This window comes from Chryseobacterium carnipullorum (assembly GCF_003815695.1).
GTDB classification, from domain to species: Bacteria; Bacteroidota; Bacteroidia; order Flavobacteriales; family Weeksellaceae; genus Chryseobacterium; species Chryseobacterium carnipullorum.
In genome coordinates this window covers 346,029-403,699 of the sequence record NZ_CP033920.1, presented here as the reverse complement: position 1 = coordinate 403,699, position 57,671 = coordinate 346,029, and the positions used below count along the sequence as shown (strand labels likewise).

Genomic DNA, 57,671 nt, shown 5'->3' with positions numbered 1-57,671 from the left:
ACCCATTAAATTCTTTTTTTGCGCTTTCAATATCACCTAAAATTTGGTTTGTTTTTTCGCCTACATCCTCTTGCTTATATTTGCTTTCTCTGTGGTTTTTTTCATCGCTCAATTGATTAGAGACATCCATTAAAGTTTCACCTGCCAGACCGAATGGAATTAAATCGAATAAATCTTTTAAATCATTTTGAAGTTCATTGATTTTTTCATTTAAACTAATCTCATCATTTTTTAGAATGTTTAATTGTTCGAGAGTCATCATATTTCCTTCTTGAATCAACTTCATTTGAATCTCATTAGATTCGCTCTGCTTTTCAATCTTTTCTTGATTTAATTCTTGAATCTGTAAATCTATATCATCAATTGAAATTTGTTTGTTTTTTATATCATTTTCAATATCATTGAATTCTTGACGCTCTTGTGGCTTTGCTGATTTTTTTCTATACTCATCTTGAATGTTCTCAAGCTGGTCTTTTAAATCTTCATATTTTTTAATTCCTAATACTTCAGTGTAGGCTTTGCTTAGTAATCTACGTTGTTCCGGGGAATTAATTTCGGCAAGGGATACAATTTTTTCAGCATCAAAAAAGAAAAATTTAGCAATTTCAATTGGTAGAATAAAATCACGTATAAATATTTCTTCCCCATCTTGTTTACCATCAGTCGTTAAATCTTGAATCAATTCGTTTTGAAAGCCATCGATAAGAACTTCTACCTTATCATTTGTACTTGTTTTTACATCGTAACTTCTTGTAATTTTGATTTCATTACAGGTTATTTCGGGAATTTTGACATCACGAAATGTTACAGATACGGAAAATTTTGTATCTCCTTCTGCATTAGCTAATCTATTCAGGCTGTTTCCAATATACTTACCATAACCTCCTTTGTCTCCAATTTCTTTTTGGTAAAGTTCATCAACTTTTTCCATCTGCCTACCATATAGACACCATACCAAGGACATTAAAAAGGTGGTTTTTCCAAATCCATTTTTACCACTTACGACAATGATATTCTTATTGTCTTTTGGTAAAAGTTCAATTTTGTTTACGCCTTTATAAATCCGGAAGTTATTTAGTTCTATTTCTTTAATGAACATCTTTCTGCTCTTTTTTTAAGTATTCCTCTATTCGTGTTTCAATATCATCTTTCAATCCCCTTTTTCGGTTAAGAAGAGATTTGTTTTTTTGCAAAGTGAGAAGTTCTTGAATTAACTCAAAATCTTGCGGATTTTCTTGACAAGATTTTTTCAACAATTCAAGTTCTTTTTCTTTTTTCTCATTATGGTCTTTCATATCCAAATCTGATTTATAGGCGTTGTGGTAAATTTCCGAAACTTTTTGATCAAATACGAAATCACGATACCAAATGGTTTGAATGGCAATTAGTTCTTGATTTGTAATTAACTCAACGTGAGGTTTGTCTTTTTGAACTTCTTTTTGCGCTTGTAGCAATCTTAATAATACCGAAGCACGATATTTTGGATAATATGGACCCATTCCATTTATTGCATCAGTTCCATTTCTACGTTGTGGCATTCTGTTTTCAATGATATTTCGTTCTTCTGCTAACTCATTTCTTAATTGCAAAAGAGGTTTAAGCCAAGTTAAACCATTTTCTATCAATGCTGACATTGATTTGTCTTGCTTCACAACGGTACAAGTCCAACAACCAAAACGACTTTGTCCACAAGATTTATGTTCCTTATCTGTTACAACAGTCGGACATTCATAATCGTCAGCACTGGCATCAGAATAAATTTGAAAAAGTTCTTCATTACTTGCTCCCCAAGGTGAGGGCATTGTATTTATTGTGTACCAAACTTCCTCTAAGGATAGGTGTCGAATGGGGGCATACATAAATGTATTGGGCTGAGTTGGATGTTTGCTCAAACGTTTTCCTTTTATTGCGTGTTTTTTCATTGATTTTGCACGACTTGCAGATTCTGCCGAACGTGTACCAATCAATATAACAGCCTCTCCAAATTCATCAATTTGCTCCAAAATAAAACGTTGAGTTGGCTTTATTTTTAGTCTTTCTGTGCACCAACGGAATGCGTTGTTAGGTGCTGGGTAGCCTTTCCCAATCAAATTTACCCAAAAAGAATCTTCTAATCTCGGTATTGTTTTTATCACACGAATTGGCAAATCTTGCTCGACAGCAGCTTGCTCAATTTTTTCTAAAACCCGATATACATATTCTGTAATTACAGGGTTTTCAACCATCGTATCATTACAAACAATGTATATTTCTCTATAAGGTACAAGAGCAAGTTGTTTTATGTGTTGTAGTGCTTTCCAAACAAATTGAAGCATTACTGTCGAATCTTTACCGCCACTAAAACCTATAATCCAAGGTCTTAAAGATTTGTCTGCAAAAAGATACTGATCAATAATTTCATCAACAATGTTCTGAATGAATTTTGCCATAATTTTTCCTATGGTACAAATTAATAATTTTTTTTGGTCTTACAAAAGGAAAAACGTTTAAATTGAATGAAAAATACTGTTTCGATGATCGAGGTAGCACTTAGTATTTCCTATATTCTACTTCCTAGCAGAAAGCTTATAAAAATGAAATACTAACATTCCATTGCTTCGAAAAATTTTCAATTTAATTCCAAAAAACCATTTCACTAAACGAGAGTATTAGCAAAGATTACAGTTTTGCCACGAATTCAGTTTATTAAATATAAATATAAGGAATTGAATAGATTTAGTATTGTATTTTTAATATACAGTTTAAAATCGGATATATTGTAAAATATATAACGTCTTTACTAATTTAATTTATATGAACTGATTTATAAATCGTACTGGTACGATTTATAAATCAGTGCAAGCTTTTCTTTTTTTTTAATTCATCGCCCTCTAAATTCGTTTTCAGAATTCTAATAACCATCAGGGTTATTAGCTGTAAAAATCCTAAAATAATGAAAAACTGACAACCTATTTTCCTACCAAAGTAATCTGCCTTCTGTCAAAGCGATTACAAACTCATAACACAATCTTTTATTGAATGAATCAATGAAAAGACAGCTTAATGTAGGTGTTTTTATTTCATATCGAAATGAAAAGTTCAGTATAGCATAGTTGAATAATGATAGTTTCAAAAAGAGAAACTAAAAAATCTAACAGAGTAAGTATTATATCAGAAAAACTTTAATTATGAAAAAGTTCATTTTATCAGTAACAATCCTTTTAATATTTGCAGGAATAGCATTTGCAACCAATTTTGTTAAGCAAAACAAAGTGATTTTTGAAGGTCGTTGTGATTATGATTCAACTTCACAAAGAAAATGTACTCAAAATGTTCAGATGCAGGAATATGACACCCGAAGTATTAAATAATTATTGAATATTATAATATAATATCTTCAATGATTTTATCCAACTTTGCATCTGGTAAAGTATTCAAGTAAGCCATTGTGGACTGTATGTCTTTATGTCCCAAGGCTTCTTTAATGATATCAATTGAAATGTTTTTAAATTTCAATGCTGTTGCAAAAGAATGTCTTGCGCAATAAAATGTGATGTTTTTATTAATTTTAAGGTTTTTAATAATATCTTTAAGAGGCGGATTGACAAATTCCTTTAGATATTTGTGGCTTTTATTTTTTAAATAACCAATGTCAGTATTATTGTTTTGAATAATTTTAAAAATGAAGTATGAATCGACGTTAGAACTATATCTTTTAATTATTTCATCGTTTTTATCAGATAATTTAAAATTAATGGAAACTCCTGTCTTTGTTCTGATATAATTTATATTACTGCCGAAAATAGATTTTTTTTCAAGTTTAATTATGTCAATAAAATTTATTCCTCGCGAATAGTAACTGAAGAGAAACATATCTTTTGCAAATTGTTCTCTAGCATTTTCTGCTTCATATTCATTTAAAAGTTGTATTTCATCTTGGGTTAGAAATTCTTTTTTACTATTGCTTTTTATTTTTGAGACCTTATAATCTTTGAAAGGATATTGAGTTTCTTTAATAATTTTTGCTTTAATTGCTTTATTAAAAATATTTCGTATAGTTCTAACCCGAATTCCCAAGGTACTCATTTTGTTACCTTTTTCTGTACAATAAGCTTCGTATTTATTTAATGAAGTATAATTGATTTCATTGAATCCAATATCTTTTTTGTTGAAAAAAGTTTGAAGAGAATTTAAAGTTTCTTTTTCTATTTGGGCGCTGCCTAATTTATCAGATTTTTTTAAATTTTCAATATTTTCTAACTGAAATTCTGTATATGAAGAAGTTTTGTTTTTGCCTTTGTAGGTTTTTATTCTATTAATTAGGTCGGGGAGGGTATAAGGAATATTTTCTTCTTCAAATTGATCAATAATATGTTCGATAATTATTTTATACTTTTCTATGAATGTATTAAGCTTATTATGATCCGGATGATTCTTTTTTACACGCTCTGTTTCAAAGCTCCATTGATCTTCACGACAAGACTTTTGTAAAGAAAGAGAAGTATTCTTTCTATCCTTTATAAAAGATATAATGATGCTTTTTTCACCGTTAGATTTTGGTGCGTTTTTTAAAGTAAATTGAAAAGATGTCATATATTTTGACGAACATTTGACGAACATTCGTACTACAAATATAAGAAATAACAATAGAATAATAAAATTAAATTGGATGTAAGTTGCTGATAATTAGGTGTTATAAATATAAATGTATTTATAATAAAATAAAATAAATACAAAAAAACATATCTCATAATCAGGTGGTCCCTGGTTCGAGCCCAGGTGGGACCACTAAAAATCAGACACTTACAGAAATGTGAGTGTCTTTTTTTATTTTGTTGCAAGAAAGTTGCAAGAATATAATCCATTACTTTTAAATTTATCTTTTATTACATTCATATAAGTAAATATGAACAAGACAAAGAGTAGATATTAATAAACTAAAAACTAACCCAAAACCATGAAACAATTATTACTTAATAACAACAATTCTGTTGCTTATGATGATATTGATGCAGACGATGTAAAGGTATATATAGACGGAAAATTGCACGAATTTAATGATACCACTGATAACAGAATCGATTATGCTATTGCAACAAAAAGAAAAAAATATTCTCAGTTACTTAATAATCAGTTTGAAAATTTGATACTTTTAACTGGTGCTGGTTCATCTATAGGATGGGGGAAAGATGGTAAAATAGGTAAATCTATGGCTGATTTATGGGATGATGCAGAAAACTTATTGACAAGTGATTTATTTAGTAAATTACTTGAAAGAATAGGATATAATGAAACTTGGCCTGATGGTGAAATTATTAAGAACTTAGAGCGGGTTCTTTCGTTAGCAACTCCTGCAATACCATTCATACCAAAAACAGATATTGATATTGAAGACTGTGTAAATAAAATTAAAAACTTTATTAAAAATGCATGTGACCTTAGTTTACCAGATAATGCACCTCATACTCTTTTATTAAATAAAGTTACTAAACGTAAAGTTACTTTACCACGATTCAAATTATTTACATTGAATTATGACTTAATGTTTGAACAAGCAGCTTGTATAGGTAATTTTGTTGTGATAGATGGTTTTTCATTCTCCAAACCACGCACATTTAGTGGGAGAAATTTTGATTATGATATTGTATCAAGAAATCAAAGTAGAGTAAAAGAAGAAGATAATTTTATTCAAAAGGTTTTTCATCTATATAAATTACATGGATCGTTAAATTGGGATAGAGAAAATGAAAAAATAATACAAAAAGATGATGCTTTAGAGCCCTTAATGATATATCCCCATCAGTCAAAATATGAAAGTTCTTATGAAGCTCCCTATTTTGAAATGATGTCAAGATTTCAATCCAATTTAAGGAGAGAAAATGTTTTTCTTATCACAGTAGGTTTTAGTTTTGGTGATAAACATATTGTAACTGCAATTATTGAAGCTTTAGAACAAAATCCAAGTTTTCAATTAATGATTATAAATAGGGGGATTGATGAAACAAATGAAAATTTGAAACCCTTGATAGAAGCTGCAAAAAAGTATTCTAATATATCTATTGTTGCTGAAACATTTGAAGATTTTGCAATTAATTATCCAGATTTAAAATCTTATAATCAAGAAGATAGTAAACAGATAGTGATTAACCTCCCAAATAATTAATTTTATGAACAATAGTCCTTTTAACCATAGTCACTTTCTAGGATATATCAACTTTGTTTCACCGTCATTTGTTAAAATACATTTTCCTTCCTCCGTATTAATGAAAACTTTTGTTCATCATGCTGAGTCACTAAGAGGAGGACTTGTAGGGAACTATATTGTAATTGAAGGGGAGGACAAAGGATTTTTAGGTAAAATGCTAGAAATTTCGTTACCTGAAAAAGAGCGTTTAGAATTGAGTGAGAAAACTTTTTCAACCAAAGCATTCCATCCGGTAGGGAAAATTGAAATCCTTTTATCATTTGATTTATTTAATCCAAGTAAAATAGAAAAAGGTATAAATAGTATGCCATTAATAGGATCAAAAGTTTTTATATGTTCATCTGAATTTCTTTCAACTCATTTTAAAACTTTTGGTGTAAATTCTGAAAGCATAGATAGTTCTCCTATATTTAAATTGGGTAATTTAATTTATGATAAAAATGTTCCTGTTAATATTTCGTTGCAAGCAATTTTTAGCAGACATTGCGCAATTGTGGGTACAACTGGTGGAGGGAAAAGTTATTCAATTAGTAAATTTATTGAGGGAATTATAGAAACAGGAGCAAAGGCAATAATTCTGGATCCAACAGGTGAATATTCGACCTTTGATGATCATCCAAATGTTGATCATTCTGTTCTGATTACTGATAGCTATTTTCCATACCAAAATCTTACAATTAATGATTTTTTTGTTCTATTCAGACCTTCTGGCCAAGTTCAACAGCCATTATTATTAGAAGCAATTAAGTCTTTGAAAGTTGCACATTGCCTACTAAGTAGTCTTCCTAATAAAATACATAGTAAGAATGGAGATAATGATTTATTTACTTATAGAGATCAGCAAGTAATTATTAATAATGGATTGATTGTAAAACAAGGAAATTTTACCGCAGCCTATAATAATGCTTACTACAAATATAAATCTATAGTAGAAGAATTTACAATTAACAACTTTGATATATCTATTCTTCATAAGCAAATAGGTAATGAATGTTATCAAATTTTCAATGACAGATGGTCAGTAACACGAGATGAGAGAAATTATGGAAATGCCACAAGTCTTATTATGCGTATAAACAATGTGATATCAGATAACAATTATTCTCAAATGTTTGGATTTGGTGATTCCACAAATAAAAATTTAATTTCCCAAATTGAAGAATTCTTAATTAACCCTAGAAAAAATATACTAAGGATTGGTTTTGAAAACGTACCATATAATTTTCAAGTTAGAGAAATCTTAGCTAATTCGTTAGGTAGATATTTGTTGAATAAGTCTCGAACAAATATTTTTAGAACATCTCCTTTGATACTTTTTGTAGACGAGGCTCATCAATTCTTAAATAAAAAAATTAAGTGTACGTCTTCAAACCAACTTAGACATTTTAGTTTAAATCCTTAAGGAGGATTTTCGGTTTATAAACTTACTAATTTTTGTTGATTATATATTTGTCTTCTTTTTCGGATGGATTCCGCTTTTGTTTGCTTTCTTTTTTCCAAAATCTGTTCTGATCTTCCGAAGTACACATCTGCTGGAGTGAGGTTATTTATCGACTCGTGATAGCGCTTGTTATTGTAGTTTTCTACAAACTTCTCCAGTGCTTGGATGAGTTCCTCGGGGTGATAAAAATGATTGAGTTTCACTACGTTTTTCATAGTTCTGTGATAACGTTCAATCTTACCTTGGGTCTGCGGATGCATTGGTTTTCCGTGAACCTGCTTCATCTTTACATTATCTCTAAGATAGGTTTTCAGTTCACTGGAGACGTAGCAGGAACCGTTATCTGAGAGCAGTTTCGGTTTAGCTTTGGTCTTTAATTTCGCTTTTTTAATGGCCGTGTCCACCGTTCGTTTCACATCTTCGGCCTTCATCGAGTCGCACAGCTCCCAGTGAATGATGTAGCGGCTATAATCGTCCAAAATCGTGCTCAGATAGTACCATCCCCAGCCAATGATCTTGAAATAGGTAAAATCTGTCTGCCACATTTGATGCACAAATTCAGTTTTGTCTTTGAACTCATTTGCTGCCGAAAGAAGAAAATGATTCGGTGCCGGGATTAAGTCTCTTTGCTTTAAAATACGGTAAACACTGGATTCTGAAATAAAAACACCTTGCTCATCGGTAATTTTGTAGGCCAGTTCCCTTGCAGACAATTCGGTGTGTTCCAAAGCGATCTCTACCACCAGATCTTTCTGTCTTTCAGGAATGCTGTTCCATTGTCTATGGTTTGTTCTTTTCGTAGTTTCCAAGCCATCATAGCCGTATTCGAGGTAGCTTTTATACCATTTGTAAAAACTACTTCTGGCGATTCCAAAACTTTCCAAGGTTCGCTTCACACCGATTTCACTCCTGGTCACCGTTTGAATGATCTCGTATTTCTCGGCTGCTGATAATCTCATATATTTCCTGTATTTATCGATTAATCCAGCCTGTCTAAACTTTTTTTTACAATATCATAGCGAACGACCAGATCAGCTACGATCTCTTTCAAACGTGCGTTTTCCTTCTTCAGATCTGATACTTCATCACTCGTAGCCTCGCGAGCAATATCTCCATTGAGACGCTTCTTTCCTGCTTCCATAAACTCCTTGTTCCAGGCATAAAACTGCGACTGTGCAATATTATGGTTCCTGCAAAGTTCGGCTACGGAAGTCTCAGCTCGAAGACCTTCCATCACGATTAAAATCTTTTGCTCTGCAGTGAATATTCTGCGGGTGTTCTGCCGAATATCTTTTACGAATTTCTCGGTCGGTTTCTTTTTCGGTGTTGCCATAATTAAAATTACTCTTTTTATGAAAACACTCCTTAACTTTTTAATATCTAATGTCTACTTTTTGCTGACGATTTACAATTGCCCATTTGATTACAGAGGAAAAACTGGAGGTTAATCTCATCAAAATGGTTTAAAATGAATGTGTTTACACCTTATATCCCATTAATTTCAGATTCCTGGACAGAAAAATACAAGGCTGTTCTTGCTGATGAACATCTGGCGACTATGGAAAGCAATATCTGCAAATTTCAGGAAAACATTCTTGAATCAGAGCTCCCGTATTTTAATGAAGAAATTAAAACAGACAGAAAAGAAAGCTTTGAACTGTTTATCAATATATTTCAAAGCAATAATTCCGATGAGGTTAAAGCATTACATTTAGAAAAAATTCCTTTTGAACACTGGCTTACTATTCTGGGACAACGACTGACTTCTGCCAGCATCAGGGATGAAAATGCTGTTCCGCCTTTAAAACTGATATTGCTTGAAGCCTGCATGAAAAGTTTTAACAGTGAAATTACCATGGCACAAAGAGCCTGGGAGAAACATATCGGAAGAATGGACGATCAGTTCTGGGGCGAAATCAAAGGAAATAATCTGCAGAAACAGGAAAAAGTGATGGAGAAAATCAGCTATATTCTGGACAACAGAACCTGGTGGAATGTTTTCTATCATTATAAACATGAGCTTGTTTTTGAAGTCAGGGAAAAAGAAGGTCACGGAATCCGTTGGAGCCACGGCGGTAAAAAGCTCATCGGTTTTCTTGAAAAATTTATCAACGAATAACGGATAAATCTTCAGTGCGTAAAAAGATTGCGTACTGCACAGATAATTTTGCAGATATAAACTGAAGCTATGAATTTTTCAGATCAAAAATTTTCGCAAAACGAATGGGAAATATGTCTCAAGGTTCTGAATGCCTTGAAAGATGATCCGTTCCTCAATCCTGACAATCAGACATTTTCAGGACTGATCACGAAAATTCATAAGAATGCTAAAAAACAGATCCGCCATGAAAATTATTCAATGATGAAATCTCATGATCTTGCGGTGAGTTCTGATGCTGTTCTTATGCAAAAGGCATTGGCAGGAGCTTCAGCTTTCTATGATGATAAAAGAGAGGAGACGAAACTCACTCCGCTTAAGATCCCGAAAAACTGCTACTGCTGTAACCAGAGCTATCAGTATGCCCATTCTTTTTACACAAGACTTTGCCCGAAATGTGCCGCAGAAAACTATGAAAGACGTTTTGAAACGGCAAATCTAAAAGGACGAAATGTTATCCTGACAGGAGGAAGAGTGAAAGTAGGATGGGCCACCGCATTGAAATTGTTGAGAAACGGAGCCAATTTGGTTTTGACAACCCGTTTTCCGGCACTGGCGCTGGATATGATGCAGCAGGAAGCAGATTACGAAGACTGGAAAGAAAAACTCTGGGTGTATGGTTTGGATCTGAGAAATCTGAAAGCAATCCAGGATTTTATAGATTTTTATAAAACCCGTTTTGATACGTTGGATATTCTGATCAACAATGCAGCACAAACCATAAAATATCCTGATGAATATTATCTTCCGATCATCAAATGTGAAAAGGAAAAGTTAGTTGAATTCAAAAATATTCCAAATCTTTTTCCGAACCAGACAGAAATTTCAAGCGAAATCGCAAAACTTGAATATGCACAGAACGACGAAACGACGGTGGCACTTACCCGTTTCGGACAGCCTGTCGACAACAGAGAAAAAACAAGCTGGAATTCTACACTGGAAGAAGTTTCTATGTATGAACTGGTAGAGGTGAATCTGATCAATCATATCGCGCCTTATTTTTTAATTAAAGAACTGAAACCTTTGATGAAAAACTCAGCGTTTTCGGAGAAATTTATCATCAATGTGACCTCTTCTGAAGGTATTTTCAGCTACGATAATAAAACAGTATTTCATCCGCACACGAATATGACAAAGGCGGCTCTGAATATGATGACGCTTACCTCAGCAAAAGAATTTGAAAACGATCAGATTTACATGAGTGCAGTAGATGTAGGATGGATTTCTACAGGAGCCAAAGAAAGTCTTCGAAAGAAGCAGTTTGAGCAGGGATATATTCCGCCGCTGGATTCTGTAGACGGAGCGGCGCGAATTTTACATCCGGTCGTTGAAGGAATAAAAGGAAATTATTACAGTGGAGTACTGCTGAAAAATTATAAAATAAATGCATGGTAAAGGGAGAAACGTTAGCTCAATGGAAGAGCGCTGAGTCGACAAGTCAGAGGCGCAGGTTCGAATCCTGCCGTTTCACAGAGAATAATAAGGAAAGAAATAGTTTAATCCGGAGAAAACCAGCTTCTAAGAAGCGAATTATCGGTTCGAATCCGATTTTCTTTCTGTTTTTTATCATCAAAAAATAAAAGCCATGTTGAAAAAGATATTTGATTTTTTTAGAGAAAACGGTCCCGTTGAAGAAATAACAGTTGTTCCTGTCACGCAGGAAAGTACCCTTCATTTTGTAGAAAACATGAATATTCCCGAATCATCTGACATTAAGCCTTACCTAAGAAAAAGTTCAGAGGCAAGAGAAAAAATCAACAACTTAGAAGAACACACCGAAACTTATAAAGAATACTGTCTGGAAAAGACAAGCAATCAGCATACCCTGAAAGCACCCGGATATAAGATTATTGAAAAAGACGGTAGTACGGAAACTTTCAGAATCTATGGCGATGGCTTTATTTTTCACGGTGAACATAAAATCCTTCGTATAGAAAGTGACTATTTTGTAAAATACATCCAGCAGGAATACAATCCCATAACCCAACTGACAGAAAATGCATACGACTGATCCCATCACAAGATATAAAGTATTCTCCACGGAAGACCTTCCGGAGACGTCTTTTGATGACCCTGTGACCGTAGAAATATATGGCAGAAACATCACATGGGACATTGAAGAACTGAACGGAACCCTGCTTCTGCGTGGAGAAGGATGTCACTTTCCGAACCTGAAAACAGTCAAAGGATCTCTATCTATAGATGCTGCAGACTGTTCTCTTCCCAATCTTAAGATCGTAGAAGAAAACTTCACCCTGCATTGTTTTGCCCAAATCTGGGGACTGGAAACCGTAAAAGGTCATTTCAAATGCATCATTGATTTTGATTTTAAAAATCTGGCAACGATAGGAGGAAATATTTCCCTTAAAAAAGCCAATGTCATTGCAAGAGGTAAAAAGCTGGTGCAGTCCAGAATTGTTATCCCGATCAATCATCAGTATGAAGTGGAATTTCTTCCGAAAGAAGGTGTTTTCAATGTCGATATTTTCGGGAACGATATTATTATTCCACACTATGAAATCCGTGGAAGGATTAATGTTTACGGTAAAAATGTATCTTTTCCCTACCTTGAATTTCTTCAGGGACAGATCAATATGGAATGCCGTGACAAAACCGGGCATTATTTTACACACGATTTTCCGGAACTGAAAAAAATAGTCGGACACCTCAGATTTGAAAAGACAAAAGCTTCTTTTCCGGTGCTTCAGGAAATCACGGGAAATATTCTATTGGAACAGGGTTGTTATGCAGATTTTCCATTGCTGGAAACGTCAGGCAGCATTTCTGTTAACCGTAATTCAGGCGTAAGGTTTCCATTATTGAGAAATGTGAACGGAAATATTCAGAATCAGGGCGAAACCTGTCATTTTATATCTTTGGAAAAAGTAAAAGGAACGTATAAAACCCACCAGACGATTGCCCCTAAAATTCAGGAAGTCGGGGATCTGGAGATGCATACTTCTTTGGAATTTGAAAATCTTAAGAGAATCAACGGAAGGCTGATCAATGCATTCAAAGTTAATTTTAAATCTCTTGAGTATATTAATTTTTTCGGTGATGAAAGACATAACGGGTCGCAACTTCCGGCATTGAAACAGATCAATTTTTATCTGTACCAGAAAGACGATCATTTTGAACATCTGGCTAAAAATATTTATTTTAAGATCAATGACAGAATGTATCTTTCCAAAGATAAACTGATCCTTTCCGGAGCGTCTTTCAACTATGCGGTTCATCAGCAGAATTACACCATCCGGAAACTGGTTTCTATCCTGAAGCTGCGTCACAGCAGTTTTCAGAACTTTATGACGAGAGAATATGAACGCCAGTGGACGAGGTTTGAAACGCCGTTTTTTACCAAAATTCTGGAAAAAATAGAAAAACTCTGGAATGGGGTGGAAACCATACAATTTGAAGAATTCTTCGAATCTACAGACAGAAATCTGCGTCTCTTCTGTTTTAATTATATAGGGGTAGGAAATCTGATGAAGCGTCTGGAAGCAGAAAAGATCAATGAAGAAGAAGCAGAACTGAATTACAACGAATACGATCAAAACGGAAATAAAACCCAGATCCTAAGAATCAACTGTTATGAAGTGTATAAAATTGAAAATAAAAAATTAGGAATTTATACTTGGCGTGAAACAGATCATTATTCCTATGCCGTAAAATGCTGGTGCCCTTCCACAGAAAAGGAACACTGGCTTTGGATAGAACAGGAATATAAAGGAAATGCGCTCACCGCCATCGCATCTACGTTCAGAATACATGAAAACATTATTCCACACATCAAGTGTCTGAAAAGACAGGGCGATCTTCTGATCTGTGAACTGGAAAGGGAAATTACGCCACGCGGCTTTCCCAGAGCGCTCACCGCTTCAGAATATTTCAGCCTGCTGGAAGTGGAAGCATAACTAAAGAAACAGTAGTTTAACTGGAAAAACATTCCATTCACCGGAAGGTTGCAGGTTCGGGTCCTGTCTGTTTCTATTTTAAAAGCTAAAACAATGAAAACATAGTAAACTCTTAAATTTTCAAATAAACGGAGGCAATAGTTTAACGGAAAAACGCACACTGCTAATGTGATATGCGGGTTCGAATCCTGCTAGCCTCCCTTTTTAATGCGAATAAAGGATGAAAAATACTTATAATAAAGGAGATTTCAGAGCCGGAGAAGACGGAAAAATCTCTCAGGAACTGAGAAAATATGGTAATAAAAAATGGCGAAGGACAGCAAAAACAATCATCAAGGATCAGTTAAGCGAAACATTTACATTGAAAAAAGCCATAAAAGCCAGACACAAAATAATCTGGGTAAAAATAACGAAAGAATTCAACGGAGTAAAGCGTTCGGATGTCAGAGGATTTTATTCTGAAAAAGAATTCAAAAACGTTTTGAAAGGACCCAACATTGTTAGATATTTTATAAACAAAAACAAAACAAAAACAAATGAATACCTACATTGATATTGGCATTAACCTGACCAATAAACAGTTCTATAACGAACACGAAGAAATGATCAACCGCGCCCTGGACAATGGCGTAGAACAAATGATCCTTACCGGAACAAGCATCCGGGGAAGTAAAGAATCTGCTGAAATCGCAGAAGAATATCCCGAAATTCTATTTTCTACAGCAGGGATTCATCCTCATGACGCCAAATCTTTTAATCAGGAAAGCATCATGGAACTTCGGAATCTTTTGAAATTGGATCACGTAGTCTCGGTAGGAGAATGCGGATTGGATTTTGACCGGGATTTCTCGCCCAGACCCATTCAGGAAAAATGCTACAGAGCCCAGTTGGAACTGGCTGTTGAGGTGAATAAACCCCTTTTCCTTCATGAAAGATCAGCGTTTAAAAGATTTAATGAAATTACAGATGAATACCTTTCCAGATTACCCGAAGCAGTTGTTCATTGCTTTACAGGAACTTTGGAGGAAGCTAAAATTTATCTTGATAAAGGATTTTATTTAGGATTTACAGGTGCGATAAGTGATGATAAAAGATTTAAACAGCTGGAAGAAGTGATCAGATACACGCCGCTCGACCGGATGATGATCGAAACAGATGCCCCGTTCATGCTTCCGAAAAATATGCCGAGAATGCAGAACCGCAGGAATGAACCATCTTTCCTTCCCTATGTGGCACAGACGATCGCTCACTGGAAGAAAATCAGTATTTCCGAAGTTGCAGAGGAAACCACGGAAACCGCCAGGAATTTTTTCAAACTATAAAAAAGAGCTCTACTGATGAAGTAAAGCTCTTTTTTATGGCGAAACTGCAAAACTGCAGCTTAACTTTTTGTTTTATTAAAGACTTTTTATTGCTGATTCCAAAGCCAGTTCCATCATCGGTTTAAGGGCTTTTTCTCTTTCGTCAGCAGAAATTTTTTCGTGGGTAGGAATAATATCAGTTACCGTAAGAATCGTCGCTGCGTTTTTCCCTAAATGTTGTGCATTTGCGAATAATCCGAAAGCTTCCATTTCTACAGCCGGACAGTTGTATTTCGTAGCAATCGCAGGAATATTCTGATCTTTTCTGTAGAAAATATCGCTGCTGTGTACATTGATCGCTTTGGTGGCTAAAGAAAGCTCCTGAGCCGTTTCATTGATGGTTCCAAAGATATTTCCCTGGTGAGGAAGGATCTCATCTTCAATTTCCCATGCATATTTGGCATACGTACTTTCGCTGGCCGCATTTTCAATATTTAAAATATCAAAAAGCTTAAGGTCCGTCGTGTAAGCTCCGCAGGTTCCGATTCTGATGATCGTATCTACTTCATACTCCGTAAATAATTCAAAAGAATAGATCCCGATACTCGGAAAGCCCATTCCGCTGGCACCTACACTGATCTCTTTTCCTTTATAAAGACCTGTATAATAAAAGATTCCTCTTGTTTTGCTTACCAGTTTAGCATTTTCCAAATAATTTTCAGCAATATATTGTGCACGAAGCGGATCCCCCGGCTGCAATACTACTTTAGCAATTTCTCCTTTTTTTGCACTGATGTGAATACTCATAATGTTATTTTGAAGGGACAAAGATAGCAACTTTTAGATTGAAATTTATAAAGATTTGTAGCTCAATATCCTAAGTTTTCTAAGCATAAATTCCCCAAACCAACCTCATAGGTTTCCAAAACCTATGAGGTTTAAATTAAACCAACGCAATGATCTCCATCATCTGCCCAATCCGCGAGAGCTGAAAAACAGAAAAAAGACTTTTATCATTAATTGAATCAATATATTTATAAATAATTCATCCCAAATATTATTTAACTGTCAATCATTCATATAAAAATTTTATTCTCTGCGAAATAGTTTTATTTTTGTTAGATGATGGAAACCAGATCCCCATTTCTAGACACTATTTTTCTGCTGCGAAACAGCGGGTCCATTACTGTATTTTCAAACCTGCAGGAAATTTCTAAAAAAGAAGAGCAGGAAGCAGGAGATTATTTCGAAGCAGAGTTCGAAAAAGAGAGACTGGAATTTTTATCCACAGCTATACATTGTGATAAAGAAGCTGCAGTTTGGGGAGCAAAAGTCCTGTACCACAGTGCTCAGCTCTATCTTATCCGGGAAAATACATCAAAAGATCTGGATAAACTGATCCCGAGAATGAAAATAACCGCTGATGTTTCTACCATCTTATCTGCAGATTTATCCCTGAGGTTTCTGCCACAGATTACTTCCGTTTTACAGACTGCAGATCCTTATGATCCATTGGTGAAAATTCTGGAAGATATTCTCACGCAGTTTCATTATTCCGGAATCGGATATCCGCTGAATCTGGAGAAAATCGACTGGGAAAAGGAGCTTCAGGACAAAACATACCGAAAATTATATCTGGAAAGGATCGTTGAAAAGAAGGCCTATTCGCTGGCAGAAATTCCCTATATTAATAAATTGCTTATGGCAGATTTTGGACTTCATAAGGATGTTTACTGGCGGGATTTAAAAATAGTTGCCCATGGAGATTAATACTGCAGTTGCATTAGGAGGAATAGTTGCTTCCTACTTTTTTGTGTTCTGTATTTTGGCATATTATGCCAATATTTTGATGTTTAAAACGAAAGTGAATGAGATTTGGATGTTCATGTCCTTTTCAAAACCCTTGTATGCTTATACCATAAAAAATGATCTCAGAATTAAGTTTGGCTATATTCCCCTTTCCAGCCTTGTGAAAACAGATTCAGGAGAGGATGTGGGGCCTAATGATGATGAACTGAAGAAATATGATAAGCGGACTATGAAAAATGCCTTTATTTTTCATGGAATAATGGGAACTATGCTCACCGTTTTAATTGTTGCTGTCATTTGGATTTCAGGGTATGATCCCCTTGTGATTTTTAAAGATTTCGGAACCCATATCTGGCTGCTGTTTTCAGGAAAGAATGACTTTTCTGGGTTTGTAAATTTTATTCACAGCCAATACACCGCATACGGGAAGCATTTTTTTATTTTTTTAAGTGTGGGAATATATTTTGTTTTTATCTCACTGGTCATGATGATTTCCTCACTGTATTCCTTCCTATCGGCGCTTATGGGCCTTGTGATAATAGTTGGATACTTTGTTGTAGGCTTTAAATTTCTAGAACTTCCATTTACTTTTTATATTGATCTTATTCTTTCACTGATTGTAATTGGATTTATATACTTTTTACTGTTAAGATTTTTCATTAAATAAATACTAATGACTCAAAATATCACAAAACTCAATACCGTTCTCAACTACGTAAAAGACACCTTCGTAGGAAAAAATGATGTCGTAGACCTGCTGGGAATATGTCTTCTGGCCAAAGAAAACGCGTTTTTATACGGACCACCGGGAACCGCAAAATCTGCGATTGTAAGAACGCTGTCCAAAACAGTGAAAGATGGCAAAAACTTTGAATATTTGCTGACCCGTTTCACAGAGCCCAACGAAATTTTCGGGCCTTTTGACATCAGAAAATTAAAAGAAGGTGAACTTCTTACGAATACGGAAGGCATGATGCCGGAAGCTTCATTGGTTTTTCTGGACGAAATATTCAATGCCAACTCGGCCATCCTGAATTCACTTCTGACTGCCCTCAACGAAAAAATATTCAAAAGAGGAAAAGAAACGAAACAACTCCCAGCCCTTATGTTTGTGGGAGCCAGTAATGTTCTTCCAGAAGATGAATCTTTAAATGCATTGTTTGACCGTTTTCTGGTGAGGATTAATGTCGATTATGTAAATCCTGAGTTGCTGCAGCAAGTTCTTATTGCCGGAAGAAAATTAGAAAATGAAACCGAGACGGAAATTCCCGAAATTCTTGCAGATGAAATCAGGGAACTGCAAAACCTGTGTAAAACCATAGACCTCAGACCCATCTATGAAGTGTATTTAAATACCATCATCAGCCTGAGAAATACCGGAATTGCGATTTCGGACCGTAGAGCCGTAAAACTTCAGAACCTGATTGCGGCCAGTGCCCTGATCTGCGGAAGAAATGAAGCCGTACTTTCAGACCTGTGGGTCCTGAAACATATCTGGGATACTGAAGAACAAATCGAGATTCTTGAAGGCATTATCAACAGAACCATTGAAAAAGATGATCATCCAAACTCCCATCCACAAGCCATGCAGAATAAAACTCCCAATCCGGAGGAAGTCATGAAGGATGTAAAAATCCTGGTGGAAAAATGGAACAGCGGAATGCTGAGTTTTGAAGAACAGAATGTGATCAAAGATAAATTAAGATACCTGCAGACCCGATGCAACTGGATCAGAAATCCTGAGCAGAAGCAATATATTCAGCAAGAAATTGAAAGCTTATGGCAGAAGATCCTTCAAAGTGTGTAAAAGAATTCTGGGCAGAACTTCCGCGGGCCAATGAAGATTTTCTGGGCGCTATTCGGGACTGGAAAAATGTACAGATTGCAGTAGACGACGATACGGTTTGGCTGAAGGGTTTTACCGAAGAACAGGCTGTATCCGCAGATATCCGGCAGCTACCAAACTTTATTCTGTACGAACTGCGCAACGGACTTTTGTTTAAAAAAGAAGCACTGGTACCCAGCAAAAAGATGAGAACAGCTTTGCTTTGGTCACCTATAGATAAAGCATTACGACTTACGTTTCCTGCTTCCAACAACAATTATTTTGGGATCAGCGAAAAAGTGGAAGTCAGATTGAAACCGGGGAATGAAGAATATCCTGCTGTATCACTCTTAAGCTCAATAACAGAAATTAAAGACAGTATTCCTGCACAGCCGAATTTCAAACTGGATAAAATAGAATGGACAGTGATTGACGATAAAGCATTGTTTCTCGGAACACCGCTGTTGAGCCTGCCCGGAAAAACCTACTGGACCAGAGACGGTCATCTTTTGCCTTCAGGTTTTGATTTCGAATTTAAAAATCTGAGTTCACTCCTGCAGCAGCAATATAACAAAATGTCGGACAAATGGCTGTTATGGAACGAAGACGGAACCTATCTTCCCATTAAGAAAGAAAATTTCCGGAAACTTTCTGTAAGCTCATTCCGTCTTACTGAAAAAACAAAAGAATGGATCTGAACGAATATTTCCAATCATACGAAAACTACTTTTGGGAGTGGGAAACCGACGAGGATATCGCCGGTGATTCCGGATACCATGACTACAATCTTATCTCGATTCCCGGGGTTGGGGCTATAGCTTACAGGCCTTACATCATGGAAATCCTGAAAGAACTTCAGCCGCAGGGATGGCCTCCTTTTGGAGCATTACTCATGGTTTTATATGCCATGCAGGATGGATACACAGATTTCGCAGGCCCAATGAAACATACCGCTACTTTTCACAGCATTGGAAATTTTGATTTCACCGCTGACAAGAGTATTGAGTTCCTTGAAAAGATCAAATCATTAAATAAAGTCTATAAGTACGGACAGAACAGAATTATATTGCTTCAGACCCTTTTCCAGGATGCCCACAACAGAATAGCTCCCGGCAAAGCAGAAATGATTCTCAACATCTACTACAAAAGACCTCATATGCTGGCAGCAAGTGCCGAAAAAAAATATGCAGGACCATCGGCGATCAACAGAGACCTGAGCGCATTACAGCTGTTAAATGAAAAATTCCCTACCGTCCAGTCTATCATTGATGCTATGCGGGATCATATTGATGAACCTGAACTGGATGACGAAGTCGTAGAGGAAGAAATCACCGTAGAAACCGATAAGGATTTTATCCAGCAGCTCATAGAAGAACCAAAAACATTCCAGGTAGGAAGCCTGATAAAGAGGATTTGGAGCGGACTTAGAATACCTATGCGTCATTTATCCCCGGGAGAACAGCCCATCGGGGGAATTTCCGATATGGCCAATAAAGGCGATCTTCACAGAATGCTGCTTTCCGAATTTGCGAATGAAGATGAGGTGTTCATGAATCGTATTGCCAATAACGAAGCACTATACATCCAGAGAGAAATACCGCCGGAAGAAAATATTTTTGAACGCGTCATTCTAGTTGATACCTCCCTGAGGAACTGGGGTACTCCAAAAGTATTGGCTTTTGCGTCGGCTATTGCTGTGATCCGTCATCCAAAAGCCCATTCAGAATGTAAGGTTTTTGCTATGGGGCAGGCTGGATTACCTATATCTCTCGACAAAACGGAAGATGTTATTGAAAATCTGAATCAGGTGAGTCCGGTTCTCGAAGTGTCAGAAGCATTGGGCAAGTTTTTCAATGAAGAACATACCGAAAAAGATATTGAAGTTTTCTTTATTACCCATCAGGAAAATTTAGCTGACGAAAAGATCAGAAAAGTAATCCACGAAAACAGAGACCGACTTAAATTCCTGATCACGACCTCATCAGACGGAGAACTGAATTTTTATAAGCATCATAAAGGAGCCCGGAAACATATCCAGAAGATAAAACTTCCGCTCCAGGAATTGTGGGCGAACCCACCTCAGCGTAAACTTAAAGCGACTACCGTTAATGGTAAGAAAACAGATCTTCCACAGAATTATCCGATCCTGTTTCCAACGCCTTCCAATAAAATAGCCCAGTTTTTATATGAAGGGGAATTTTATATTTTAAGTTCCAAAAAGCAGTTGCTGAAAACGTATCTTTCCGATAATTATTATGACCGGAACTCCTATGATTATTACAAAACATACCATGGATGTGAAGTGCTGATCGAAGATATTTCGGTAAAACCAAGAGGACAGTTTGCTCTGGCAAAAAACAGACAGCAACAATTCATTCTCTGCCAGTATCAGCCTGATAAAAAACTGATTTCAAAACTAAACCTGAATACAAAAGAATATTCTGAAATAAATACGACTGGACTGAATATTCCGAACTCATACCATCTGACGTATTTCGGAAGAAGCTTTTATCTGCATCAGCCCATGAATTCCTCTCTTTATAAGATCAATTTGGAAGGAAATATATCTGTAGAATCTGTATTTAATGATGATCGCGAAATAGATAAGAATATTGCAAAAGCTGAAACCGAAGTCGCCAAGCTGGACCGCAGCGGAATGAAGATTATCAGCAACTTTAACAGACTGGGAATCAATGAAAATAATAATCTTGTGATTTCCGGAAATGAGCTCTCCAGATTATATGATAACTCATTAAATCTTTATAAAAACAGATGTACTATTAAGATTCTTGCAGAACAGAACAAAAATAAATTTACATTTCAGGACGGAAGTGAAATCATCACAGATGCCCGTGGAATGCTTACCTTTAAAAGCAGCAATACCGGAATTCCTACTTTTTATATTCCCTCTACAGAATATGGTTTCCTGGCAGTGTCTACCCATACAGAATATGGAGGTTCAGAATATTATCTTCCACAACAGACCTTGTTGAAAGTAAAAACTCTGGAAGAAATGTATTCCCAGTATTTAACAGCATTTATTGATCAGATCTTGGATTATGGAGCTTAGAATAAAACCTTTTCCGAAAAACAGCTATCCCAAAAAGGGTCTTTTGATCAAAGATTCTTCCCCTGGAGTATGGCTTCATGAGCTGGAAGTTTTGGGAGTAGATCTCAATACAGTAAAATCCTATGCTATCCCGTCAGATCAGCCCAATGTTCTCTACGGATGTTTGATTGTTTTTTATCATGAAGCTCCTCAGGAAATTGGAAAAAATGCCTATTTCCAGTGTGTAGACGATCAGCTTTTTATCCCTGAAAATACTGTATTTTATCCTAAAGTCAATCCGGAAGACTGGAAATCTGCAGGAGCAAAATTGATGATCATGCACCCTGAATTTGGATTGGTTAAACTCTCGGAAGAAATAAACTGGATTTCCTTGCTGCAGGAACCTGGAATAGCAAAAGGTAAAGTAAGAAAACCTTCCAATGGAGTGAAAACACCTCAGCATATCGAAAGCTTTACGGTGGAGATGGATGATGAAAAAATTCTGGCGGCCCTTCAACAACCCAAGAATGAAGAAGAATGGATGAAAAACCTGCCTTTTGACCTTAAAAAAGTAATGGCCGGAAATAAAAAAGAGATTGAAAAATACTTAAAATATATAGAACAATATCCTGACAGAGCTGTAGAGCTGGGAGTTCCACTGGATATTATGGGAACTTCCCGGGGAGACGGTTTTGGAAAATTCACTTTTGGAGACCGCTGGCTAAGTGCTTTATTCGGAGGTTCCGGAGATCAAAAAGAAACGGCAGGAACCCGGAATTTCCGTAAAATATTTTGGGCAGTGGTCATCATCGCGATACTTTTCAGAATTTTTATGCCTTCAGATCAAAACAAAACAATCAAAGAAGATTTTCTTGTTTCATCGGGTAAAATTATGAACGGAGCCGATAAAAACCACGCAGATATGATTGCCTACCAATCCGGCGTGACGGATATTGATATGAAAATTGATTCTATTTACGGAAAAACAAGAAAAAAACTTTCCAGTGAATATTCTGCAGCAGGCGCTGCCATGTCAAAAGATAAAAACGAAAGAGAGCAGTATAAAAAATCAGGAGGAAGAAACCTTGGAGAAGTTGGAAATGATATCGAAAAACTCAATGCCAGAGAACAGAACAGCAGAGATTCCCTGAAAATTGTTTACTCAAAAAAAATAACGAAACATCTGGTGCAGCAGGAAGCAACCATGAAACGTCGCATTTCAGATTCCCTGAAACAATACAGCAAGGGAAAACCTGTCAATGGTGAAGTGGTGAAATTTGTTTTAAAGAAAAAACAGGTACTCATGGCAGATTCGCTGGGACGACTCTATGGAACGCTTGACATGATGCAAGCTCCTCCAACTCCCGTTAAAGATTCAAAAATAGGAAAGCTCGAGTCCGGCGATAGCAATTCTCCTGAAAAAACAGAGGTTTCAGATATCCTCTATCTTGTAATTTTTATGTTTGGAGCTGTAGGAATTTACTCTTTCATCTTCAAAAGGAAATCATTAAACCTTGGTGGAGACAGTGTCCCGCTTTGGGTGAAGATCATTTTGTCGGTATTCCTTGTTGCTATGCTGGTGTATTTGTTTTATCCATTGATAAAAATGTTTGGATACAACTGGTTTGTATGGCTTCTGGTAATTTGTGTGATTCTTCTCCTTTACCGCCTGTTCAGCGAGGACAAAACTATTTTAAACCCTGACGACGATGAATAAACAGAAATTTATAGACAAATTCCTGATTGCATTTATGATCCTGGCCGTGTTTAAGATCATAGGAATTGGAGCACAGCTATTTCACGAAAGCTTTTGGAGTGTTGTAGGAACGCTGGCGATTTTCCTTGTGGTAGCCTTTGTCATCATGATCATCATTACTGCTTTAAAAGATAAGGAACAGAACAGGAAAAATTCTGGCAAGCGAGGTTCCGGCGGAGGAAATTTCTATCTCGAAGCTTCATTGTTTGACAGAATTCGAAGCAAATATGAAGAGCTTGCTGAAAAATACATTGCCGATAAGGATTATAAAAAAGCAGCAAAAGTGTATATGAATTTGCTTCAGGATAATTTTCGCGGGGCAAAAACCCTGGAAGAAGGTGGTTTTTACAATGAAGCTGCAGCAGTGTATCTTAAAAAACTAAACAATAAAGCAGAAGCGGCATCCTGTTACGAAAAGGCAAAACAATACAAAAAAGCCATCGACCTGTATAAAGAAATGCAGCAGAAAGAAAAAGTAGGGGATTTGTATAAGGAACTTAACGATATCCATAATGCCCACGGCTATTACCAAATGGTAGTAGACGATTATACTGCCAACAGTCAAATGGTAAAAGCTTCTCTGATCTACAGTAAAAAAATGGAACAGCCGGAGGAAGCTCAGAAAATACTGCTCAAGGGATGGAATGAAGATAAAGATGCCTTCAACTGTCTGAATAATTATTTCGCCAATGTTTTTGATATCATAAAACTGGAAAAAGAAATCCATAAGCTTTATCAGAAGACCCCTTCCTATAAAAAGACGATCTACCTGGAAGCAATGAAGCATGAGTTTAAAAAGGATCCGAAACTACAGCCTGTAACACGAAGTATCGCCTATGAAATTATTGCAGAAAAAGTAGGTACCCGTTCTGAGATCATCAATGAACTGAAATATTTTAATCCCGATGATAGTGTGATCCTGAAAGATATTTCAAGGTTTAAAACGGGAAGGAATAAGATGTTGAGAAATTAATAAATTTAAAGATTTAAAAATTTAAGGATTCAAGCATTAAAAAAATAGAAGAAATTTCTTATAACGGCAAATAAAAGGTGGCTGAGGTACTCGAAGCCACCGTCTCAAAAGCCCTTAATTGAACAATTTTCACAGGCAAACTATCCCCCTGTTTAGTGAACCAAAGTATTATTTTCATTGCTGAAAAACAATTTTTCCTATCTTTGCGCCAGAAAATTATGACACTACAAAGAGCACATATCAATGTAAATCTATGCGATAGCCCTTCAATAAAAGGATTATTCGGATACGAATGGATGATATGGAATGAGGCGAAATGTGCTTGCTTTGAAAATTATTTACAATAAACCCGTAAGAATTTAAACAAAATACCGCAGAAACGCCTCGATAACTCGAGGCGTTTCTTGTGTTTTAGGCCATAAATTATTTAGAATGAAAAAAAATAACCATACAAACAAAAAAATTTTAATTAACAATGTCAATTTAATACGATAAATAAGAGTGATAAGTAACCCGATGAGAGACAGTCATTTAGGTATTTAAGAGATCCGCAGGATATTGCGGACGGTTATTCTTTATGCTAAAAATACAGTTTAACTTGTTGATTATCAAATAATTAATTGAAAAATAAATTTGCAGATTAAAAAATTTCATACTTACTTTGCAACCGAAAATTGAAAGCAACAGGTTTTCAGGATTCAAAAACTTTTTAAATAACAGGAATATAATGAAACAATTACATAACATATCTAATCAGTATTCAAGACTACACGGACAGGAGCCGAAAGGATATCCATGTATTCTGGATAGTGAATTTATACATAAAAGGTGCTTATATACGTAGGTCTCAGTGATCTGACACGTCAAAATATATACAGCACCTCCCGAAAAGAGGTGCTTTTTTTATGGTTTCTTTAGCTTATATGGTAAAGCGTCGGTCTGTGGAACCGGAGAACAGGGTTCGATCCCCGAAGATACCCAAAGTGAATAGGAATAATGAATTTTGGTAAGAATGAATGGTCAATAGTGAATAATGAATTTAAAATTGGCAAGCAAAGCAAATTGACAATTAACCATTCACATAGAAAAACAATCTCATAGCTCAATTGGTCAGAGCACCGGTCTTTTAAACCGGGGGTTGAAGGTTCAATTCCTTCTGAGATTACAAAACAATTCTGTAGCTCAATTGGATAGAGTGTTGGTTTTCTAAACTGAAGGTTAGAGGTTCGATCCCTCTCAGAATTACAAAAAAGGTCTATTGAGGTAAAGGCTAACCTGCCCGACTGTCTCTTGGGCACTGCGGGTTCGATTCCCGCATAGACCGCAAGGTTCACGGAAAATTTTAGCTCCGGCTGTCTCCCGGCAAAAAAATTGGAAACCGAACCTGAAAAACTGGAAAGATAACGGTGGTTGTTTACCCGTCTTGGACGCGGGAGGTTGCAAGTTCGAATCTTGCTTTCCAGACAAGTTTTGCTTGGTGTAAAAGTGAATAGTGAATAGTGAATTTTGCTTCGCAAGTGAATTTTAAAAAATTGACAGTACAACGAATTGACAATTGACCATTCACAAACAAAAAACAATTTCGTAGCTCAAGTGGTTAGAGTGTCGGTCTGATACGCCGAAGGTTGAAGGTTCGAGTCCTTCCGGAATTACAAAAGATGCAAAAGATGCAAAAGTGAATGGTGAATAGTGAATTTTGCTTCGCAAGTGAATTTTTAAAAATTGACAGTACAACGAATTGACCATTGACCATTCACAAACAAAAAACAATTTCGTAGCTCAAGTGGTTAGAGTGTCGGTCTGATACGCCGAAGGTTGAAGGTTCGAGTCCTTCCGGAATTACAAAAGATGCAAAAGTGAATGGTGAATAGTGAATTTTGCTTCGCAAGTGAATTTTTAAAAATTGACAGTAAAACGGATTGACCATTGACCATTCACATAAAAAAATGATTTCGTAGCTCAATGGTAGAGCGCCGGTCTGTTAAACCGGAAGTTGAAAGTTCGAATCTTTCCGGAATCGCAAAAAACTAAATGTTAACTGTTTCAAAAGAGAAGAAATAAGGTGTGTCAAGAGCAGAAGATCTTTACGCCAAATATGGAAAATACCGACAGCCCTTTTTCTTTTTTTATTAGAAGCTAGATTTTAGAAGTTAATAGGGGTGTAAATTCACTATTAATCATCAATTATCATTTATAATCCTATCTGATGGTTCGCCGAAGGGGAAGAGTCGGGGCGGTCTGCAAAACCGTTGCGTAAGCTGAGTGGGTTTAAAATGTGAAATATTCGTGAATTCAATAACAAAAATAAAATGGTTATGAACAATCCCATAACCATCTCAAATAACTAAAATGAGATTAGTTCCGGAGAAAAAGTAAAAGTTTGTCGAGCGCAGAAGTTCTTATATCAAACTAAAAATTAAGACAGGCTTTGTTTTTCTTCACAAAGGGATTAGAGATTAGAAATTAGAAGTAAGAGGGAATTATAAGATTACATATCACTTATCATTATAAAATTTAGTTAGTTCAGAAGAAAAAGTAAAAGTTTGTCGGGCGAAGAAGTTCTTATATCAAACAAAAAATTAAGACAGACTTTATTTTTCTTCAAATAGAAATTAGAGGTTAGAAGTTAGAAAATTGCTCATTACTAATTATCTATTACTCATTATACTGGGAAGCGCGCCGGAGTTGGAGAGTCGGGGCAGACTGTAAATCTGTTGCTTATTGCTGAGTAGGTTCGAATCCTACTGCTTCCACAAAAACCGCTGATAATGTAACGGCAGCATGCAGGAAAAGTACTCTTGTTGTTCAGGTTCGATTCCTGGTTAGTTGGTTTACACGCTCCATTCGTCTAACGGCTAGGACGCCTGCCTTTCGAGCAGATGATAAGGGTTCGATTCCCTTATGGAGTACAAACGTGAATGGTCAAAAATCAATGATGAATAAATAATACCATGAAAGTTCAGATCGAGGAGATAAAATTGATCCGATCATTCACAAATTTATAAGTAACGAGTAATAAGCAATGAGTAATCAATGGTGAATGGTCAATAAGTCAATTTTTTAAAATTACTCATTACTTATAAAACCTGCAGAAATGGCGGAACTGGCAGACGCGCTTGATTTAGGATCAAGATATTGAGGGTTCGAATCCCTTTTTCTGTACAAAACATGAATGATGAAAGATGATTGATAAATACCCATAGGACTATGTCGGGATTACTCATTACCAATTACTCATTATATATAAACAGGGATCAGTGGTGTAGAAGGTCTGCACATTTGTCTGAAAAGCAAAAGGGAACCGTTCAATTCGGTTTTGATCCACAAAAAATGATTCATAGTGTAATGGTTTAGCACACAAGACTCTGACTCTTGTTGTTCAGGTTCGAGTCCTGATGAATCAACAAAAAACTACTCTGATAGTGTAATGGCAGCATCTCAGTCTCCAAAACTGATGGTATTGGTTCGAGTCCGGTTCGGAGTGCAAAAAATGAAGGTCAATAGTGAATCGTCAATGGTGAATTTTATAAAATTGACTGTGAAACGAATTGACAATAGACAAATTAATATAAAGCAGAATTTAAAACATGTAAAAAAAATGGAAACGCAACAAGAAGTATGGCAGAATATGAAAGGAAATTTTTTCCAGAAATCTATCACCCAGCTGGTAGAAGAAGCCATCATCCGCGAACAGGCTAACGGTCACCGCCTGAAAGTATGTGTGGGCTCAGATTCCCACGTTTACGGCGAAGCGATCAGCTATGCTACGGCAGTAGTATTTGTACGGGAGGGAAAAGGAGCGTTTACCTTTATCAGAAAAGAAAGACAAATACAGAAGATCAGTATCAAAGAAAGAATGCTGAACGAGGTCAACAGATCCGTAGAAATTGCTTACGCTATCTGTGCCATTCTGGATGCTTATGGAGTGGAAATGGAGGTACACGCAGACATTAATACCGACCCTGATTTTAAATCAAACACAGCATTGAAAGATGCTATGGGATATATTCTGGGAATGGGATATGTGTTTAAGGCAAAACCTTATGCATTCGCAAGCTCCAATTGTGCTGATATGATGGTTTAAAAAAAATGTTAAGACAAGCTTTCGGGCTAAAAAAATAAAAACAATGGAAATGACCAAAAGACTATTATTTCTGGACGATATAAGATATCCGATTGAAGCGTATCATTATACCAAACAGGATATTTTCCTCAGAAAAGACTGGCATATTGTTCGCAATTACGAGCAGTTTGTCAACAGAATTATGGAAAAAGGACTTCCGGAACTCATTTCTTTTGACCATGACCTGGCAGACCAACACTATCTGAAACCGGATTCTCAGGAATATACTGAAAAAACTGGCTATGACTGTGCCAAATGGCTGGTAGAATACTGCATGGATAATTATTTGGATCTGCCAAAATTCTATTGTCATTCAATGAATCCGGTGGGAAAGAAGAATATTCTAAGCCTTTTGGAAAATTTTAAACAATTGTAATCAACATTTTCAGATCAGCGCAAAAAGATTGCGTTCTTACTTTTTTACTTTGCATAATCAAAATATCAAAGATTACTGAAAAAAAGGAGATGAAGATGATTGATGGAAAGGCAGGAAAATATTCCAGGCCTTTTGGAAAACGATAAAAAAACTAAAAACTAAAAAAAATGATTTTCAAAACATATAACTCTATAGAAAATGCTTACCAAGCCCGCGTGATCGATCAGATCAGGTTGCAGGGATTTGGGGATGAGGTTTTCATCGTGCAGGAAAAGGTTCATGGTGCTAATTTCTCTTTCTTTACCGACGGGAAGGAAATTAAAATCGCGAAGAGAACCGCTTTCATTGAAAAGGATGAAAAATTCTACAACGCACACCACATTTTAGAAAGGTACAGAACAAATGTAATCGATGTGTTTCAAAAGGTTAAAACCATTCATCCGGAATTGGAAACGGTCGTGATCTACGGTGAACTGTTCGGAGGTGGCTACAAACATCCAGAAGTAGAACCCGTAAAAGAGGCCATCAAAGTACAAAAAGGTATTGAATACGCACCTCATAATGAATTCTATGGATTCGATATTAAATTGAACGGTACTACTTATTTGGACACCGATGTGGTGAATCAGATTTTTGAGGAAACCGGATTTTTCTACGCAAAGGTTTTATTCCAGGGCAGCTTGGAAGATGCTTTGAGGTTCCCGAATGTATTTGACTCTAAAATTCCGGCTTGGCTTGGCCTACCCGAAATGGAGAACAATAGGTGCGAAGGAACGATTGTCAAAACTTTGAAAACCAGATATTTTGGAAACGGCGCCAGAGTTATTCTTAAAAATAAGAATGACAAGTGGGTAGAAAGATCTAAAATGGTGAAAAAAGACCATAAAGAAACTCATAAACCGGCAGATTTTTCAGAAAATGCTCAGAATATCTGGGAAGAAATTCAGAGGTACGCTACAGTCAACAGATTGAATAATGTGGTGAGTAAAATTGGAGAATTTGAACCCAAAATGACAGGTAAGATCATAGGTCTTTTTGCTCAGGACATTTTGGAAGATTTTGGAAAAGATTTTCCTGATGCTTTCAATTCTATAGAAAAAGATGAACAGAAAAGAATCAACAAAAAGTTGAATACTTTAGTGATTGATCTTATTAAAGAAGAGTTGATGACTCTTAAAGTTTAGTTTCGGTATATTTTTACCGGAACTTTTTTATGTTTAAAAACGAATACAATGATACAGGCAGAAATAAAAAGTCTTCTGAGAGAAGACATCAGCATATTAATAAAAATTGCAAATTCAGGAAAACACTATTTGTGTGACTGCGGTGAAGCCAGCCAGCTGACGGTAAAAGAAATACAGTCGGTTTCAGCAGTGTTCATCAGTCATACACACATTGATCATTTTTCGAATTTTGACGGAATTTTCAGACATCAGATTGGTAGTGGAGAAAGAGTGGTGATCTGCGGACCGAAAAATATTCATCATCAGATTGAAGCGCGGTTAAAATCTTACACATGGAATCTGATTGATGAAAAAGCCATTGAATATGAGATCCGGGAGATCATTTCCCTTAAAGAAATCAATGTCTATAACCTTCGTCCACCACACTGGAATCTGGAACTGGTGAAGACACAGAACTTTCTTTTTGAAGATGATCAGGTAAAAGTTGATTTTGCCATTCTCGATCATAAAACAGATTCCATTGCGTATATGTTCAAAGAAAAAGATTCAGTCACCTTTCATGAAGAGGCTTCCGGCTTCAGAAAAGGAAAATGGATCAGCGAACTGAAAACGGCTTTTGAAAATAATGATACGGATCTGGAAATTCAGATTGAAGGAGCAGCTTACAAAGCAGCTGATCTGTTTCATTTACTGACGAGAAATCAGGGTTACAGGCTTGGGGTAATCATGGATCACGCAGCAGATAAAGAAAATTATGAAAAGATAAAAGCGGTGTTCAGCGAGGCAGATCTTGTGTATATCGAGAGTTTCTATAAAGATTCAGATCAGGAATTTGCAAAGCTCAATTATCACAGTTTTGCATCTGCATCCGGAAAGATCATGAAAGAATGTCAGGTGAAAGAAGCCGTTCCCATTCATTTTTCAAGACGATATACGGAAACGGATGTTATTGAGATTGAAACAGCTTTTTATAAGGCATTTCGCGAAAATTAATTAAAATTTAAACTACAAAAGAATTGATTTTCTTAAACACAAACACCACAAATGATCTCCACAAATAAACACAATATCTTTGTATTCTGTGTAATCAGTGGGAAAAAACGTAGTAAAAATTAAACAACCCAATTATTAAAAAAATGAAACCTAATATATTTTTTACAGCGGACCATCATTTCGGTCACGCCAATATTATAAAATTTTCAGAAAGACCATTCGAATCTTTAGACCATATGAATGAGGAACTGATTAAAAGATGGAATGAAAGAATCGGTACCCATGATACCGTCTACCATCTTGGCGATATCAGTTTGGGAAAACCGGATTTCACCAAGGAAATTCTCGACAGATTAAACGGCAATATCCATTTGATCAGAGGAAACCATGAAGGTGCCGCGCTCACATACCCCAAACGATTTGAATCCGTGAGAGATTATCATGAACTGAAAATTGATGAGCCGGAAAACAGCAATGGCAAACAAAAGATTATCCTCCTTCATTACGCTATGCGTACCTGGAACGGATCTCATCGCGGGGTTTGGCAGCTCTACGGCCATTCACACGGAACTTTACCCGATGATGAGATGGCTTTAAGCTTCGACGTGGGAGTAGACTGCCACGATTTTTATCCGGTTTCCTACGAAGAGGTTAAGGAAATTATGAAACGAAAGAAATGGTCACCTCCGTTTGGAGACAGAGGACTATAAATAATGAGAAATGAGTAATGAGTAATGAGTAATGAGTAATGAGTGGCGGCCATTATAATACATTGGACTAACACAATCATGAATATATTTTACTTTTTACATTATACATTTTACAAAAAAATGAACACAACCAACGAAATACTTATCATCGATTTAGAAGCTACCTGCTGGGAGAACGACAGGATTCCCATTGGAGAGAAAGTCGATATTATAGAAATAGGGATCTGCAAACTTGATTTAAAATCAAAAGCCATTTCCCAAAAACAAAGCATTTATGTCATTCCCGAAAGATCAGAGATCAATGATTTTTGCACAAAACTAACAGGAATTACACCACAGATGATCGAAGAAAAAGGAATCTATTTTGAAGAAGCCTGTGAAAAGATCATACATGAATATCATCCGTCAACACTTAACTGGGCGGGTTTTGGAAACTTCGACAAGGAGCAGATTTTTGAACAGTGTGACTGGCTCGGAATAGACATTCCTTTTGACGGAGAATATCTGAACATCATGGAAGAATTCAGAGATCATTTCAGACTCCATAAAATGATAGGCCTGAAAAGAGCCCTTGACTACCTGAAAATGGATTTTGAAGGAAACCATCACAGTGGAGCAGATGATGCTTACAATGCGGCCAAAATTTTACAGAAGATTTTGGAATAAGAATAAAGCCAGAAGCTGGAAAAAGAATGTCCATGATCCACTTCTATCTTCTTAAACATTAAATTTTAAACAAATGAAAACAACAGAAAATATACTTATTATAGATCTGGAAGCCACCTGCTGGGACGACAGACCGCCCAGAGGCCAGGAAAGCGAGATCATCGAAATAGGAGTATGCATCATGAATGCAGCAACCGGCAAAGTCTCAAAAAGCGAAGGCATTTTAGTAAAGCCACAGTACTCAAAGGTCAGTCCCTTCTGTACACAACTGACTTCTATAACGCAAAATATGCTTGACGATGAAGGCATCATGCTGGAAGATGCATTGGATATCCTCAGAGCAGAATACGATTCCGAGGACCTGACATGGGCAAGCTACGGTAATTATGACCTGAATATGCTGCAGAACCAGGCCAGAAGATTCAATGTGGATTATCCGTTGAGCGATGAGCATATCAATGTAAAAACATTATTCGGACAGCTGCATCCTACCGTCAGAAAAAGTGTAGGAATGAGCAGAGCTTTAGGCGAGTTGAATCTCAAGCTGGAAGGTACTCACCACAGAGGAGTAGACGATGCGAAGAATATTGCGAAAATTTTGCATTGGTGCTTGAATCAGGCTTAATGTAACAATTTAATCATACAACAGTATAGCAATGACTCCCTTTTTTAGGGAGTTTTTTTTATTTTTTATCAAATTTTATTTCCTACGCAGAATGATTGCGCAATACAGTTTTTACTTTGCATTATCAAAATGAAACAGCACTGAAATTTTGAAAAACAGATTTCAGTTAAAATATCAGGCAAGTCAGGTTGTGTGTTTCTGTATAGCACCATTGCAGAAGAATTTGTTGAAAAAGATTGTTTTCGCTCTGTTCAGCTTGGCCCGAAGGTTTGAGGAGTTAACCAAAAAACTTCTACCATTAGCTATTGTACGAAGGTTCGAATCCTTCTGTTTCCTTAAGGGGAAATATAACTCAAGAGGATAGAGTAAATAGTTTTTTTGCGAAGGTTCGAATCCTTCTCTCAATTAAGATTGAGATAGCTCAAGTGGTTAGAGCACTACACTTTACATGTAGTTAAAGATAGACTGAAAATCTATTTTTTACAAAGTTTTCAATGTTTTTCTTTAAAAACATTCCTATAGAGAAAATCTGAGTTTTTTCAGTTGTTGAATCAACATTTTTGAAAAAGCCAGTAAGAAAGATTTTTTCTGAAAGTGAAATTCAGTTGATGAATACCACAATTGAACGGAATTTTCTGATAAGGACGGGTTTTCCGCGTGAGCGATGGTAACGGATATCCTTTTTTGTACGCAAAAAAGATAGCAGTGAACGTAGCGACCCGGGTTGCTGCTTTCAGCGGTGGCCAAGGGACACGCCCAAGATCTTACCAATTGGGAAAAATAAGTTTAAGAACAGTATTTTGAAATGATTTGAGCTTTTTGAAACTCCTTTGCTTCCGCCATTTTTTGGAAGAAAGAAATTCGGTTTTCTCTTTTTAATTGAAATAATACAATTTAAAAATATAATAAAATGATAAAAAATGTACACATTAAAGCCTACCAAATGGGTTTGGTCTTCAAAAACCGAAACTTAATTGAAGTTCTCAAAGAAGGTAATCATTATGTCTTCGGAAATAAATCGGTAGAAATCTATGAGATGAAATCCCGTTTTGAAGCCGGTGAAGATTTACCGATTCTGTTGAAAAATGAAACATTGAAAAATCTCTTGGAAACCGTAGAGGCAAAAGACGGAGAAATCATTTTAGTTCATGAAAACGGAATTTTTAAAGATGTTTTGACTGTTGGACAGTATGCATTCTGGATGGGAATGGTCAACAGAGAATTTCAGAAAATAGATTTAACAAATATTGAAATCCCGGAAGGAATCTCCAAGACAATTTTAGAAAATATAAAGGTGAAAAGCTTTGTAAGAAAGTTTCTTGTTCCTCATCACCACAAAGGTTTATTGTTAATTGACGGTAAATTAACTCAAATATTGGAAAGCGGTATTTACTCCTTCTGGAACAATGATGTTTCAGTTGAGGTTAAATTAATTGATCCCAATTATGAAGTAAAATCTCAGTTTGGAACGCATGAAAATGGAGCTGCTTTATTAAAAAATGAAACCCTGAAAAGCCTTTTAAAAATTGTAGAGGTAAAAGATGGTGAGATCATTTTGCTATATGAAAACGGGACTTTAAAAGATGTTCTGAATGTTGGACAATATGCATTCTGGATGGATATTACTGAAAGAACTTTTCAAAAAGTGGATTTAACGAAAGTTGAAATCACCGAGGATATCCCGAATACCATCCTGGAAAATTCAAGGCTGAGACATTACGTAAGAAAATTTATTGTACCGAATCAGTATAAAGGATTGCTGATCATTGGCGGTAAATTGGTAAACACTCTGGAAGCGGGAACTTACAGTTTTTGGAATAATGAAATTTCCATCGATGTCAATACGGTTGATATGCGAATGCAGCAGATGGAAATTGCAGGTCAGGAGCTTTTGACTAAGGATAAAGCGATGCTAAGAATCAATTTTTATGTGAGTTTTCAGGTACAGAGTATCGAAAAAGCACTGATGGAAAATAAAGAATATGATAAGCAATTGTATATTCTGATGCAGCTGGCATTGCGTGAGTTTGTAGGAGCTTTAACACTGGATGAACTGTTGCTGAAGAAAGATTCGGTAGGAAAAGAAATTCTTGAAAATCTGGGTGGAAAAGCCGGCGATTTAGGGATCAGAGCTTTTGATGCGGGTATCCGTGATGTGATCTTAACGGGAGAAATGAAGGAGATTATGAATCAGGTATTAATCGCTGAGAAAAAAGCCCAGGCCAACAGCATCATGCGCCGTGAAGAAACGGCTTCCACAAGAAGCTTGCTGAACACTGCGAAGCTAATGGAAGAAAATGAAGTTTTATGGAAGCTGAAAGAAATGGAGTATATGGAAAAAATCGCAGAAAAGATTGGTGATATTACCGTTTCAGGAAACAGTAACATCGTTTCCCAGCTGAAAGAAATTTTTACAAAATAAAAACTAAAAACTAATAACTGTTACTATAGGGTAGGCTTGTGTAAAACGGTCTGCCCTTTTTAAATCCTAATGGTGAAAAGAGGAGAACAGAGATAAATCCATTTTTTTAGCACGGGCTGAAGAGATGGATTTTATCATTTTGAAAAGATCATAAACAACCGTTACGATATCCCGCATACGGATTCCAAAGAAAAATTGATGACTAAAAATTCAGAAACAAATTCTTTTTTTCCTAGATTAATACAAGAATCTGGAGAGCCTGGTTCCCGAAAATCCTGCGTTCCCATTGATGAATTTTACAGTTAGAAAATTAAAATTTGGAGATGAAATAGCATCAGAAAGCGAAATGGCGGTTTTGAAAGGTGGTTCAGGAATTAATATCGCTGTTAATAAATTTGACACGTACTATTTCTTAGGTAATCATCAATGCTTAAATGATTATCTCAAATTTTTTCCTGATGGATTTTTTAACATATATTGTCATAATATAAAGAAAGAAGAATATGCACTGGAATCAGACTTTTTTGTATTTGGAATCAATACCCATTTTTCAATTGACCTCAGAGATAAAGAAATCAATTGTCAAATTCACGACTATCACGGAGATCATTTGAGCTTCAGAAAAACAGCTTCCAAAGAAAAGACAGATATCTACCGTTTTTTCAAAGATGAAAGAAGAATTCCTTTTAACTTTTATTCAGAAATGCTTGCAGAACTCCTGTTGAAAGCATAATTTTTTGTTAAAAAAATCACTTTAAAGGGATATTTCAATGTCTGTCAGTCATTTTTTATTATTTTAGTCCCCTAGATTGGAATTATGCTTATTGGAGATGAATTGAAGACGATTTATTTAAATTTTAGAATCAAGGAAATTATTCCTTTTCTTATCAAGCTGACCCCAAAAGAAAAGAAAGAAACTGCAGTCATTTTAAAGAAATTTTTAAATAAAGACTGGGGTCATAATCACATTTCCATGCTGGCCACATTGGCTTGCAGCAGTACTCAGGAAGAATACGAAAAATTGGCTTCTGCCTATTATGCATTACCGGTCGATCTCATTGATGAATTATTTGAATCTTATGTTCCGGAATGGGTGGGAAACTGTTACCCGTTTCTAAGAAATATTGATTATCTCAAAGTTCTTGAATGGCAAAAGAAAGGATATCTTCAGCTGACTGATGAAGTTTCTGCCAATCTCCTTTCAGAATCACTCGCTTCCAATCATACTTCAGAAGAAATTCTTTTTACTTATCCGATCACAATAAATTCCCATATCTGGCTGCTTTTTCAATATGAGACAAGCATCAACTGTCATTATCAAAACGGAAGAAACTGGAAAGTCCTTTTGCGTGAACTTCTCAGTGACAATAAACTGGACCGTTCAAAAGTTTTACAGGGATGTTGGGATGCCGTCAATCTTAATGTATCAAAAGATCATAATAGCTGGTTTCTCGAATTGTTTTCTCATCTTGAACCTTCCGACAAAGAAATTTTAGCTCTACAGGACAATCTCTTTTCAGTCCTTCATTCCTCACAGCAATCACTTTTTGTTCCGGTACTGAAAATTATAAATCAGGTAACCACGGAAGATGAATTCAAAACTGAGGAATTTCTTAAGGCTGCACTGGTTTTACCGGCTCTTCAGGGTAAAAATATTTTGAATACACTCCTGCAGATCCTTGAGAAAATAGCGAAGAAGGATAAAAGGTACAGAGAAGAAATCTGTCTTTTTTTACTTCCTGTATTCATCAATAAAGATGCTGCGATACAGATCAAAGCAGCAAAGATCATAGCGAAATATGGGGATCCGGATTCAGAAAATATAAAAAACGAAATCCTTTCGTATGGAGAATCTCTTCTTTCAGACACCAAAGTATTACTAGAGAAATTTCTTTCCATTAAAGAAAATAATGAATTTCATACATTGGTTGAAAATGAAGAATTGGCTGTCTGGCATATCAGTCAAACGGTTTCTCCGATTCAGTCAGCCAGCGATTTTATATTCTTTGCCCCACAATTGTTCAGCAACAACAATCCTGGTGATTTTGATCTCTTTTTAGATGCGTTAATGAGATTCAATACTGAGATCAATGAAGAAGAACTTAACCAATTGGAACCAGCGTTTAAAGCAGCTTTGAAAGTAAAAGGAAGTGTTGGATTGCATCATTTACATGCGACATTTTTTATTCAATACGGTCTTTTAAAACATAAGAACGGATCTCCAATACTTAATGAGGCCAGAAAAGAATTTCCCGAGCTTGAAAACTGGGTAGGAAAACGGACACCTTTGATTTTTAAAGCCTATCATCAGTTTCTTTCCGGCATATTTGAGCTTTTAAAACAAGGGAAAAATATTCCATTGCTTTCAGTTCCGGACCATACTCCATGCTGGATAGACATTCGTAAGCTTGTGGATAAAATAAAAATATATCAGGACCTGAAAATAATTCCCATTCCTTTCGATCTTCAGCGGGCCATCCTCAGGGTGAAAAAAGAGCATCTTACAGAATCAAAAAAGTATGCACAGATACAACTTGGCAAAGAGTATTTTAAATATTTAGAACCTGTTTTTGATCCCGAATATTTCAAAGCCAGGTATGAAAGCGCCTATCTGGAAGGCAGCTTCAATAGAAAATTGGGGATTAGAAAAATATACAAAGCATACGTTGCAGAAGAAGTTCCGGAGATTACGGTAACGATTGAAAATAAAGAAATCCCGGCAGAAGCACCGCTTTTGGATCACTTATTTAACTCATATCATGGAGTTTATGATCATGATCTGATTCGCATTTTATATACCGCTCCCTATTTTTCGGCATCGGTTTTTGCGAAAAAATGTAATGAAACCCTGTCCAATGCTGTTTATCAGTATGACAGCAAGACCAATACCGGATTATTAGACGCGTGGATGAAGCTGGATCTTCCATTCCAATCCATGCATTATTTATTCCTGTCCGCTGCCATGTTCAGCAAGGATAAAACCTTCTCTGGTACGGCTTTTGAAGCGATTATTCACAAGATAGCTTCAGATGATTTTGACATTGGGACATTAGGAATAATGATCGGCGAAAAAATCAACTTCGGACTAGTTCCGGTTAAAAGACTGAGAGATGGAATTGATCGCTTTATTGGATTGAATTCCAGTCTTAACCGGGCTTTCGAAAAACTATTGATATCCATTCTTAAAACAATAGATCACCCAGTTTTTAATCTTAAAAAGATTTTGGAGATTTATGACGAGCTGTTACATCTCAATCAGTCGAAAACTGATGCTGATGTGGCTGTGAGGTTAAAAGAATGGGAAAACGAAAATAACCTGAAAAAAATGATTATCAAATTAAAAACAAATGAAAGAAAGATTGTATGAGATCCTTAATGAGGAAAAAGCACATGAGATTATTCCTTTTCTGAAGCAGCTTACCGCAGAAGAAAGAAAATCCCTGGTACCTACCATAAAAAAACTGGACAGGGAGATCAGTAAGATTGTAATGACGAAAAACTCCTACCATACTGCCGGTTCTGCAGACCAGCATTCTATCATAGACATCGCTTCGTTTGTCTGCATGGATCAAAAGCATTATGGAAAAAACTATTGGAGTCTTTTCAGAAACAAAGAACAGACCAGCACCATATTGGAATGGGGTTGTCCACACTGGTTTTCAGATTTTATCAATGATTCTATTGAGGCAGAATTTACTGCATTTGATTATCAGGACATTCTGGGTTGGACAGAAAAAGGATACGTACAGCCAAGACCAGAGCTGCTGGGCTACCATTTAAGCCTTCAGCCCTATGATCTGGATAAATCTCCCGAAACACTGGAAACCCACTTTTGGTATTTGTGCGAATTTCCTTCAAAATCACTTCCTTTTAAAAGAGAGTGGCTTCCATTAGTTCAAAAACTCATTGCCGAAAATAAAATTGACAGAAAAAGATTTCTCAAAGAATGCCTTCTGGCAGCCAACAGAAATTTTAATAAAAATGTCACTGGATGGTTCATGGAAGCATTCAATGTACTAAAACCTTCTGATGAGGAACTGATCTTGCTGCAGGACGAACTGATGGCAGGTCTGGCTTCTGTACAGTCGAAGGCCGTCAATACCGTACTTGCCCATTTGAAAAAAATAGTGCCAACCGTTGAATTTAAGACCAGTGAGTTTTCCCATTTTCTTCCGAATCTGTTGAGTTCAGAGGTAAAAACCGTCGTGGCCGCCAGTCTTACCGTAACAGAAAAGATATTTCAAAAAAAGAAACTGGACACCGAAAATCTGGAAATGGCCTTAAGTGCAGCTTTTGTAAGCAAAGACGAAAGCATTCAGAGCAAAGCCGCAAAGATTATTCAGAGGTACATTCCCGTTTCAGATAACATGAAGGAAGCCCTGTCTCATTATGCCGATAATATTTTAGCTAATGTACGGCCTGGTTTGGTTCAATATATCGAAAATACACAACTTGAGCTTGATATTGTTATTCCTGAAAAACTAGAACTGATCAGTGAAGACAGTAAGATTCAGGAACCGGAAAGCTTTGAAGATCTCATGTTTTTTCTGCCACAGGCCATAGAAAATCCCGGAACATGCTACTATGATCTTGCATTGGCAGGACTTATTCGTTTTGCCGATAAAGAAGATGAAGAATCTGTAAAGCTTTTTGAACCCGTATTTCAGAAAGCCTGTAAAACCATTGCCAAATGGGAAGTACATCATTTTAATGTGTTGCTGGGAAATCTGATCATCAATTACGGACTTTCATTATTAGAAAAATATCCTGTTCAGCTTAAGAATCTGGACAAAATATATAAAAGAACCTGCGAGGATGAAGCCACAAGAGAAGCCTATTCCAGTTATCATAAAAAACTTGGACCTATCAAAGATATCAAAGTGGGTGGACTGGCGATGAAGCCTTTCAAAAATATAGCAGTACATGTTTATAATAAGATAACAACAGGAGATAAAATACCGTTGCTGTCTACGGTTACGCATGAGCCGTGCTGGGTAAGTCCTGAAGCATTGATCGAAAGATTTGAAACCTATCAGAATGAAAATATTCAACCTGATGATCTTGATGTACAGCTTGCGTTACAACGATGTTCAATGGAAAAAACGTCAGACCGGATTAAACTTGTTGAACAAAAGTTAAAAGGAGAATACAAAGAACTTCTTCTGTTCTTTTTTGATAAAAACAGGACTCCAAAAGGTAAATTTGAGCATCCTTCATGGTGGATGACCGCAGGAATTACAAGATCTCCGGGAAGAATTTTTGAAGAATTCAACAACTTCGGATATGATGATATTCCTAAAGAATTTATTACAGGTTCTTATAACTGGAAAACAATTGACAGCAAAAAGAATTCCTATTATCCTGTAGAATTGAATATCAATGTTCCGAAATACCACCTGAACAAAAGAGACCACCCTCTCTTTTTAGAATACTTTATTGCAGAACAGAAGCATTTTTCTGAAACCCCTTCCTTTATGTGGAGTTTCCCGAATACCCCTGGAAATGTTTTCGCTAAGATCATTAAAGACTGCCTGTTTTATTCAGGAATGGCAGAGGTTTATGAAAGAGGACTGGTTCTGAATACAGCACAGGCCCTTCATCAAATGAAAAAGCCTCTGGATGAAATGGGATACCTGTTTCTGGGTACTATTTTCCTCGACGGAGACAAAGTCATCCGCGGAACCGCTGCTGAGATCTGGCTGGAACATGTTTCCCATAAAGTAATGGATAATGTGCAATTAGGACGTATAATAGGACTACATGAAAAGCTGGAATGGGCACCGGTAAAGAGATTCACCGATCTTGTTCAGCACCAGATGCTCAATGTCAGCAAAGACCATAATCTCGCACTGGAAGAGCTTCTTACCCATATTTTGCTGCAGATGGAAACACCCGTTACCAATCTTAAAAAAATATTGGATATTTATCATGAAGTTCTGGCCTTAAATCAATCACAGGCCGATAAAAACTTAAAAGAAAAACTGAATAGCTGGAAAGACAATTCCAGTCTGAAAAAAATCTGCAATCTTCTTCTAAAAAAATAGATATGGAAGATACGCTTGTTTACAATTATCAGAGACCATCGTCTCTGATAAAAAAAGATGCATCTGAAGAATTATTTCTGTCCAAGTACAGCGAGATTCAGAAGAATACAGATGCTCCCTGCTTTTTCTGGGGAAATGTCAGTCAGCCGTTTATATTGGCAAGATGCCTTATTACACTTTCGAATATTGTGAAATCCAGCTTTAATCTGTCGCCGTTTCAGATGGCCTTGCTTAAAGATCCAATCGTTACAGCCGGAAACAGCAGGTTGCGATTTGAAGGGTTTTCACACTGTGCAGGTGTTTATGCCAGGGTAGATGTGCTGTCTGAAAGCCTTGATGGCGAATTTCTTGAGAACGGAACCACCAATGTGGATTTCAACCAGCCGATGATTACCGCTTTGGGAAGCATTCGTCCCAATGAGAAAATAGTCCTCTCTGTAGGTGAAAAAGAAGTAGGGTTTTACAAAGAAGAAAAAAAAATAGTGGAAAGAAAAGTTCCGCTGCCTGTAAAATGGATCAAAGGACTCAGCACGGTTCAGATCTATCTGTCTGAGTCAGAAAAGCTTTATACGTTCAATAAAATCCAGACCCAACAGCTGTTCAGAGGAATACCAAAAGGTCCCGTGAAATCAGATTACTATTTGATCATCAGAGGGAATAAACCGATGTTCTCTCCTGTGAAATCAGCAGATGCTGTATGTATCGGAGGACTCAACAGGCTTCGTCTGCTGGAACCACTTCTTCCTTACATCGATCAGATGCAGGTATTTCCGCATGCAGATATGCAGTCTACCACATGGCAATTGTATATGGGGAATATCAGATTCAGTTTTTCATTGTCAAGAGAAAGCTGGAGAGGGTTTTCCGGTGAAGGCGCTGTTTTAGACAGTCTGATTGATGATATATCTGATGAGTGGATTGATGCACTGGATAAGTATGCTTACGCCAACCAGTCTTTTAATCCCACTTCTTTTGCTTTAAATGAAAATATAGGTCTGAAGAAAACAGATAACCTCACCGGAAGACTGGCTGCCATGGGACTCTTGGGCTATGATCTTGATGACAATGAATTTTTCTATCGGAGATTGCCGTTTAAACTCAATAGAATTATCGGGTTAAATCCAAGGATGAAAAATGCAGAAAAATTAATTGCTGAAGGAAAAGTACAGATTTTAAATAAAAATCTGGCCAGAACTGAAGCTAGGGTAGAAGGTACAGGTGTTCATCATACCGTTATTATAGACAATGGCAAAGAGCGTTGTACCTGTGAATGGTTTAGTAAATACCAGGGCGAAAGAGGGGCATGCAAACATGTACTTGCGGTAAAAAAATTAGTACAAATGTAAATACAAAGGACAGCTTATCACATAAGTCTGTCCTTTTTTATTATTGATGGTTCATCCATTCTTCATAAGAAATCACTCCCAATTCAGGTTTTCCCTCCCCTTTAAGAATGGAGATAAATTCAAGCTGGTTGCCATCCGGATCATTGAAATAAATGGCTAATGCAGGCATCCAGGCAAAAACCATAGGTTCATCAATACCATCTTTCAGGAAGTTATATGGTTTCAGATGTTTATTTTTCAGAAAATCTACGGAATAATTTAAAATATCTTTTTGACTGCTCGAAAAAGCAAAATGTCTTGGCTGCAGATTTTCTTTCTGCTCCCACAATCCCAGCATAAATTCTTTGCCTTCTCCAATCCACAAAAATGCAATAGGACGCGTCTTATCCCTATGGGCCAGCTTCAGACCCAGTACCTCAGTGTAAAATCGGATAGAATCTTCTAAACTGCTTACCTGCACATGGGTCTCATATAATCCTTTAATCATAGCTTCAATATTAATGTATACAAATCTAGACAATGCTATTTGGAAAAGCAGAGAATGGCGATTCCTTTATTGGAAATGAATGATAGACATTTTGTATGTGGGAAAAATTAGATAAAAGATAAAAGATAAAAGATAAAAGATAAAAGATAAAAGATAAAAGATAAAAGATAAAAGATAAAAGATAAAAGATATTTTCAGTAAGCATCTGAATTCAAAACACGGATATCACCAATCCTTTACACAAATAACACAATGATAGGCATGGATCTGAGAAATCTGCGGGAGATAAAACATACATACCGTTTCAAAATTCACCAATTTGATTAAGTTAAAAAATAATATAAATATTCACTACGCAAAAAGACTGCGTAATACTGTTTTTACTTTGCAACAGATATCAGAGAGGATGAGGTGATCCTCACAACAATGTTTAACAAAAAACAGTAACTCATGAAATTTAATTTTTTAAAAAAAGAGAAAAATACCGTATTCAATTACGAAGGTGCAAAGGCTTTTTCTATGACACCTGCCGAAGAATTGTATAGTGCTGTTGTTACAACAGGATTATCCAACACTTCTTATGAAAAAGGGAATGACCGATGGAAAAGAATTCAGTCTCTGATCAAAAAAAATGATCCGGAATTTGTAGCTCAACTGGCAGTCTATGCCAGAAAGGATATGTATCTCCGTTCGATTCCGTTGGTTTTGACTGCGGAACTTGCAAAGCAGACCTCCGGGACAGACCTTGTCAGCAGAACTGTTGAAGGTATTGTTCAGAGAGCAGATGAAATCACCGAACTTTTAGCCTACTATCAGACTGCTAATGAAAGAACAGAAACCAAAAAGCTGAACAAACTTTCAAAGCAGATCCAGAAAGGTCTTGCCAAATCTTTCAATAAATTTGATGAATACCAGTTCGCAAAATACAACAGAAAAGCAGAAGTCACCCTTAAAGATGCCTTATTTTTGGTTCACCCGAAAGCAAAGGATGAAAATCAACAGGCAATTTTCAACAAAATTGTGAGAGATACTTTGGAAACTCCGTACACTTGGGAGGTTGAACTTTCAGTTTTAGGTCAGACTAAATTTGCAGATGAAGCAGAAAAAAAGATGGCTTTTAAAACAAAATGGGAAGAATTGATCTTCAGCAACAAGCTTGGATATATGGCAACGTTGAGAAACCTGAGAAATATTTTGGAATCAGGGGTTTCCTCTGATGCCATCTATAAGATCTCTACCTATTTATCCAATGAAAAAGCAGTCATCAACTCGAAGCAGCTTCCGTTTAGATTTTTAGCCGCCTATAGAGAATTGAAGACTATTGATTCACCTTATTTGTCATCCATTTTGGAAGCATTGGAAGATGCGGTGATGGTAAGTGCAAAAAATATAAAAGGTTTTGGCTTTGATACTTCGGTGATCATTGCGGCAGATATTTCAGGTTCTATGCAACAGCCTGTTTCTCCTAAAAGTAAGGTATTGCTTTACGATATCGGATTATTGATGTCTATGATTTTGCAGTCACAGTGTAAAAATGTGATCACCGGTATGTTCGGTGACCTCTGGAAAAGAGTTCCGATGCCTAAAAGTGGTATTTTGAGAAACGTTAATGAATGGTACAAAAGAGAAGGGGAGGTAGGTTATTCTACCAACGGCTATCTGGTGATTGAAGATCTGATTTCCAGAAAAGAAAAAGCAGATAAAGTAATGTTGTTTACAGACACCCAATTGTGGAACAGCAACTGGACTAAAAATTCTTTTGAAGATTCCTGGAATCGTTATAAAAAAATAGCTCCGGATGCGAAATTATATATCTTTGATCTGGCAGGTTATGGAAAACCACCATTAGATGTCAAAAAAAATGATGTCTACCTTATTGCTGGCTGGTCAGATAAGATTTTCGATGTACTGAATGCTTTGGAAGACAGAAAATCTGCAATTCAGGTCATTAAAAAAGTGGTGCTGTAAAAGGCACTGCTTTTATAAACTATAAATGATGAATGATGATCGAATCTTCATGACAAATTGATCGAATAAATTTCAATAAACACAACTTGAATTCTTCAGAGTATGAAACTAATTAATGTAATTGAAATCTACCCATTAAAATATTCAAGAGAAGAATCTGAATTACCAGATAGTTCTGATTTTCCAGATTCTGACATCTGGTATACGGAATGGGAAAAAGCCGTCTCTAGGCTAAATTTTAATTTTAGTCCAATAGATAAAGATACCTATTTTGTTAATATTGAAATGATTGATGATGAAAATTTAGAAATTATTTTAGAAGTGAATCTTAAAGAGATAAATCCGGAAGAAACTGAAGATATGATGACGGCTTTTGATGGAGGAATAGTTTTGATAGAAGAGGATAAAACATGGGTTTTACCTACATGTTGTGGAGATATTGGTAATATCAAAGAGTGGAAAAAAATTCTTGAAGATAAAACTGAAGAATGGAACGAGCTGTGGATCGGTCACCCATGGATTTTTTATAAAAAGGTAAAAGGAAAAATTCAGTTGTCCGGTTATTCTGATATAAGTATTAAAGGTTCAAAAAATATACAAACCCTTATTGAAGTTGATGAATTGAAATTGAAAACTGAATTGGAGAAAGCAGAAAAACAACAAATTAATTTCAAAAACAGAATTTCAAAAATTCTGGAAAACCTGGAGATCAAAAATTTTGATAGGATCTCAGAAATATTGACCGGTATGAACAAAGCAACTTAGGAAACGGAGGCTTTAAAAAAATAAACCATTTTAACATTAAAAAACATCTACTGTCTGATTGTGAGATCAATTTTGAACAAAAACAACAAGATATAATTCTCGCGAGTTTTGGAATTTTTAGAGAGCCTAGATTATATTTAACCTGAGTTTTCAAATCTTTAATTTTTGGTTTTTTTGCTTCAAGGCAAAACGAACCAATAGGATTAATGAGATTCCTTCGTCACTTCGTTCCTCGCAATGACAAAAAAATAATACCATGTCCCAAAATTATCAATACCAGGAAGCTCCTATTATCAGAGGAGATCTCACGCATCTTTGTTTGTGCCCTTGTTGCAGAGCACCTGATTGCGGTGAAGAATATATGCTTGTTACGAAATCAGAGGGCAGACTTGAAGCTGTACTTTTTGGTGGGGCAAGTTTCAGAATGTATTTAAACTACTGGTTTTATGAAGGTATTACTCCGGAAGAATACAACAGGGTACCGGAATTTGTGAGACAAAATAATGAATGTATAGGTTGGCAGGATATCAGTGCTGAGCGTACAGAAATCAATGCAGATGATTTTCTGTTCACTTTGGAATCCATAAAAAATAACAGCCGTTCGGAATATCAGGACAAAGATTTTGAAAACTATTATTATCCCGTTTTTAAGAGTTTTACACAGGAGGTTATAAGAAAAGGGCAGAAGCTTTATATCAGTATTTAAAAAACAATAAAAATAAAATAAGCTGCGTAAAAAGAATGCGCACTTCTGAAATAATTTTGCAGTGTTATTCATCCGGTGACGTAAGGAAAGAACTTCTTCGACTTCGACTTGAAACAAAGTCTTTCCGCCAGATGCCCGGTAAAAATACAGGAAAACCCGTTGGGAAAATATAAAGCAGGTGCCGTAAAACAGAATTGCTTCGTTGGGTGGCAGCAATACAGGTTCGAATCCTGTTCTGGAAACAGATGGCGTAATGGTATCGCTCTGTCGTGAGTTTCTGTTTGATTGAATGCCGTGCTTAAAAAAATCAAGTGTCGTTTTAGGATCATACTTCGATTGTTAAACGTTTAGGTCGCAGGTTCGATTCCTGCCTTCCCTGTTGTAAACGGGAGTGAAGCTCAGAAGGTAGAGCAAAACGCAGAAAAGATCCTTACATTATTACCTTGATTTTCAACAAAAGAGTGCCGTTAGAGAAAACTTACTTCGGTTACTATTGGTTCGATTCCAGAATAAGCCTGATGGTTTATGTATAAAAGTTTTTTCGCCTTTAGCCTCTTTTTAATTTTAAAAAAACTTAGCAGATAAGTGTCGTAGAGAAGAGTTCCTTCGAATTAACGGTCCTAAGGTAGCGTCATTCGGGCGACCGAACTAGCGACGCTGGATTGAAACCCAGCCTGGCAAAAGTTTTTCTTCTGGGAAAATGCAAGTCTCAAGCAGATGTAGAATTGCCGGTTCACTGCCCGATAGGGTAAGAACGACGCTCTGAAAAGAGCAAACTTTTTTCGCCTGTTTCCTTATCTGTTACAAAATAAACAAGTGCCGTAGAACAGTGTTACTTCGCTCATTACGACGGGGTCACGGGTTCGAGTCCCGTCTCTTCCACAAAAAAACACAATCTATCAATAGGAAGAGTAGCTCAGTTGGTTAGAGCACGACTACACTTTCGGTTGTTGCCTTGTTTTACAATATAAAAGTGTCGTAAAGGAAGAAATCCATCGTCACAACTTTTGGGGAGGAATAGCGAAGCTGGTCACTCCGGCAAGGCTATCCGGTTCGAATCCGGCAAAGCGACACCCCATTTTTCCTGACCATTACCTTTTACAAAAAATGCCGGTGAATTAATTTTCGCCGGCATTAATTACTTTTTCTATCTCTTCTTCGAACGTTTTTTTCCAGTTGATGATAGTCGTTCTGCTGATCTTATATTTCCTGGACATATAGCTGGTAGAAAAACCATGCTTGCTTTGATACTGCAAAAGCTTGAACATCGTTTTTTTATCATACGTTTTAAGCTTCTGGTTGTTGATCTGGCTTTCTTTAGACTGGGCAAAAATCTTTTCGTTAAAATTTAAGACATCCTCAGTGGTATTCAATTTATCCAGAAGTTCTTTGATCTTTGGATCCTTTAGCTTTTCCGGATGTTCCAGCCTCAGCATATCATAATATATCTTCTTGTAGTTGGGACGCATACTCAGTTCTGTTTATCCGTTAGTATTATCATTGTTTTTCTGAAGCCATCGGTGAAGTGTACTTTTTGGAATAGAATATTCTTTGATCACTTCGCCATAGGTCATTTCACCCGATAAGATTCTCTTCATGATAAAATCTTTGATTTCCTGGGTGTAAATATTCTTTCTGAAATAAGGAATTTTATCAGATTTCTTTTGATTTTTATTAACGGCAGAGGGAGGTGCATATAAAATAAGATGCGAACTGTAAAGTCTGAAAAAATCATATTCCAGAAGCTTGCTCCATCTCAGCAGTAATTCCACATCGATGGATTTGCTGTTGTATACATTTTCAATAAATTGCTCATCCTTATTGAGAAAATTACAGATCCTCTCCATGGGTATCTCATTTTCATCAACCATCTCCTTGATAAACTTTCCTATATGAATTTCTTTATATAACATGTATAAGTAAATTTCTTATTAAATTTATGAATTAAAAAAAATAGATAATATATTACATTTTATACCGAATACATTAGACGGTCTGAAAAATAAAATTACGCCAAGAAAATCTAAGCGGCAGCAAAAAGGAATAGTAAGCTCAGTCCTATACTTGGTTAGGGTGCAGTGGCAGAGTATGGGATCATCTGCCTGTAATTTAGTTTTCAGGTTATAATATCTTAAGAATATTCTAGACTTCCCATTTCCTTCTGGTATATTTTATTCAATAGACTTAGGTAAGACCTCTTTCATACATCAGACTTCTTTTCTGTAAGAATAATATATAACCTATTAACGCTTTTTCATGCAGTTTTATTCGTAATATTTTTAACTATTGTCCTTAGTGTAAACAGATCATGGTTTTATTAATACTAATTAATCTGTTTGTCCGTTTCCAAATTTAAATAAAAAATAGAATCTAATTCTCAAAAATGCATAAAAAATATCCTTTAAAACGAAATTTAATTAAAATTAACAAATTAAATAAATCTATATGTGAATTATTTTAAGTCAGTCAGAATCATATTTGAAAAAAGATAAAAAATACTAATTGTATTCCATCTTGCAAGTATATACCTTTGCAGTTCAATGAAAAATACCATAAGCTTATTCGATTTTTCGAAAAAAATAAATTATAAGAACGAACTTTTGGCCGGCTTTACAGTAGCGATGACTATGATCCCTGAATCACTTTCTTTTGCAATACTGGCCGGACTTTCTCCGCTTACAGGGCTTTATGCAGCCTTTATGATGGGAATTGTGACAGCTGTTTTGGGAGGTCGTCCCGGAATGGTCTCCGGTGGAGCAGGAGCTACTATTGTTGTATTGATTGCTTTGATAAAATCTCATGGCATCGAATATCTTTTTGCCGCCGTAGCCCTTGCCGGAATGTTCCAGATACTGGTAGGCGTTTTTAAGTTGGGTAAATTTGTCAGGCTTATTCCGCAGCCTGTGATGTATGGTTTTCTGAACGGCCTGGCCATTATTATTTTTATGGCTCAGGTGGAGCAGTTTAAAATCACAGACAGTACCGGAGTGTCCGCTTGGCTCCAGGGAACTCCTTTATATAGTATGGCCGGATTAACTGCTCTCACAATTGCCATTGTTTACTTTTTCCCAAAGATCACAAAAGCAGTCCCTGCATCGTTAGTAGCGATCATGATCGTTTTTGCGGTGGTTGTGGGTTTTAACATACCTACTAAAACAGTCGCAGATATTGCCCATATCAGCGGAAATCTTCCCAGTTTCCATATTCCTCAGATTCCTTTTACTTTGGAAACGCTGCAGATCATTTTTCCCTATGCTTTGGTCATGGCCGGAGTCGGTCTTATTGAATCTCTTTTGACCTTATCAATGGTGGATGAAATTACCAATTCAAAAGGAAATGCCAACAGGGAATCAGTGGCTCAGGGAATCGCTAATATCACCAACGGATTTTTTGGCGGAATGGGAGGCTGCGCGATGGTAGCCCAGACACTGGTCAATCTCAATGCGGGTTCAAGAGCCAGGCTGTCAGGAATTATCGGTTCAGTCATGATTCTTATGATCATTCTGTTTGGAGCTCCTTTTATTGAAAGAATACCGATGGCAGCGCTGGTGGGAGTGATGATGATGGTTGCGATAAGTACTTTTCAGTGGGTATCTATCCGGATTGCCAATAAAATGCCGAAATCTGATATATTTGTTGGGGTTACCGTAGCCCTCATCACTGTGATCCTTCATAATCTTGCATTGGCCGTTTTGGTCGGGGTTGTGATTGCTGCTCTGGTGTTCGCCTGGGATAATGCAAAAAGGATCCGTGCAAAAAAATCCATTGATAAAAATGGGGTTAAACATTATGAAATATACGGTCCCTTGTTTTTTGGATCTGTTACCGCATTCATGGATAAATTTGATCTCATGGATGATCCGGAAGAAGTAGTCGTGGATTTCAAAGAAAGTCGTATCGTAGATATGAGTGCCATTGATGCTTTGGATAAACTCTCTAAACGCTACAACCAGCAGAATAAAAAACTCTACCTGCGCCATCTCAGTGAAGACTGCCGTACAATGCTGAAAAATGCAGAAGCAGTCATTGAAGTCAATATTCAGGAAGATCCTACGTATAAGGTGATGCCGGAGAAATAGGGGATTTAAAAATTTAATCATTAAAAGATTTAAAGATCTGTGCTATCTGAGAAATCTGCGGGATATAAAAATTCACCATTCACATTTCAAGACTCTAATAACCAAACAAGGACTGTAAAATTACTTTACAGCCCTTGTTTTTAGGTTACTAATATATTCGCAATGAAATCAGGCACTAATGCATAGTGCGAAAGTTTCATGCTTATCGAAGCTCTTCCGCTCGTCAAAGTCCTCAGATCGGAAATATATCCGAACGTAGAAGCCAACGGAACTTCTGCCGTGAAAATCTTTCTTCCTGATCGTTCATCGATGGATGAAATAATTCCCCTTCTCCGGTTGATGTCAGCAGTTACAGCACCTGTGTACTCTTCAATACTCTGAATTTCCACCTGCATGATCGGTTCCAGAAGTTTAGGACTGCATGATAAAGCCGCCGCTCTGAATCCGTCTCTCGCGGCATTTTCAAAATCAAATGCACCAGAATCCTGATCATGGAAAGAACCATCCAGAAGTCTGATCTTCATGCTTTCCAAAGGATAGCCTTTAAGAGGTCCGTTTTCCATGGCTTCCCTGAAACCTTTTTCTACGGAAGGAATAAATTCACCGGGAATCACACCTCCTTTGATCAGATTAATGAATTCCAATCCGGGTTCATTATTTTCTCTTGGCCCGATTTCAAAGGTGATATCGGCAAACTGTCCGCTTCCGCCATTCTGCTTCGAAAGCTTTTCCCTGTGGGTTCTGGTTTCTGTTAAAACCTCACGGTAAGACACTTTAGGCTTCCCCTGATTGACTTCTATCCCATGATTCAGACGGATTTTTTCCAGAGTCACCTCAAGATGAAGCTCGCCCAAACCGCTCAACAAAGTTTCACCAGTCTGACGGTCTCTTTCAACCACTAAAGAAGGATCTTCTTCCTGGATCTTGGCCAGAACCAAACCGAAAGTTTTCTCATCACTGTTCGTTTTAGGCTCTATCGAAACCCTGATCACAGGAGCAGGAATGGTAATCGCTTCCAGAAGGACAGGCTTCTCTACCGCAGATAAAGAATCTCCGGTTTTCGCATCCTTTATGCCTGTTAAGGCTACAATATCACCCGCTTTTCCCTCTTCAATTGATAAGGTTTTGTCCGACTGCATCTTCAGAATTCTCGATATCCTGAAACTTTCCCCTGTTCTCACATTCAGAACCGTATCTCCTGATTGTATGGTACCGGAATACAGACGAAGCATAGCAAGTCTTCCCATATGTTTATCAATTACCACCTTAAATACAAGTCCTGAAAAAGTTTCTGTTTCATTTCTTACGAGTTCTACAGCTTCTTCCGTATCAGGGTCTTTCCCCTGAACGGCTGGAAGCAGATCCGGCGCCGGAAAATAAGTGACTACCGCGTCCAAAAGAGGTTGTACTCCTTTATTTTTAAAGGCAGAACCGCAGAGAACCGGAACCGCAGCTCCTGATCTGCAGACTTTTTGTAAGGCTTCAGTAATCATTTCTTCCGTTAGCTTTTTTTCAGGATCCATGAAAATCTCAAAGAACGTTTCATCATATCCGGCGAGCGTTTCCATCAATTTCATTCTGTATTCATCGGCATCTGCTTTGTGATCCTCAGGAATTTCCTTCTCAATAATGGTTTCTCCGTTTTCATCCGTCCAGTACAAAGCCTTCTGTCTGATTAAATCAATCACTCCCTCAAATTGGTCCTCAGCTCCGATCGGGATTTGAAGTGCCATAGGAACAGCATTAAGTTTGGTTTCTATTTCCTTAAGAACCGCAAAGAAATCTGCTCCGATCCTGTCCATTTTATTGATGAAACAAATCTTTGAAATTCCATGCTTTTCAGCCTGGAACCATACATTTTCGGTTTGAGGCTGAACCCCTGAGGAAGCACAGAAAACGGCAACAACGCTATCCAGAACTCTTAAGGAACGTTCAACTTCTACTGCGAAATCGATGTGTCCGGGAGTATCAATGATGTTGATATTATATACTGTTTCTCCTTTTTTCCATTGGGTAGAAACGGCCGCGGATGAAATGGTGATTCCTCTGTTTTTCTCCTGGATATCTTTGTCCATCGTCGTATTTCCATCGTCTACGTTTCCAATTTTATGAATGAGGCCCGTGTAATAGAGAAGCCTTTCGGATAAAGTGGTTTTTCCTGCGTCTACATGCGCTATAATTCCTATATTTCTTGTGTTATATTTCATTTTGCTGAATTTAAATTGTTGATTTTGAGAATACAGGTAGGTATTCTCCTCGTTTTGAGGTCTGAAAATAAGGCAGCAAAAAAGACCCATCTGAATAGATAGGTCTTCAATATATTTTTAGTAATAAAAGATCTAAGGAACTATTCAGATAAATAATTAGTGCTGCCAGAGTACACAGCTCTCACAGGATTACTTAAAGTGATTATATTTATCATTGTTGTTGACATTGTTGATTGTTAATCGGTTGCGAAATTAGATAAATTTTTTAATTGCCCAAAATTTTTTAGATAAATTTTTTGATCATCGAATTTAAACAAAGGGTTAACTCCAACTGCTAACCCCAGAAAAGGAAGTGAAAATTCATAAAAATTTCTTAAAACAGAGAAGTACGTAATGCTTTTCTAAGAAAAATTTTATCTTTGGAAAGAATACCCAAAGAAACACTTGTTGATGATTAAACAATTTTAAATCTTTTTCAAGAAAGCTAAATAAAACTTTTAACTTAAAACTATTGAAAACGGATATCGACATTCACAACCACTGTCATTTTTCTTTTGACCTGTGGCTCACCCTAATCAAATCTCACCCTGAATTTAAAACAAAAAGAGTTGAGCTGTTCACCTCGTTTTTTACTATTGATAAACCTGTTGCTGATGTTGCGAAAACGGTAAAATATTACGACGATCTCTGCAATACAATCAATGAGGTCACAGGTGGGAATATTGATACTTTTGAAATGTATTTACTGATTCTGGGCTCACTGGATGTAGATATAAAACAATTAGATAAAGAAAAATTAGAAGAATTTTACCTGAAAAGCGAAGAACTGTTTTTAGAATATAAACCTGTTGTTATTTTCGAAAACATAAAGGAATTCTTTGATCAGATCAAAAATGAAGGAAAAACGGTTAATATTTTAAGCAATACAGGATTTATCAAAGGAAGAACCATGAGAAAATTTTTGATTCAGGAGGAACTGGATCAGTATATAGATTTCCATATTTATTCTGATGAGATTAATATTTCCAAACCGAATCCTCTTATTTTTCAGGAGGTAAAAAATAACCTTAAAGATCAGGATCTTCCGATGCACCGTATCCTACATATCGGAGATAATCCGGTGGCAGATTATAAAGGCGCAAAAGATTTTGGTTTCAGTGCCCACTTACTTAAACACTAAATTGTATGAATAAAAGATACAGCTTACACCCCATTCATTCCGCAGATGAATTCACTTTTTCACCCGCAGAATACAGCTATTTCAAATATGGCGATAAGTCGTATGCTGAAAAGTTTGCTAAAGAATTATTCAACGGATTTATCGCAGAACACGCCGAACTTTTAAACACAGAAAAAGAAATCGTTGTTCTTCCTAGTCCGTATATGGCCATTCCTACGGCTTCTAATTTTTTATGTTTTTTCTTTAAAAAGCATCTGGATCTGTACCTGTTTCAGAAAGGGAGAAGATCCAGTATAATATCGAAAATCAACCGTAATCACACCTATATCACAGATTATGGGAATCTTAATTTTGAAGATCGTAAAAATCTGATCGCTAATGATACTTATTATATTGATAAGGATTTTTTAAGAGAAAAACTTTGTATTTTTATAGACGATATAAAAATCACGGGAAGTCACGAATTTACGGTGAACAGAATTTTGAACGAATACGAAGTAGAGGCAGATTTTATGTTCCTCTATTATGCGGAACTGATGAATTTTGACCTTGATCCGAAAATTGAAAACTTCTTTAACTATTACGCGGTAAAAAATATCAAACATGTCGCAGAAGTAATGGCGAAGCCAAGTTTTGAATTCAATACAAGGATCGTGAAATATATTTTAGGCCTGGATTCAAGTAATTTTGACTATCTTACGTCTAAAGTAAAAAAGGAGCAGATGGACCTGCTTCTGGAGCTGGCCATCAGCAACAATTATCATTTAATAAAAGAATACGAAAATAACATCAATACTTTAACACAAACGGAACTCTATTATGGCTATTAACTTACAAAAAGGACAAAGAGAAAACATTAACGCACCTAAATTCACTGTAGGTTTAGGATGGGATATCAATAATACTTCTACAGGAACAGGTTTTGACCTTGACGCTTCATTATTTTTGTTGGGCGAGGACAAAAAACTGGTTTCAGACAGTCACTTTATTTTCTATAATAATTTAGAATCTCCGGACAAATCTGTGATCCACACAGGAGACAACCTTACAGGAGAAGGTTCGGGAGATGATGAGCAGATCAAGATCGATCTTACGAAAATAGATTCAGCGATTCAGGAAATTACAGTAGTGGTAACCATCCATGATGCTGATGCAAGAAAGCAGAACTTCGGACAGGTGAGAAATTCTTTCATCAGAATTTTCAATACAGATACGAACGAAGAAATTCTGAAATATGAATTAGACGAAGATTTCTCTATTGAAACTGCTGTAGAATTCGGAAGAATCTACAACAGAAACGGAGAATGGAAATTTGAAGCTGTTGGGGCAGGACAGAGAGACGGCCTTGACAAATTCGTATCAATTTATCAAAAATAATTATGGACAACCAGGACAATCAACCAATAGATCCAATGGGGTCAATTGAACCTCTTAAAACATTTGAGCCCGCTCCGATGACTCCTCAAAGTCAGCCCGTACAAAATACGACACCGGCGGTTCTTGTGGACAGAGAGGGGAATGTTAATCTGACTCAGCTGCAGGTAGAAGAGCGTAAGAAATATGAAGTTCTTGCCAACTCGATCGATGAGACCAATCCGGGTTCCATCGTTAATTATGGAGCAGAACTTCAGAAAACGTTATCCAACCAGAGTGACAGCTTTTTGGGAAATGTAAGAAGATCCAACTCAGGAGAAGTAGGAGTGCTTATCAATGATCTATTGGTGGAACTTAACTACGTAGACGTTGAAGAACTTCAGCAAAATAAAGTGAAAAGCTTTCTGAGCAAGATTCCGTTCATGAAAAAGGTCATGACCCAGGTGGAAAATCTGTTCACGAAATATGATAAGATCATCAATAATATCGAACAGATCGCTCATAAGGTAAATGCAGGGATCATCACTTCTACCAAAGATAATGCAGTTCTTCAGACTATTTTTGAAAGCAATGTGAATTCCATTAAGGCTATTGAAGAATTGGTCATCGCGGGAAATGTAAGAATGGAAAGAGCGGCGGGAGAATTAGCGCAAATGGAAGCTGATCCGCAGACCTATCAGGATTATCAGATTGCTGACAAAAGGGATTTCATCGCAAGATTAGATAGAAGAATGGCTGACCTTAAAGTGGTCCGTATCATCATGATGCAGTCCCTTCCACAGATCAGACTCGTACAGAATAACAATGTTTCTATTGCTGAAAAAGCACAGACGATCCTTACCACCACATTACCGGTTTGGAAAAATCAGCTTTCACTGGCGGTTGCCATGTACAGACAGCAGCAAAATATAGAAATTCAGCAAAAGGTATCTTCTACGACAGAAGCCATTCTGAAGAAAAATGCAGAACGTCTGGGTCAGAACTCTGTGAATGTTGCCAGAGCGAACGAGCAAACGATCGTATCGGTAGAAACATTGAGAGAAACAACTTCAATGTTGATCAATACATTGAATGAAGTGAAGCAGATCCAGAAACAGGGTGCTGAAGGAAGAAGAAAACTGGATCAGGATCTTCAGACACTGGAGCATGAATTAAAAGCTAACGTCAGAGGTTAATTAACAGAATATCAAGGTGGGAGATGATGCGGCAGCCATAATGTCTCAGAGCAGAAGAAGATTAACAAAGCTTAAACTTCTGGCTAATTTTTTTGAACATATCGACATCATATCTATTTACATCAAAACGGATATCATTCATAATTTGTTTCAGGAAAACACTACTCTGGACTATAATAAGCTGGAGCTTTTTCATCTGCAGTATACCGACAGTCTCATAGAACTTCTTACCAAAATAAAGCGGCAGAAGGAAAATGATATGCTCACTGTCATTAATGAAATTGACGTTAACACTAAATATATTGAAGGTTTTGAAGAAAGGCGGGTAGACAGCTTTCAGACCGACCGGAAGATGTACAGCGGTATATTTTCCCAGCATCTGAAAATGCTCTATAAAGATCTTACCCAGGATATTTTTACGGCAGACTGGAACAACGTCCTGTATTTTCATAAAAAATACGGACAGGAGTTCTACAGAACCAACGCAGATGAAGAACAGCTGAAATCAAAGCCTTTTCCTGCCTATCAATACAGAGATTATGCAATAGAAAGGAAGCTTTTGGGAAGATTGAATATCCAGAGTTTTAAAGTACGATTTGTCTGTGGTTATCTGATCGGGACCAATGAGTACGAACTCTTTAAGATATTTCAGTCAGATGATCATTTTATTTTCGGTATCGATGATAGGAAACTTTACCTGTTTGACGGTGATCTTGAAAAAATAGATATTTCTGAGAACGAGTCTAACCAGAGTTCAATCATCAATCAGCTGAAAAGAAAAAATGAGCTGCTGGAAAATTCCATCAACGAAAGGAAAAGAACGATTCCTGC

At 36.5% G+C, this 57,671-nt stretch carries 46 protein-coding genes and 16 tRNA genes (2 of these 62 cut by a window edge); 53 read left to right on the top strand and 9 right to left on the bottom strand.

Annotation, left to right across the window (positions count from 1 at the left end; translation table 11 throughout):
* Together dndD and dndC are read right to left on the bottom strand one after the other, a co-directional pair.
* On the bottom strand, positions 1–1,099 hold the 5' portion of the coding sequence (gene dndD, locus EG346_RS01925; RefSeq protein WP_123876813.1) for a DNA sulfur modification protein DndD. 1,019 nt of this gene lie to the left of the window's left edge; only the first 1,099 of its 2,118 coding nucleotides appear in the window; it begins with the start codon at positions 1,097–1,099; its stop codon lies off the left edge, out of view.
* Positions 1,089–2,429: a DNA phosphorothioation system sulfurtransferase DndC gene (gene dndC / locus EG346_RS01920; protein ID WP_123876812.1), complete on the bottom strand. Its 1,341-nt coding sequence runs from the start codon at positions 2,427–2,429 to the stop codon at positions 1,089–1,091. Before dndC ends, dndD begins: the two co-directional genes overlap by 11 nt.
* A gap of 738 nt (positions 2,430–3,167) precedes the next feature.
* On the opposite strand from dndC, the gene EG346_RS01915 reads away from it, so the two are divergent.
* Complete coding sequence (locus tag EG346_RS01915; RefSeq protein ID WP_123876811.1) at positions 3,168–3,350, top strand: hypothetical protein; 183 nt, start codon at positions 3,168–3,170, stop codon at positions 3,348–3,350.
* 10 nt (positions 3,351–3,360) lie between these two features.
* Here the strand turns inward: EG346_RS01915 and EG346_RS01910 are convergent, their stop codons facing one another.
* The gene (locus EG346_RS01910; RefSeq protein WP_164466300.1) at positions 3,361–4,572 is read right to left on the bottom strand and encodes a site-specific integrase; all 1,212 of its coding nucleotides are present in this window, start codon (positions 4,570–4,572) and stop codon (positions 3,361–3,363) included.
* Between the two features lie 364 nt (positions 4,573–4,936).
* Between EG346_RS01910 and EG346_RS01905 the strand changes: the two genes are divergently transcribed.
* On the top strand, positions 4,937–6,142 hold the full coding sequence (locus tag EG346_RS01905) for an SIR2 family protein (RefSeq protein ID WP_123876809.1): 1,206 nt from the start codon (positions 4,937–4,939) through the stop codon (positions 6,140–6,142).
* 4 nt (positions 6,143–6,146) lie between these two features.
* Entirely contained in the window at positions 6,147–7,586 is a 1,440-nt protein-coding gene (locus EG346_RS01900) for an ATP-binding protein (protein ID WP_228426533.1), read from the top strand.
* Between the two features lie 14 nt (positions 7,587–7,600).
* Here EG346_RS01900 and EG346_RS01895 read toward each other — a convergent pair.
* Positions 7,601–8,958, bottom strand: a protein-coding gene (locus tag EG346_RS01895; protein ID WP_394343264.1) for an IS3 family transposase whose coding sequence is annotated in 2 segments (ribosomal slippage) — positions 7,601–8,620 and positions 8,623–8,958 — 1,356 coding nt in all. Because the reading frame shifts where the segments join, the coding sequence is not laid out codon by codon here.
* Positions 8,959–9,093: 135 nt separating this feature from the next.
* Between EG346_RS01895 and EG346_RS01890 the strand changes: the two genes are divergently transcribed.
* From EG346_RS01890 to EG346_RS01850, 8 genes are all read left to right on the top strand, one after another.
* Entirely contained in the window at positions 9,094–9,744 is a 651-nt protein-coding gene (locus EG346_RS01890) for a tRNase toxin domain-containing protein (RefSeq protein WP_123876808.1), read from the top strand.
* Between the two features lie 69 nt (positions 9,745–9,813).
* On the top strand, positions 9,814–11,178 hold the full coding sequence (locus EG346_RS01885) for an SDR family NAD(P)-dependent oxidoreductase (protein ID WP_123876807.1): 1,365 nt from the start codon (positions 9,814–9,816) through the stop codon (positions 11,176–11,178).
* A gap of 5 nt (positions 11,179–11,183) precedes the next feature.
* A tRNA-Val gene (locus tag EG346_RS01880) sits at positions 11,184–11,253 on the top strand.
* A gap of 115 nt (positions 11,254–11,368) precedes the next feature.
* Positions 11,369–11,794 carry a hypothetical protein gene (locus EG346_RS01875; RefSeq protein ID WP_123876806.1) on the top strand — a complete coding sequence of 142 codons (426 nt, stop codon included), beginning with the start codon at positions 11,369–11,371 and terminating at the stop codon, positions 11,792–11,794.
* Positions 11,781–13,697 carry a hypothetical protein gene (locus EG346_RS01870; RefSeq protein ID WP_123876805.1) on the top strand — a complete coding sequence of 639 codons (1,917 nt, stop codon included), beginning with the start codon at positions 11,781–11,783 and terminating at the stop codon, positions 13,695–13,697. The genes EG346_RS01875 and EG346_RS01870 overlap by 14 nt, the downstream gene beginning before the upstream one ends.
* A 130-nt stretch (positions 13,698–13,827) precedes the next feature.
* Positions 13,828–13,898 (top strand) — tRNA-Ser (locus tag EG346_RS01860).
* Between the two features lie 19 nt (positions 13,899–13,917).
* Positions 13,918–14,250: a hypothetical protein gene (locus EG346_RS01855; protein ID WP_123876804.1), complete on the top strand. Its 333-nt coding sequence runs from the start codon at positions 13,918–13,920 to the stop codon at positions 14,248–14,250.
* Positions 14,234–15,019: a TatD family hydrolase gene (locus EG346_RS01850; RefSeq protein WP_123876803.1), complete on the top strand. Its 786-nt coding sequence runs from the start codon at positions 14,234–14,236 to the stop codon at positions 15,017–15,019. Before EG346_RS01855 ends, EG346_RS01850 begins: the two co-directional genes overlap by 17 nt.
* A 75-nt stretch (positions 15,020–15,094) precedes the next feature.
* Here EG346_RS01850 and deoD read toward each other — a convergent pair whose 3' ends face one another.
* Complete coding sequence (gene deoD / locus EG346_RS01845; RefSeq protein WP_123876802.1) at positions 15,095–15,805, bottom strand: purine-nucleoside phosphorylase; 711 nt, start codon at positions 15,803–15,805, stop codon at positions 15,095–15,097.
* A gap of 315 nt (positions 15,806–16,120) precedes the next feature.
* On the opposite strand from deoD, the gene EG346_RS01840 reads away from it, so the two are divergent.
* From EG346_RS01840 to EG346_RS01685, 33 genes are all read left to right on the top strand, one after another.
* A complete protein-coding gene (locus EG346_RS01840; RefSeq protein WP_228426531.1) occupies positions 16,121–16,768 on the top strand; it encodes a conflict system bpX4 domain-containing protein in 648 nt (215 codons plus the stop codon).
* Positions 16,758–17,474, top strand: coding sequence for a hypothetical protein (locus tag EG346_RS01835; RefSeq protein WP_123876801.1), 717 nt, complete (start codon positions 16,758–16,760; stop codon positions 17,472–17,474). Before EG346_RS01840 ends, EG346_RS01835 begins: the two co-directional genes overlap by 11 nt.
* Before the next feature lie 6 nt (positions 17,475–17,480).
* Positions 17,481–18,614: an AAA family ATPase gene (locus EG346_RS01830; protein ID WP_123876800.1), complete on the top strand. Its 1,134-nt coding sequence runs from the start codon at positions 17,481–17,483 to the stop codon at positions 18,612–18,614.
* The gene (locus tag EG346_RS01825; RefSeq protein WP_123876799.1) at positions 18,587–19,330 is read left to right on the top strand and encodes a hypothetical protein; all 744 of its coding nucleotides are present in this window, start codon (positions 18,587–18,589) and stop codon (positions 19,328–19,330) included. Before EG346_RS01830 ends, EG346_RS01825 begins: the two co-directional genes overlap by 28 nt.
* Entirely contained in the window at positions 19,321–21,702 is a 2,382-nt protein-coding gene (locus EG346_RS01820) for a hypothetical protein (RefSeq protein WP_123876798.1), read from the top strand. The genes EG346_RS01825 and EG346_RS01820 overlap by 10 nt, the downstream gene beginning before the upstream one ends.
* Positions 21,692–23,398 carry a bpX3 domain-containing protein gene (locus EG346_RS01815; RefSeq protein WP_123876797.1) on the top strand — a complete coding sequence of 569 codons (1,707 nt, stop codon included), beginning with the start codon at positions 21,692–21,694 and terminating at the stop codon, positions 23,396–23,398. The genes EG346_RS01820 and EG346_RS01815 overlap by 11 nt, the downstream gene beginning before the upstream one ends.
* On the top strand, positions 23,391–24,410 hold the full coding sequence (locus EG346_RS01810; RefSeq protein ID WP_123876796.1) for a soluble NSF attachment family protein: 1,020 nt from the start codon (positions 23,391–23,393) through the stop codon (positions 24,408–24,410). Before EG346_RS01815 ends, EG346_RS01810 begins: the two co-directional genes overlap by 8 nt.
* A gap of 907 nt (positions 24,411–25,317) precedes the next feature.
* Positions 25,318–25,390, top strand: a tRNA-His gene (locus EG346_RS01800).
* A gap of 111 nt (positions 25,391–25,501) precedes the next feature.
* Positions 25,502–25,575, top strand: a tRNA-Lys gene (locus tag EG346_RS01795).
* A 6-nt stretch (positions 25,576–25,581) separates the two neighbouring features.
* Positions 25,582–25,655: transfer RNA gene (locus EG346_RS01790), tRNA-Arg, on the top strand.
* Between the two features lie 7 nt (positions 25,656–25,662).
* Positions 25,663–25,734, top strand: a tRNA-Asp gene (locus EG346_RS24685).
* A 68-nt stretch (positions 25,735–25,802) separates the two neighbouring features.
* Positions 25,803–25,874: transfer RNA gene (locus tag EG346_RS24680), tRNA-Pro, on the top strand.
* A gap of 114 nt (positions 25,875–25,988) precedes the next feature.
* Positions 25,989–26,062: transfer RNA gene (locus EG346_RS01785), tRNA-Ile, on the top strand.
* Positions 26,063–26,178: 116 nt separating this feature from the next.
* Positions 26,179–26,252, top strand: a tRNA-Ile gene (locus EG346_RS01780).
* 106 nt (positions 26,253–26,358) lie between these two features.
* Positions 26,359–26,430 (top strand) — tRNA-Asn (locus EG346_RS01775).
* A gap of 650 nt (positions 26,431–27,080) precedes the next feature.
* Positions 27,081–27,163, top strand: a tRNA-Tyr gene (locus tag EG346_RS01770).
* Between the two features lie 84 nt (positions 27,164–27,247).
* Positions 27,248–27,319, top strand: a tRNA-Glu gene (locus tag EG346_RS01765).
* A 179-nt stretch (positions 27,320–27,498) separates the two neighbouring features.
* Positions 27,499–27,572: transfer RNA gene (locus EG346_RS01760), tRNA-Leu, on the top strand.
* A gap of 89 nt (positions 27,573–27,661) precedes the next feature.
* Positions 27,662–27,734 (top strand) — tRNA-Phe (locus tag EG346_RS01755).
* A gap of 7 nt (positions 27,735–27,741) precedes the next feature.
* A tRNA-Gln gene (locus EG346_RS01750) sits at positions 27,742–27,814 on the top strand.
* 9 nt (positions 27,815–27,823) lie between these two features.
* Positions 27,824–27,894, top strand: a tRNA-Trp gene (locus tag EG346_RS01745).
* A 114-nt stretch (positions 27,895–28,008) separates the two neighbouring features.
* A complete protein-coding gene (locus EG346_RS01740; RefSeq protein WP_073331853.1) occupies positions 28,009–28,494 on the top strand; it encodes a ribonuclease H-like YkuK family protein in 486 nt (161 codons plus the stop codon).
* A gap of 49 nt (positions 28,495–28,543) precedes the next feature.
* The gene (locus tag EG346_RS01735) at positions 28,544–28,909 is read left to right on the top strand and encodes a cyclic-phosphate processing receiver domain-containing protein (protein WP_394343271.1); all 366 of its coding nucleotides are present in this window, start codon (positions 28,544–28,546) and stop codon (positions 28,907–28,909) included.
* A gap of 167 nt (positions 28,910–29,076) precedes the next feature.
* Complete coding sequence (locus EG346_RS01730) at positions 29,077–30,093, top strand: RNA ligase, Rnl2 family (RefSeq protein ID WP_123876794.1); 1,017 nt, start codon at positions 29,077–29,079, stop codon at positions 30,091–30,093.
* Positions 30,094–30,141: 48 nt separating this feature from the next.
* A complete protein-coding gene (locus EG346_RS01725) occupies positions 30,142–31,086 on the top strand; it encodes an MBL fold metallo-hydrolase (protein ID WP_123876793.1) in 945 nt (314 codons plus the stop codon).
* 143 nt (positions 31,087–31,229) lie between these two features.
* Positions 31,230–31,796 carry a metallophosphoesterase family protein gene (locus tag EG346_RS01720; RefSeq protein ID WP_123876792.1) on the top strand — a complete coding sequence of 189 codons (567 nt, stop codon included), beginning with the start codon at positions 31,230–31,232 and terminating at the stop codon, positions 31,794–31,796.
* 120 nt (positions 31,797–31,916) lie between these two features.
* Positions 31,917–32,462: a 3'-5' exonuclease gene (locus tag EG346_RS01715; RefSeq protein ID WP_073331843.1), complete on the top strand. Its 546-nt coding sequence runs from the start codon at positions 31,917–31,919 to the stop codon at positions 32,460–32,462.
* Positions 32,463–32,535: 73 nt separating this feature from the next.
* Entirely contained in the window at positions 32,536–33,087 is a 552-nt protein-coding gene (locus EG346_RS01710; protein ID WP_123876791.1) for a 3'-5' exonuclease, read from the top strand.
* Between the two features lie 910 nt (positions 33,088–33,997).
* Positions 33,998–35,509 (top strand): slipin family protein, encoded by a 1,512-nt coding sequence (locus EG346_RS01705; RefSeq protein ID WP_228426529.1) that lies wholly within the window; start codon positions 33,998–34,000, stop codon positions 35,507–35,509.
* A 289-nt stretch (positions 35,510–35,798) separates the two neighbouring features.
* Positions 35,799–36,242 carry a hypothetical protein gene (locus tag EG346_RS01700; RefSeq protein ID WP_123876790.1) on the top strand — a complete coding sequence of 148 codons (444 nt, stop codon included), beginning with the start codon at positions 35,799–35,801 and terminating at the stop codon, positions 36,240–36,242.
* 84 nt (positions 36,243–36,326) lie between these two features.
* Complete coding sequence (locus EG346_RS01695; RefSeq protein WP_123876789.1) at positions 36,327–38,876, top strand: DUF6493 family protein; 2,550 nt, start codon at positions 36,327–36,329, stop codon at positions 38,874–38,876.
* On the top strand, positions 38,857–41,553 hold the full coding sequence (locus EG346_RS01690) for a DUF6493 family protein (protein WP_123876788.1): 2,697 nt from the start codon (positions 38,857–38,859) through the stop codon (positions 41,551–41,553). Before EG346_RS01695 ends, EG346_RS01690 begins: the two co-directional genes overlap by 20 nt.
* Positions 41,554–41,555: 2 nt before the next feature.
* Positions 41,556–42,899, top strand: coding sequence for an SWIM zinc finger family protein (locus EG346_RS01685; RefSeq protein WP_123876787.1), 1,344 nt, complete (start codon positions 41,556–41,558; stop codon positions 42,897–42,899).
* A gap of 40 nt (positions 42,900–42,939) precedes the next feature.
* On the opposite strand, the gene EG346_RS01680 is transcribed toward EG346_RS01685, so the two are convergent.
* Positions 42,940–43,386, bottom strand: a complete 447-nt coding sequence (locus EG346_RS01680) for a VOC family protein (protein ID WP_123876786.1) — start codon at positions 43,384–43,386, stop codon at positions 42,940–42,942.
* A gap of 450 nt (positions 43,387–43,836) precedes the next feature.
* Between EG346_RS01680 and EG346_RS01675 the strand changes: the two genes are divergently transcribed.
* The 3 genes from EG346_RS01675 to EG346_RS01665 all read left to right on the top strand — a co-directional run bounded on the left by EG346_RS01675 (position 43,837) and on the right by EG346_RS01665 (position 46,825).
* The gene (locus EG346_RS01675; protein WP_123876785.1) at positions 43,837–45,354 is read left to right on the top strand and encodes a TROVE domain-containing protein; all 1,518 of its coding nucleotides are present in this window, start codon (positions 43,837–43,839) and stop codon (positions 45,352–45,354) included.
* A 102-nt stretch (positions 45,355–45,456) separates the two neighbouring features.
* Positions 45,457–46,119, top strand: a complete 663-nt coding sequence (locus EG346_RS01670) for a hypothetical protein (protein ID WP_123876784.1) — start codon at positions 45,457–45,459, stop codon at positions 46,117–46,119.
* A 256-nt stretch (positions 46,120–46,375) separates the two neighbouring features.
* Positions 46,376–46,825: a hypothetical protein gene (locus tag EG346_RS01665; protein WP_123876783.1), complete on the top strand. Its 450-nt coding sequence runs from the start codon at positions 46,376–46,378 to the stop codon at positions 46,823–46,825.
* Between the two features lie 1,118 nt (positions 46,826–47,943).
* Here EG346_RS01665 and EG346_RS01660 read toward each other — a convergent pair.
* The gene (locus EG346_RS01660; RefSeq protein ID WP_073331812.1) at positions 47,944–48,294 is read right to left on the bottom strand and encodes a hypothetical protein; all 351 of its coding nucleotides are present in this window, start codon (positions 48,292–48,294) and stop codon (positions 47,944–47,946) included.
* A 12-nt stretch (positions 48,295–48,306) separates the two neighbouring features.
* On the bottom strand, positions 48,307–48,738 hold the full coding sequence (locus tag EG346_RS01655; protein WP_073331809.1) for a transposase: 432 nt from the start codon (positions 48,736–48,738) through the stop codon (positions 48,307–48,309).
* A gap of 627 nt (positions 48,739–49,365) precedes the next feature.
* On the opposite strand from EG346_RS01655, the gene EG346_RS01650 reads away from it, so the two are divergent.
* Entirely contained in the window at positions 49,366–50,904 is a 1,539-nt protein-coding gene (locus tag EG346_RS01650; RefSeq protein ID WP_073331806.1) for a SulP family inorganic anion transporter, read from the top strand.
* Between the two features lie 140 nt (positions 50,905–51,044).
* Here the strand turns inward: EG346_RS01650 and fusA are convergent, their stop codons facing one another.
* Positions 51,045–53,111 (bottom strand): elongation factor G, encoded by a 2,067-nt coding sequence (fusA, locus tag EG346_RS01645; protein WP_164466298.1) that lies wholly within the window; start codon positions 53,109–53,111, stop codon positions 51,045–51,047.
* A gap of 511 nt (positions 53,112–53,622) precedes the next feature.
* Between fusA and EG346_RS01640 the strand changes: the two genes are divergently transcribed.
* The 5 genes in view from EG346_RS01640 to EG346_RS01620 are tightly spaced (at most 16 nt apart) and all read left to right on the top strand, a layout consistent with a single transcriptional unit that may run on beyond the window.
* Positions 53,623–54,291, top strand: coding sequence for an HAD family hydrolase (locus tag EG346_RS01640; protein ID WP_073331802.1), 669 nt, complete (start codon positions 53,623–53,625; stop codon positions 54,289–54,291).
* A 5-nt stretch (positions 54,292–54,296) separates the two neighbouring features.
* Positions 54,297–55,121, top strand: coding sequence for a phosphoribosyltransferase family protein (locus EG346_RS01635; RefSeq protein WP_123876781.1), 825 nt, complete (start codon positions 54,297–54,299; stop codon positions 55,119–55,121).
* The gene (locus tag EG346_RS01630; RefSeq protein WP_034727356.1) at positions 55,111–55,668 is read left to right on the top strand and encodes a TerD family protein; all 558 of its coding nucleotides are present in this window, start codon (positions 55,111–55,113) and stop codon (positions 55,666–55,668) included. The genes EG346_RS01635 and EG346_RS01630 overlap by 11 nt, the downstream gene beginning before the upstream one ends.
* A gap of 2 nt (positions 55,669–55,670) precedes the next feature.
* Complete coding sequence (locus EG346_RS01625) at positions 55,671–56,840, top strand: toxic anion resistance protein (RefSeq protein ID WP_181876105.1); 1,170 nt, start codon at positions 55,671–55,673, stop codon at positions 56,838–56,840.
* Between the two features lie 16 nt (positions 56,841–56,856).
* Positions 56,857–57,671, top strand: partial view of a hypothetical protein gene (locus EG346_RS01620; RefSeq protein ID WP_123876780.1) — the 5' portion only. Its footprint extends 133 nt past the window's final position; the window shows 815 of its 948 coding nt (coding positions 1–815); its start codon is at positions 56,857–56,859; its stop codon lies beyond the right edge, outside the window.

Coding starts and splice junctions, on each gene's coding strand:
- dndC (WP_123876812.1), bottom strand. CDS start 2,429: ATGGCAAAATTCATTCAGAACATTGTTGATGAAATTATTGATCAGTAT.
- EG346_RS01915 (WP_123876811.1), top strand. CDS start 3,168: ATGAAAAAGTTCATTTTATCAGTAACAATCCTTTTAATATTTGCAGGA.
- EG346_RS01910 (WP_164466300.1), bottom strand. CDS start 4,572: ATGACATCTTTTCAATTTACTTTAAAAAACGCACCAAAATCTAACGGT.
- EG346_RS01905 (WP_123876809.1), top strand. CDS start 4,937: ATGAAACAATTATTACTTAATAACAACAATTCTGTTGCTTATGATGAT.
- EG346_RS01900 (WP_228426533.1), top strand. CDS start 6,147: ATGAACAATAGTCCTTTTAACCATAGTCACTTTCTAGGATATATCAAC.
- EG346_RS01890 (WP_123876808.1), top strand. CDS start 9,094: ATGAATGTGTTTACACCTTATATCCCATTAATTTCAGATTCCTGGACA.
- EG346_RS01885 (WP_123876807.1), top strand. CDS start 9,814: ATGAATTTTTCAGATCAAAAATTTTCGCAAAACGAATGGGAAATATGT.
- EG346_RS01875 (WP_123876806.1), top strand. CDS start 11,369: ATGTTGAAAAAGATATTTGATTTTTTTAGAGAAAACGGTCCCGTTGAA.
- EG346_RS01870 (WP_123876805.1), top strand. CDS start 11,781: ATGCATACGACTGATCCCATCACAAGATATAAAGTATTCTCCACGGAA.
- EG346_RS01855 (WP_123876804.1), top strand. CDS start 13,918: ATGAAAAATACTTATAATAAAGGAGATTTCAGAGCCGGAGAAGACGGA.
- EG346_RS01850 (WP_123876803.1), top strand. CDS start 14,234: ATGAATACCTACATTGATATTGGCATTAACCTGACCAATAAACAGTTC.
- deoD (WP_123876802.1), bottom strand. CDS start 15,805: ATGAGTATTCACATCAGTGCAAAAAAAGGAGAAATTGCTAAAGTAGTA.
- EG346_RS01840 (WP_228426531.1), top strand. CDS start 16,121: ATGATGGAAACCAGATCCCCATTTCTAGACACTATTTTTCTGCTGCGA.
- EG346_RS01835 (WP_123876801.1), top strand. CDS start 16,758: ATGGAGATTAATACTGCAGTTGCATTAGGAGGAATAGTTGCTTCCTAC.
- EG346_RS01830 (WP_123876800.1), top strand. CDS start 17,481: ATGACTCAAAATATCACAAAACTCAATACCGTTCTCAACTACGTAAAA.
- EG346_RS01825 (WP_123876799.1), top strand. CDS start 18,587: ATGGCAGAAGATCCTTCAAAGTGTGTAAAAGAATTCTGGGCAGAACTT.
- EG346_RS01820 (WP_123876798.1), top strand. CDS start 19,321: ATGGATCTGAACGAATATTTCCAATCATACGAAAACTACTTTTGGGAG.
- EG346_RS01815 (WP_123876797.1), top strand. CDS start 21,692: ATGGAGCTTAGAATAAAACCTTTTCCGAAAAACAGCTATCCCAAAAAG.
- EG346_RS01810 (WP_123876796.1), top strand. CDS start 23,391: ATGAATAAACAGAAATTTATAGACAAATTCCTGATTGCATTTATGATC.
- EG346_RS01740 (WP_073331853.1), top strand. CDS start 28,009: ATGGAAACGCAACAAGAAGTATGGCAGAATATGAAAGGAAATTTTTTC.
- EG346_RS01735 (WP_394343271.1), top strand. CDS start 28,544: ATGACCAAAAGACTATTATTTCTGGACGATATAAGATATCCGATTGAA.
- EG346_RS01730 (WP_123876794.1), top strand. CDS start 29,077: ATGATTTTCAAAACATATAACTCTATAGAAAATGCTTACCAAGCCCGC.
- EG346_RS01725 (WP_123876793.1), top strand. CDS start 30,142: ATGATACAGGCAGAAATAAAAAGTCTTCTGAGAGAAGACATCAGCATA.
- EG346_RS01720 (WP_123876792.1), top strand. CDS start 31,230: ATGAAACCTAATATATTTTTTACAGCGGACCATCATTTCGGTCACGCC.
- EG346_RS01715 (WP_073331843.1), top strand. CDS start 31,917: ATGAACACAACCAACGAAATACTTATCATCGATTTAGAAGCTACCTGC.
- EG346_RS01710 (WP_123876791.1), top strand. CDS start 32,536: ATGAAAACAACAGAAAATATACTTATTATAGATCTGGAAGCCACCTGC.
- EG346_RS01705 (WP_228426529.1), top strand. CDS start 33,998: ATGATAAAAAATGTACACATTAAAGCCTACCAAATGGGTTTGGTCTTC.
- EG346_RS01700 (WP_123876790.1), top strand. CDS start 35,799: ATGAATTTTACAGTTAGAAAATTAAAATTTGGAGATGAAATAGCATCA.
- EG346_RS01695 (WP_123876789.1), top strand. CDS start 36,327: ATGCTTATTGGAGATGAATTGAAGACGATTTATTTAAATTTTAGAATC.
- EG346_RS01690 (WP_123876788.1), top strand. CDS start 38,857: ATGAAAGAAAGATTGTATGAGATCCTTAATGAGGAAAAAGCACATGAG.
- EG346_RS01685 (WP_123876787.1), top strand. CDS start 41,556: ATGGAAGATACGCTTGTTTACAATTATCAGAGACCATCGTCTCTGATA.
- EG346_RS01680 (WP_123876786.1), bottom strand. CDS start 43,386: ATGATTAAAGGATTATATGAGACCCATGTGCAGGTAAGCAGTTTAGAA.
- EG346_RS01675 (WP_123876785.1), top strand. CDS start 43,837: ATGAAATTTAATTTTTTAAAAAAAGAGAAAAATACCGTATTCAATTAC.
- EG346_RS01670 (WP_123876784.1), top strand. CDS start 45,457: ATGAAACTAATTAATGTAATTGAAATCTACCCATTAAAATATTCAAGA.
- EG346_RS01665 (WP_123876783.1), top strand. CDS start 46,376: ATGTCCCAAAATTATCAATACCAGGAAGCTCCTATTATCAGAGGAGAT.
- EG346_RS01660 (WP_073331812.1), bottom strand. CDS start 48,294: ATGCGTCCCAACTACAAGAAGATATATTATGATATGCTGAGGCTGGAA.
- EG346_RS01655 (WP_073331809.1), bottom strand. CDS start 48,738: ATGTTATATAAAGAAATTCATATAGGAAAGTTTATCAAGGAGATGGTT.
- EG346_RS01650 (WP_073331806.1), top strand. CDS start 49,366: ATGAAAAATACCATAAGCTTATTCGATTTTTCGAAAAAAATAAATTAT.
- fusA (WP_164466298.1), bottom strand. CDS start 53,111: ATGAAATATAACACAAGAAATATAGGAATTATAGCGCATGTAGACGCA.
- EG346_RS01635 (WP_123876781.1), top strand. CDS start 54,297: ATGAATAAAAGATACAGCTTACACCCCATTCATTCCGCAGATGAATTC.
- EG346_RS01630 (WP_034727356.1), top strand. CDS start 55,111: ATGGCTATTAACTTACAAAAAGGACAAAGAGAAAACATTAACGCACCT.
- EG346_RS01625 (WP_181876105.1), top strand. CDS start 55,671: ATGGACAACCAGGACAATCAACCAATAGATCCAATGGGGTCAATTGAA.